The sequence below is a fragment of the Variovorax sp. W2I14 genome, assembly GCF_050435205.1.
In the GTDB taxonomy this organism is placed as follows: Bacteria; Pseudomonadota; Gammaproteobacteria; order Burkholderiales; family Burkholderiaceae_C; genus Variovorax; species Variovorax paradoxus_C.
This window is the reverse complement of the sequence record NZ_JBNDJX010000001.1, coordinates 7,311,194-7,358,892: the sequence shown is the minus strand read 5'-3', so window position 1 is coordinate 7,358,892 and position 47,699 is coordinate 7,311,194. Positions and strand designations below refer to the sequence as shown.

General features: G+C 64.9%; 46 protein-coding genes, 1 other RNA gene and 3 pseudogenes (1 of these 50 cut by a window edge). 22 read left to right on the top strand and 28 right to left on the bottom strand.

The window, feature by feature from the left end; genetic code table 11:
* On the bottom strand, window positions 1–856 hold an 856-nt coding region (locus tag QF040_RS34210; protein ID WP_429614583.1), incomplete at its 3' end, for an isocitrate lyase/PEP mutase family protein.
* Between the two features lie 132 nt (window positions 857–988).
* Here QF040_RS34210 and QF040_RS34205 point away from each other — a divergent pair.
* Complete coding sequence (locus tag QF040_RS34205; RefSeq protein WP_429614582.1) at window positions 989–1,807, top strand: GntR family transcriptional regulator; 819 nt, start codon at window positions 989–991, stop codon at window positions 1,805–1,807.
* On the opposite strand, the gene QF040_RS34200 is transcribed toward QF040_RS34205, so the two are convergent.
* The 3 genes from QF040_RS34200 to QF040_RS34190 form a co-directional block, all read right to left on the bottom strand.
* A complete protein-coding gene (locus tag QF040_RS34200) occupies window positions 1,804–2,895 on the bottom strand; it encodes an IS630 family transposase (RefSeq protein ID WP_429614581.1) in 1,092 nt (363 codons plus the stop codon). The two genes, QF040_RS34205 and QF040_RS34200, sit on opposite strands and share 4 nt — an antisense overlap.
* Before the next feature lie 439 nt (window positions 2,896–3,334).
* A complete protein-coding gene (locus tag QF040_RS34195; protein ID WP_429614580.1) occupies window positions 3,335–3,571 on the bottom strand; it encodes a GntR family transcriptional regulator in 237 nt (78 codons plus the stop codon).
* Window positions 3,572–3,619: 48 nt separating this feature from the next.
* A complete protein-coding gene (locus tag QF040_RS34190; RefSeq protein WP_429614579.1) occupies window positions 3,620–4,114 on the bottom strand; it encodes an HU family DNA-binding protein in 495 nt (164 codons plus the stop codon).
* Between the two features lie 327 nt (window positions 4,115–4,441).
* Here QF040_RS34190 and QF040_RS34185 point away from each other — a divergent pair, with 327 nt between their 5' ends.
* Window positions 4,442–4,621, top strand: coding sequence for a hypothetical protein (locus QF040_RS34185; protein ID WP_429614578.1), 180 nt, complete (start codon window positions 4,442–4,444; stop codon window positions 4,619–4,621).
* 497 nt (window positions 4,622–5,118) lie between these two features.
* Here the strand turns inward: QF040_RS34185 and QF040_RS34180 are convergent, their stop codons facing one another.
* The 7 genes and pseudogenes from QF040_RS34180 to QF040_RS34150 all read right to left on the bottom strand — a co-directional run.
* A complete protein-coding gene (locus QF040_RS34180; protein ID WP_429614577.1) occupies window positions 5,119–5,964 on the bottom strand; it encodes a tetratricopeptide repeat protein in 846 nt (281 codons plus the stop codon).
* Window positions 5,961–6,893 carry a Ku protein gene (locus tag QF040_RS34175; RefSeq protein ID WP_429610480.1) on the bottom strand — a complete coding sequence of 311 codons (933 nt, stop codon included), beginning with the start codon at window positions 6,891–6,893 and terminating at the stop codon, window positions 5,961–5,963. The genes QF040_RS34180 and QF040_RS34175 overlap by 4 nt, the downstream gene beginning before the upstream one ends.
* 156 nt (window positions 6,894–7,049) lie before the next feature.
* Entirely contained in the window at window positions 7,050–7,286 is a 237-nt protein-coding gene (locus QF040_RS34170; RefSeq protein ID WP_013541218.1) for a hypothetical protein, read from the bottom strand.
* A gap of 20 nt (window positions 7,287–7,306) precedes the next feature.
* Window positions 7,307–9,850, bottom strand: a complete 2,544-nt coding sequence (gene ligD / locus QF040_RS34165) for a DNA ligase D (RefSeq protein WP_429614735.1) — start codon at window positions 9,848–9,850, stop codon at window positions 7,307–7,309.
* A gap of 63 nt (window positions 9,851–9,913) precedes the next feature.
* Window positions 9,914–10,831 (bottom strand): Ku protein, encoded by a 918-nt coding sequence (locus QF040_RS34160; RefSeq protein WP_429614576.1) that lies wholly within the window; start codon window positions 10,829–10,831, stop codon window positions 9,914–9,916.
* Between the two features lie 140 nt (window positions 10,832–10,971).
* The gene (locus QF040_RS34155; protein WP_429614575.1) at window positions 10,972–11,352 is read right to left on the bottom strand and encodes a hypothetical protein; all 381 of its coding nucleotides are present in this window, start codon (window positions 11,350–11,352) and stop codon (window positions 10,972–10,974) included.
* A 44-nt stretch (window positions 11,353–11,396) separates the two neighbouring features.
* A pseudogene (locus QF040_RS34150) lies at window positions 11,397–11,615 on the bottom strand (IS3 family transposase); the annotation flags it as partial.
* A gap of 231 nt (window positions 11,616–11,846) precedes the next feature.
* On the opposite strand from QF040_RS34150, the gene xth reads away from it, so the two are divergent.
* Both xth and QF040_RS34140 read left to right on the top strand, forming a co-directional pair.
* On the top strand, window positions 11,847–12,632 hold the full coding sequence (gene xth, locus QF040_RS34145) for an exodeoxyribonuclease III (RefSeq protein WP_429614574.1): 786 nt from the start codon (window positions 11,847–11,849) through the stop codon (window positions 12,630–12,632).
* A gap of 14 nt (window positions 12,633–12,646) precedes the next feature.
* Window positions 12,647–13,177, top strand: coding sequence for a hypothetical protein (locus QF040_RS34140; RefSeq protein WP_429614573.1), 531 nt, complete (start codon window positions 12,647–12,649; stop codon window positions 13,175–13,177).
* Between the two features lie 32 nt (window positions 13,178–13,209).
* Here the strand turns inward: QF040_RS34140 and ntrC are convergent, their stop codons facing one another.
* The 13 genes and pseudogenes from ntrC to QF040_RS34075 all read right to left on the bottom strand — a co-directional run bounded on the left by ntrC (window position 13,210) and on the right by QF040_RS34075 (window position 27,290).
* The gene (ntrC, locus tag QF040_RS34135) at window positions 13,210–14,757 is read right to left on the bottom strand and encodes a nitrogen regulation protein NR(I) (protein ID WP_307684880.1); all 1,548 of its coding nucleotides are present in this window, start codon (window positions 14,755–14,757) and stop codon (window positions 13,210–13,212) included.
* 24 nt (window positions 14,758–14,781) lie between these two features.
* Window positions 14,782–15,861, bottom strand: a complete 1,080-nt coding sequence (glnL, locus tag QF040_RS34130; protein WP_306877766.1) for a nitrogen regulation protein NR(II) — start codon at window positions 15,859–15,861, stop codon at window positions 14,782–14,784.
* 4 nt (window positions 15,862–15,865) lie between these two features.
* A complete protein-coding gene (locus QF040_RS34125; protein WP_307509242.1) occupies window positions 15,866–16,378 on the bottom strand; it encodes a hypothetical protein in 513 nt (170 codons plus the stop codon).
* 133 nt (window positions 16,379–16,511) lie between these two features.
* A pseudogene (gene glnA, locus QF040_RS34120) lies at window positions 16,512–17,929 on the bottom strand (type I glutamate--ammonia ligase).
* Window positions 17,930–18,075: 146 nt separating this feature from the next.
* Window positions 18,076–18,876 carry a competence/damage-inducible protein A gene (locus tag QF040_RS34115; RefSeq protein ID WP_429614572.1) on the bottom strand — a complete coding sequence of 267 codons (801 nt, stop codon included), beginning with the start codon at window positions 18,874–18,876 and terminating at the stop codon, window positions 18,076–18,078.
* A complete protein-coding gene (locus QF040_RS34110) occupies window positions 18,873–19,760 on the bottom strand; it encodes an EI24 domain-containing protein (RefSeq protein ID WP_429614571.1) in 888 nt (295 codons plus the stop codon). Before QF040_RS34110 ends, QF040_RS34115 begins: the two co-directional genes overlap by 4 nt.
* Before the next feature lie 41 nt (window positions 19,761–19,801).
* A complete protein-coding gene (locus QF040_RS34105; RefSeq protein WP_429614570.1) occupies window positions 19,802–20,776 on the bottom strand; it encodes a sterol desaturase family protein in 975 nt (324 codons plus the stop codon).
* 10 nt (window positions 20,777–20,786) lie between these two features.
* Window positions 20,787–21,593: a polysaccharide deacetylase family protein gene (locus QF040_RS34100; protein ID WP_429614569.1), complete on the bottom strand. Its 807-nt coding sequence runs from the start codon at window positions 21,591–21,593 to the stop codon at window positions 20,787–20,789.
* Complete coding sequence (locus QF040_RS34095) at window positions 21,577–22,584, bottom strand: YncE family protein (RefSeq protein WP_429614568.1); 1,008 nt, start codon at window positions 22,582–22,584, stop codon at window positions 21,577–21,579. The genes QF040_RS34100 and QF040_RS34095 overlap by 17 nt, the downstream gene beginning before the upstream one ends.
* 91 nt (window positions 22,585–22,675) lie before the next feature.
* Window positions 22,676–23,425 carry a pseudouridine synthase gene (locus QF040_RS34090; protein WP_429614567.1) on the bottom strand — a complete coding sequence of 250 codons (750 nt, stop codon included), beginning with the start codon at window positions 23,423–23,425 and terminating at the stop codon, window positions 22,676–22,678.
* A gap of 56 nt (window positions 23,426–23,481) precedes the next feature.
* Window positions 23,482–25,218 carry a gamma-glutamyltransferase gene (gene ggt / locus QF040_RS34085; protein WP_429614566.1) on the bottom strand — a complete coding sequence of 579 codons (1,737 nt, stop codon included), beginning with the start codon at window positions 25,216–25,218 and terminating at the stop codon, window positions 23,482–23,484.
* 54 nt (window positions 25,219–25,272) lie between these two features.
* Window positions 25,273–26,868: a methyltransferase regulatory domain-containing protein gene (locus tag QF040_RS34080; protein ID WP_429614565.1), complete on the bottom strand. Its 1,596-nt coding sequence runs from the start codon at window positions 26,866–26,868 to the stop codon at window positions 25,273–25,275.
* A 173-nt stretch (window positions 26,869–27,041) separates the two neighbouring features.
* A complete protein-coding gene (locus QF040_RS34075) occupies window positions 27,042–27,290 on the bottom strand; it encodes a hypothetical protein (RefSeq protein ID WP_429614564.1) in 249 nt (82 codons plus the stop codon).
* A 50-nt stretch (window positions 27,291–27,340) separates the two neighbouring features.
* Here QF040_RS34075 and QF040_RS34070 point away from each other — a divergent pair, with 50 nt between their 5' ends.
* Both QF040_RS34070 and QF040_RS34065 read left to right on the top strand, forming a co-directional pair.
* The gene (locus QF040_RS34070) at window positions 27,341–27,619 is read left to right on the top strand and encodes a hypothetical protein (RefSeq protein WP_013540236.1); all 279 of its coding nucleotides are present in this window, start codon (window positions 27,341–27,343) and stop codon (window positions 27,617–27,619) included.
* 42 nt (window positions 27,620–27,661) lie between these two features.
* On the top strand, window positions 27,662–27,841 hold the full coding sequence (locus QF040_RS34065; RefSeq protein WP_429614563.1) for a hypothetical protein: 180 nt from the start codon (window positions 27,662–27,664) through the stop codon (window positions 27,839–27,841).
* Window positions 27,842–27,905: 64 nt separating this feature from the next.
* Here QF040_RS34065 and ssrA read toward each other — a convergent pair.
* The 4 genes from ssrA to ompA form a co-directional block, all read right to left on the bottom strand.
* Window positions 27,906–28,292, bottom strand: a transfer-messenger RNA (tmRNA) gene (gene ssrA, locus QF040_RS34060).
* Between the two features lie 12 nt (window positions 28,293–28,304).
* A complete protein-coding gene (locus tag QF040_RS34055) occupies window positions 28,305–28,973 on the bottom strand; it encodes an HAD family hydrolase (protein ID WP_429614562.1) in 669 nt (222 codons plus the stop codon).
* Entirely contained in the window at window positions 28,970–29,698 is a 729-nt protein-coding gene (gene ubiG / locus QF040_RS34050; protein WP_429614734.1) for a bifunctional 2-polyprenyl-6-hydroxyphenol methylase/3-demethylubiquinol 3-O-methyltransferase UbiG, read from the bottom strand. The genes QF040_RS34055 and ubiG overlap by 4 nt, the downstream gene beginning before the upstream one ends.
* 127 nt (window positions 29,699–29,825) lie before the next feature.
* The gene (ompA, locus tag QF040_RS34045; RefSeq protein WP_013540232.1) at window positions 29,826–30,476 is read right to left on the bottom strand and encodes an outer membrane protein OmpA; all 651 of its coding nucleotides are present in this window, start codon (window positions 30,474–30,476) and stop codon (window positions 29,826–29,828) included.
* 225 nt (window positions 30,477–30,701) lie between these two features.
* Here ompA and gyrA point away from each other — a divergent pair, with 225 nt between their 5' ends.
* The 16 genes and pseudogenes from gyrA to QF040_RS33965 form a co-directional block, all read left to right on the top strand.
* Window positions 30,702–33,347, top strand: a complete 2,646-nt coding sequence (gene gyrA, locus QF040_RS34040) for a DNA gyrase subunit A (RefSeq protein WP_429614561.1) — start codon at window positions 30,702–30,704, stop codon at window positions 33,345–33,347.
* The gene (locus QF040_RS34035) at window positions 33,344–33,934 is read left to right on the top strand and encodes a DUF2059 domain-containing protein (RefSeq protein ID WP_429614560.1); all 591 of its coding nucleotides are present in this window, start codon (window positions 33,344–33,346) and stop codon (window positions 33,932–33,934) included. The genes gyrA and QF040_RS34035 overlap by 4 nt, the downstream gene beginning before the upstream one ends.
* Before the next feature lie 70 nt (window positions 33,935–34,004).
* Window positions 34,005–35,072, top strand: a complete 1,068-nt coding sequence (gene serC, locus QF040_RS34030; protein WP_429614733.1) for a 3-phosphoserine/phosphohydroxythreonine transaminase — start codon at window positions 34,005–34,007, stop codon at window positions 35,070–35,072.
* A gap of 25 nt (window positions 35,073–35,097) precedes the next feature.
* Window positions 35,098–36,220 (top strand): annotated as a pseudogene (gene pheA, locus QF040_RS34025) (prephenate dehydratase).
* Between the two features lie 16 nt (window positions 36,221–36,236).
* Window positions 36,237–37,130, top strand: coding sequence for a prephenate dehydrogenase (locus QF040_RS34020; protein WP_013540227.1), 894 nt, complete (start codon window positions 36,237–36,239; stop codon window positions 37,128–37,130).
* A gap of 5 nt (window positions 37,131–37,135) precedes the next feature.
* Window positions 37,136–39,148, top strand: a complete 2,013-nt coding sequence (locus tag QF040_RS34015) for a bifunctional 3-phosphoshikimate 1-carboxyvinyltransferase/cytidylate kinase (RefSeq protein ID WP_429614559.1) — start codon at window positions 37,136–37,138, stop codon at window positions 39,146–39,148.
* A 197-nt stretch (window positions 39,149–39,345) separates the two neighbouring features.
* Window positions 39,346–41,034 (top strand): 30S ribosomal protein S1, encoded by a 1,689-nt coding sequence (gene rpsA / locus QF040_RS34010; RefSeq protein ID WP_012746757.1) that lies wholly within the window; start codon window positions 39,346–39,348, stop codon window positions 41,032–41,034.
* 1 nt (window position 41,035) lies between these two features.
* Entirely contained in the window at window positions 41,036–41,443 is a 408-nt protein-coding gene (locus QF040_RS34005) for an integration host factor subunit beta (protein ID WP_429614732.1), read from the top strand.
* Window positions 41,444–41,492: 49 nt separating this feature from the next.
* Window positions 41,493–41,834 carry a LapA family protein gene (locus QF040_RS34000; protein ID WP_429614558.1) on the top strand — a complete coding sequence of 114 codons (342 nt, stop codon included), beginning with the start codon at window positions 41,493–41,495 and terminating at the stop codon, window positions 41,832–41,834.
* The gene (lapB, locus tag QF040_RS33995; RefSeq protein ID WP_429614557.1) at window positions 41,824–43,002 is read left to right on the top strand and encodes a lipopolysaccharide assembly protein LapB; all 1,179 of its coding nucleotides are present in this window, start codon (window positions 41,824–41,826) and stop codon (window positions 43,000–43,002) included. The genes QF040_RS34000 and lapB overlap by 11 nt, the downstream gene beginning before the upstream one ends.
* A 139-nt stretch (window positions 43,003–43,141) precedes the next feature.
* Window positions 43,142–43,462: a ComEA family DNA-binding protein gene (locus tag QF040_RS33990; RefSeq protein ID WP_429614556.1), complete on the top strand. Its 321-nt coding sequence runs from the start codon at window positions 43,142–43,144 to the stop codon at window positions 43,460–43,462.
* Between the two features lie 144 nt (window positions 43,463–43,606).
* Entirely contained in the window at window positions 43,607–44,575 is a 969-nt protein-coding gene (locus QF040_RS33985; protein WP_013540220.1) for a TRAP transporter substrate-binding protein, read from the top strand.
* Between the two features lie 21 nt (window positions 44,576–44,596).
* Window positions 44,597–45,106, top strand: a complete 510-nt coding sequence (locus QF040_RS33980; protein ID WP_307599236.1) for a TRAP transporter small permease — start codon at window positions 44,597–44,599, stop codon at window positions 45,104–45,106.
* Window positions 45,099–46,400, top strand: coding sequence for a TRAP transporter large permease (locus tag QF040_RS33975; protein WP_429614555.1), 1,302 nt, complete (start codon window positions 45,099–45,101; stop codon window positions 46,398–46,400). Before QF040_RS33980 ends, QF040_RS33975 begins: the two co-directional genes overlap by 8 nt.
* Window positions 46,401–46,566: 166 nt before the next feature.
* Window positions 46,567–46,944 carry a fluoride efflux transporter CrcB gene (gene crcB / locus QF040_RS33970; RefSeq protein WP_306877801.1) on the top strand — a complete coding sequence of 126 codons (378 nt, stop codon included), beginning with the start codon at window positions 46,567–46,569 and terminating at the stop codon, window positions 46,942–46,944.
* Between the two features lie 78 nt (window positions 46,945–47,022).
* On the top strand, window positions 47,023–47,699 hold the beginning of the coding sequence (locus QF040_RS33965) for a monovalent cation/H+ antiporter subunit A (protein ID WP_429614554.1). The gene runs 2,266 nt beyond the window's last position; 677 of the gene's 2,943 nt are visible here — the first part of the coding sequence; its start codon is at window positions 47,023–47,025; its stop codon lies beyond the right edge, outside the window.

Here is a 47,699-nt window from a genome sequence, read left to right as displayed (position 1 = left end):
CCGCGCCGGCGTTGAAGCGCATGCGCAGGGCGTCCCACTCGTCGGCACCGAAGCGGCGGAAGGTCTGGGCCACCGTGGCGTTGACGGTCGGCGCCCGGAATGTGGCCTTGAGCTCGGCGAGGGCCGCGTCGCCGGCCTCGATGGTGGCCTTGAGCATCAGGCCGGGAAGGATCGCGAGCTTGTAGCCCATGGCTTCGGCTTCGCGCAGGTCGAACACCGGCGTTCGGCCGCCCGGCACCACGTTGAGCAGGCAAGGGCCTTTGACGCGCTTCGGCACCGCAGCGACTTCCTCTGGCGTCTGCGTGGCTTCGACGAAAGCCATGTCGGCACCGGCTTCCAGCGCGGCGTTCGCGCGGGCGATGGCTTCGTCGAGACCGAGCATGGCGCGCGCATCCGTGCGCGCGATGACCACGAAATCTTTCGAGCGCCGGGCTTCCACGGCGGCGCGGATCTTCGAGACGAACTCCGCCTGCGAAATCACCTCCTTGCCGTCGAGGTGGCCGCAGCGCTTGGGCGAGACCTGGTCCTCGATGTGGATGGCCGCGACGCCGCGCGCCTCGTACTCGCGCACGGTACGTGTCACGTTCAGTTCGTTGCCGTAGCCGGTGTCCGCGTCGGCGATCAGTGGAATGGCCACCGAGCGCGCCATGACCGCGGCGTTGTCGACCATCTCGCTCATCGTGAGCAGGCCGAAATCGGGAAAGCCGCGCGCCGCCGAGGTGCCTGCGCCCGTCATGTACACGGCGGCGAAGCCGGCCTGCTCGATCAGGCGCGCGCCGATGGCGTCGTAGGCGCCGGGGGCGATCACCATGCCGGGCGCGTCGAGCAGCCGGCGAAGCGTGGAAGAGGAAGTCATGGCGGCGTTGTCCCGTGCGAATCGGCGGAGTTTATGTGTTTATATTCTAAATACAACTCACCGAAAACCGCAAGCCGCGAGCCGACCGCCATCCGGGCGCCTTGCTATGCTCGGCGCCCAACCTCCTTCGCCATGGCACGTCCTCCCGCACCCGCTCCTTCGTTCGACCGCGTCCCTGGCACCTCGCTGCACCGGCAGCTGTTCGTGGTGCTGCGCGACGAGATCACGCGGGGCGTCTACGCCTCCGGCGCGCTGCCGAAGGAAGAGGCGCTGTGCGAGCGCTTCGGCGTCTCGCGCATCACGGTGCGGCGCGCGCTGTCCGACCTGGCTGCGCTCGGGTTGGTGGAGCGCCGCCACGGCCTGGGCACCTTCGTTCGCACCAACCTGCCGAAGGCGCGGGCGCAGCCCAGCCTGGGGCTGGTCGACGGGCTGCGCAAGACGGCGCTCGAAACCGATGTCGAGGTGCTCGAGGTGGCGCAGGCCGTGCCGCCGCACGAGGTGGCTGCCGCGCTGCACCTGGACGCCGGCGAAAAGGCGGTGCATGCGCTGCGCCTGCGCAGCATCGACGGCACGCCGGTGATGCTGACCGATGCCTGGGTGCCCGCGCGCCTGGGCAAACGGGTCTCGGCCGCCGCGCTGCGCAAGCAGGCGCTCTACGAGATCCTGCTCGCGCAAGGCGTGAAGTTCGGCCGGGTGGTGCAGGAGATCACGGCCGAGGTGGCCGAGCCGGCGCGCGCAAGGCTCTTGAACCTGGAGACCGGCGCGCCGCTGCTCAAGTTTGTTCGCCTGCTTCACGATCTCGATGCACAGCCGGTGCAGCACCTCACCGTGTCGCTGGCGGCCGAGCGCAGCCGCATCCTCATGGACATCCCGGGCGAGACGATCAATACGCTTTCCGCGGGTCAGGTGGTGCACGATGTGCACCCGGCCCCTGCGAGGCGACAGCCCTAGTGTCCTGTCCCGCTGATACGTGAGCAAAGTCGATGCAGCTTTTCGAGGATCGAGTCGGCGGTGGCGGTCCACTTGAAGGGGCGGCAGTCGGCGTTGTAGGCGGTGACGAAGCGGTCGATGCGTTGCACGAGTTGCTTGACGCTGGAGAATGAGCCGCGGCGGATGGTCTTGTCGGTGATGAGGGCGAAGAAGCGTTCGACCTGATTGAGCCAGGAACTGTAGGTCGGAATGAAGTGCATGTGCCAGCGCGGCCGAGTCGCCAGCCACGCCTTGATCTTCGGATGGCTATGAGTGGCGTAGTTGTCGACGATGCAGTGGATGTCCAACTCAGGCGGCACGGCCTTGTCGATCTCGCGCAGGAACGACAGGAACTCCTGATGCCGGTGGCGCGGCTTGCACGCCGCAAGCACCGCGCCGTTGAGCACGTTCAGCGCCGCAAACAGCGTGGTCGTGCCATGGCGCTTGTAGTCGTGGGTGAAGCCCTCGACATAGCCAAATCCCATAGGCATCATTGGCTGCGTGCGCTCCAGCGCTTGGCACTGACTCTTCTCGTCCACGCAGATGACCAGCGCGTTGTCCGGTGGGCTCAGGTATAGGCCGACCACATCGCGCAGCTTCTCGATGAAGAACGGGTCATTGGACAGCTTGAAGCTCTGGGTACGGTGCGGCTGCAGGCCAAAGAGTTGGAAGTAGCGCTGCACACTGGTTTTGGAGATGCCTGTCTCGGCGGCCACCGTTCGTACGCTCCAGTGCGTCGAGCCGTTGGCTGGCTTGGTGTGCAGAGTCGTCTTGATCAACTGCGCCACGCGCTCATCGTCGATCGTGCGCGGCTTGCCCGGACGCACATCGTCGTACAGCCCGGTGATGCGCCGCTCGATGAATCGCGCGCGCCACTTGCCCACCGTTTGCTTGGTCATCTTCAGCCGCGCGGCAATCGCGTTGTTTGGCTCGCCCGCTGCACTGGCCAGCACGAGGCCCGCACGATTGCACAGCGCGGCGGGCAGCGAGCGGCTGCGCGCGAACGACTGCAACTGCGCTCGCTCGTCGTCACTCAACACCAACTCTGCCTTCGGCCTGCCTGTTCTCATCGCGGTATCTCTGTTCCCAAGATACCGCATCGACATGCAGAATTAATGCCAGTTATTTGCGGGACAGCACACTAGCTCATAGCAAGCGTCCGCTCAAACTACGACGGTCGAGTCGTGGTGAACCACGTCTACTTCATTGCCTGGCCAAAGAAAACAGGGCTGGCCGCGGAAAGGGCGAAGGCGCCAGCTGTTGCCGCGTCTGCATCGTCGAACTGCAGGCACCTTCGAGGACGAACCCAAGGTCACCGACAACAATTTCCCCGGCCATCTACACGCTCGTACCGCAACCGGGAGCCCGCAGCGACGCGCAACTCATACGCGACACAGTCCTCCGCTGATCAATTTCGTGCCATCAAGATCTCGTCGCGGATCGCTTCGGCCGTCTTCAGTTAACGCGGCATGTGGGTCTCCTCACAATGGAGGGAGCCAGTATCCCGCGTCAGTCTTCGAGGTCGAACTGCATCTGCAACGCCCGGATGATCTGCGCGATGTCGGCCCGGTGCGTGCCGCGCGACACGCCGTATTGCGCACGCAGGTCTTCTTCGGTGGGCAGCTGGTCGCCGTCACGCAGCCTGCTGCTGGCCACCATGTCTTCGATCATGGTGGTGATCTGGTGATGCAGCGCGACGCCGGGTTGCCGAGCTTCAACGTACCCGCGAAAGAACCCGCAAAGCAAAGCGGCCCCGAAGGGCCACCCGCTCGTTTGCGCAGTGCTGCGCGATGCTTACTTCTTCTTTGCAGCGGCCTTCTTGGGGGCAGGCTTGGCCGCTGCGGCCTTGTCCGCCTTGCGCTTGGCCGCCTTCGGGTCCACCGCGGCCTTGAACGCAGCGCCGGGCACGAACTTCGGCACCTTCTGCGCCGCGATCTTGATCGCGGTGCCGGCCTGCGGATTGAAGCCGGTGCGGGCCGCACGCGCGACCTGCTTGAAGGTGCCGAAGCCGACGATCTGCACGGGATCGCCCTTTTTCACGGCGGCGACGATCGCGCTGGTGACGGTCTCGAGGATGCGCGCGGCTTCGGCCTTGCTGACGGTGTGGGTGGTGGCGATTTTTTCGACGAGTTCGATGCGGTTCACTGTTGATTTTTTCCTATGACGAGAGATCAGGCGAAGAGCCTCTGCACACCGCAGGCGGATGCCCACGGCGAGCGGCGGCAGTGTAGCCGCAGCGCCGAGACGGCCCGAGGCGTGCGGCGAACCAAACGACGCCCCGCGTCTCATTGCCCAAGAGAAGCGGTCACCCGACATGAAGGCACGAGCGGCACCACGCGCGTCGCATTACCGCCTTGCGATCTGTCGTTCGCGCAGCGTAGGACAGGTACGGGCAGTTGGCGTCGCCTTTGGCGGATAGCGACGGCCTTCACCGATGCGGAAAGTGCTTGTGCACTGCAACGGCATTCAAGGGAGCACGTATGACGGATCGTTTGATCGGCGGCAGACTGCAGGTGGGCGCGTAAGGGCTGGGGAAGCGATGATGACCTCCATCGGCGGCTGCGCCCACACGCGCTGCACCCACGTCTCAAACACTCGAGGCCGGAAGGCACGAACATGAAGTTGATCCGGACGATTCTGGAGATTGCGGCGATGCCGCTGTTCGCTGTCGCGCTGTTTGCGGTCGGGCTCATCGCGGCCGTGGCGCATCTTCTGGCCTTGCCCGGCCTTTATCTTTGGGAGAGACACCAGGAGAACAAACCCGTGTCGCCAAGACGCCCGAGCGCCGATCCGTGAGGAGAAGCAGATCGATCAGGATTGCGCGTCACCCGGTCATCGGGTGTTGCTCGGCCGAGCAAGCTGAATCCCAAAGCAGCGCGTCGAAGTCACCACGACGAGAAAAACAACATTGACTTCTGCAAACGAATTTGCCGTAGCGTGGACCGCGTAAGAGTTCACGACCATTTTCCGAAGCCCTCCCCCGTGAGGGCTTTTTTCATGGATCCACGACATGCACGCCGCTCAATCTCGTGCTGGCGTCGCACTTCGGTGACGTCTGTCGCTGCGGCGTGCGCATTCGCGCCAACTCTTGCCTGACGGCTGGCTCCCCGTCTGTCCTCACAAGCTTGTGATGCCGCACTCGGCGAGCGCGGCTCTACGTCGTGGCTGGCGTAAAGACGTTCCCTGTCGCTGTGGATGAAAGGCAAAGTCGTTCTCGGGAAATTGGCGCCCTCAGCGGACTGCACAAGCCGGGGTTGAGCCTTCGAGCAGCGGCGACGCGCAGGTTTGTCGCTTCAGGTCGGCTGCTTGCCGGCTTGCAATCGCCGGAATGCGCTGAAGTGCCGGATGGCCATCTGTTGCCGCCCGCTGTCGGCATACAGCAGGGCCGCATTCCGATGCGCGTCGAGCAGGTCCGGCTGCAGCCGCAGCGCCGCTTCGTAGCTCGCCAATGCGCCGTCCACGTCGGCGACACCCTCGAGCGCCACGGCGAGATTGAAATGCATCAGCGGATCGTCGGGACAGAACCGCAACCCTTTTTCGTAGAGCGACGCAGCCGCATCGAACTCGCCGGATTCGCAGAGCATGAAGCCGAGATTCAGGTACGCGTGGGCATACGTGGGGTCGTCCGCCAGGATGCTTCGGTAGAGCGCCTCGGCGATCCTGGGGTCCGTTTCTTCCAACGCTTCAGCCTCGGTAAAACGCGCATCGAGCACGGCGGCACCGACACTCGGCCCAGGTTTCGAGGGAAAGAAGCGCAGAGGGCTTTCGCCAGACCTGATCTGAAGATCCAGCACGAACTGCCCCGTCCGGGGTTCCCAGTGCGCATCTCCGAAGCGGACCGTCACACGATCCCCTTCGGACGTGATCCGCATGCCCTGCAGCGGCTGATCTTCGGGCAGCGACGCACGAAGCTGGCGCAGCGCCTTGAGAATCTGCCGCGTGGGAATACGTGCCGCTCGCAATTCATTTGCGGACCGAAGGAGCACGAGGTCCTGGAAGGAAAATTTCCAGACCTTGTCATCCGCCTTCACCGGCGCAACGAAGCCGAGCTCGATCAGCTTGAGCACCGTGTGGCGCGACAGGCCGAACGACTTCAGCACGTAGCGCAGCGACAGCGGGAATTCCTCGGGCGCCGTCACTTTTTCATTCTCGTGCGTGGCACAGGTGCGGCTGCCTTTGCAGCAGCCTTGGGCGCGCGCTTGGCCTTGGCGATCGGCTTGCGGATGGGCGTCACCACCTGGGTGCCTTTGGCCGGCATCGTCCGCGGCTTGTGCGCGCCCCCGCCCTTGCGGTCGAGACTCGCCATGAGCATCTGCGTCAGGTCGATCACCTGGCCGGAAGATTCGCCGTCCTCGGGATGTTCGGTCGCCACGATCTCCTGGCCCGCGATCTTCGCGTCGATGGCCGCCAGGATGCGTTTTTGCTCCTCGTCCTCGAACATCGTCGGGTCATAGCTGTCCTGCGAAATCTGATCGATCAGCTGCAGTGCCAGCTTCAGTTCCGCGGCCGAGGGTTCGAGCTTCTCGATGCCGAGGTCCTGGATGGAGCGCACCTCCTGCGCATACAGCAACTGCTGCAGGACGAGTCCGTCTTCCTGCGCGCGCACCTGAACCACGTACTGCTTGGACTTCCAGGCCCACTTCGCCAAGGCGCAGCGCCCGCTCGTCAGCATCGCCTTCTTCAGCAGGTTGTACGGTTTGCCGCCGCGTTTGTCCGGCGCGAGGAAATACGGCTTGTCGTAGTAGATCGGATCGACCGCGTCGGCGGGAATGAACGCGACGATGTCGATCAGGTGGCTCGCGCCATCCTCCAGCGCTTTCAGCTCGTCGGGCTGGAAGATGACGAAGCGGTCCGTATCGAACTCGTAGCCCTTGACCATTTCCGCGCGGGGAATGACCTTCTTCGGGTTGAGCGCAGAAACGTACTGCTGCTTCACGCGCGTCCCCTCCTTCGACAGGAGGTTGAAGTGAATGGCCGCCGAACTCTCGGTGGCGGTGTAGAGCCGCACGGGTATCGACACCAGGCCGAAGCCGAGCGACAGGGAGGCGATCGAGCGAGGGGTGGGCATGGCGGCTCCTTTGCGACGCAAATCAACATGCCATTTTTTTCGGCCGTGGGAAAGAGGCCAAAGGCGTCAATGCGGCGCATCTATCTGTATCAACCTGCCCAGGCTGACTTGCAGAACCCAGGTTCGCCCCGCCCTGCTTCATGCCGGGGCTTTCTGTCAGTCGATGCGGGCATCCCCGACGGGGTCGGCGTCTTCGTTCTCGCGCGACATTTCCTGTCGCCACCGCACGGCGCCCGCCTCGAAGGCTTCGTGCGCGGATGCAAAGGACTTGTCCGACGCGTCGAACTCCTTGACCTGGTCGGCATCGCCGCTGGCCGTCAGGAGCAGCCAGTGATAGCGACCATCGTGCAGCGGGTCTTCGATCACGGTCAGGGCGAGATGTGAAAGCTTCATGATTTCCTGTCCTCGTTCAGTCAGCGTTTTTCATAGCCGAGTCGCTTCATGGCCTGCGTCAGCGGCTGGCGCGTTTTCCAGTAGCCGGCCCATGGATCCTCTGTCTGGAAAGACAGGTGTTCGCGCGCCGTTCGAACGTTCCATTGCGAGCCGCTCTTGAGGCTGCCCAGGTCGTCCCATGAAACCGGGATCGAAACGCCCAGGCCGGGCCGCGCGCGCGCCGAGAACGCAGCCGCCGTCGTCGCACCGTGCCCGTTGCGCAGGTAGTCGACGAACAGCTTTCCCACGCGGTTGCTCGGGCCACTCTTGGCCACGAAGCGCGCCGGGATCGTCCTGGCCATGTGCTGCACGATCGCCTGGGAGAACCCCTTGACGGTGTCGTAGTCGTATCGCGGCGCCAGCGGGACGACCACATGCAGCCCCTTGCCCCCGCTCGTTTTCAGCCATGCCTTCAGGCCAAGGGCTTCGAGCATCGCGCGCACCAGCGTCGCCGCTTCCTGGATGTGGCCCCAGGCGGTCCCTTCGCCGGGGTCGAGGTCGAACACCATGCGGTCGGGCTTGTCGATCGCCTTGGCTGTCGAGTTCCACGTATGAAACTCGATCACGTTCATCTGGGCGGCGCCGGCGAGCGCCTTGGCGTTGCCGATCTCCAGCAGTGCGGCGTGGCCCGGCCACAGGCTCTCGGGCAGTTCGGTGATGCCCGGAATGCCGATCTTTTCGCCGTGCTTCTGGAAGAACAGCTGTCCGGTCACGCCTGTCGGGCCGCGCACCAAAGAGCAGGGACGACCCTTGAGATGCGGCAGGATGAATTCGGCCACAGAGTCGTAGTAGCGCACCAGATCCAGCTTGGTGATGCCCGTGGTGGCATCGATGACCCTGTCGCCGTGCGTCACCGTGATCGAAGCGCTCGACGAGCCGGCGGCCGTGCGGTTGGACGCCGCAGCGGCAGGCGCGCCGACGGCCTTGGGGCGCTCCCGCACGATGACCTTGGCGGGCTTGTCGTCGCGCAGGCCGATGAACGAGGCGTGGCGGATTTGCCCGTCGGGCGTCCATTCGGCAAAGCTGACCTCCGCCAGCAATTGCGGCTTCACCCAGCGCTCGCTGCCGGCCTTGCGCCTGGACCAGCGACCCGGCTTGGTGTCGCCTTTTTCGAAAGGCGAATTCGCGGCCGCCAGCGGCAGCAGCTTCTGCTTGATCTCACGGGCTTCCTCGCCGCTCCAGCCTGTGCCGACGCTGCCGACCGACGCCAGCTTGCCGCCGTCGTCGTGAACACCGAGCAGCAAGCTGCCGATCTGGCCGGCCTCGTCGGTGCGGTCGGTGTAGCCGCAGATCACGAACTCCTGGCGCAGCTTGCACTTGAGCTTCAGCCAGGTTTCGCTGCGACGGGAAACGTAAGGCGCGTCGGCGCGCTTGGCGATCACGCCTTCCATCTCCATCTGGCAGGCCGAGCGAAGCAGCGACGTCGGATCGGCTTCGAAATTGGCACTGAACCTGACGTGTTCGCTGGCCTTCTCCGCAAGGAAGTCGTGGAGCAGTTGCCGGCGATCGCGCAGCGGCACCTGTCTGAGATCCTGGCCTTCGAAGAAGGGGGCGTCGAACACGAAGAACACGATGTCCTGGGTGTCTCGCCCGCGATCGAAGGCGTTCTGCAAGGCGTTGAAGTCCGGCGCACCACGGGGTCCCAGCACCACGATTTCGCCGTCCAGGAACGACGAGCCGAGGCCCAGGGCGCCGAGTTCGGCCACCAGCGTCGGCATCCTGGCCGCCCAGTCGTGTCCGCCGCGCGTTATCAGCGCGACCTCGCCCTTGTCGAGCCGGGCCATGAGGCGGTAGCCATCGAACTTGATTTCGTAGAGCCACTCGCCGGCCGACGGAACGCCTGCGACCAGGGTCGCCAGCTGCGGCTTGATCTGCGCCGGCAGCGCCGTCGCGCGCGCGCGGGCGAGCGGCTTGGGCGCCTTGGAAGGCGGCGGGCGCGCCGACGCGGTGCCACGGGCGCGCACCTTCTTTATCGGCTTGGCGATCACGCTGTCGGGCAGCGCAGTCACGACGTCGTAGTCGGCATGCGCGCGCGCGTATTCGTCCTTCTTCTTGAACAGAATCCAGGGCTCCTGCCGTTCGCCGCCCTTGGCGATGTTGACCAACTCCCACAGGCCCTCGAGCTTCTGGCCGTGCAGCCGGAAGACCAGCTTGCCGGCGGCCAGGCCTTTGCGTGGATCGCCCACCGGCTCCCAGGTGCCGTTGTCCCAGACGATCACCGTCCCGGCGCCGTACTGCTTCGGCGGAATCGTCCCTTCGAAGGATGAGTAGGAGATCGGATGGTCCTCCACGTGGATGGCCATGCGCTTTTCCTTGGGGTCGAAACTGGGCCCCTTGGGCACCGCCCAGGAAACCATCACCCCATCGAGCTCGAGCCGGAAGTCGTAGTGCAGCCGCGACGCCGCATGCTTTTGCACGACGAACGACAGTGCGTGAGGACTCGGCCGGCCACCTTCGGCGGGCTCCGCCGTCACGGCGAAATTCCGCTTGGACTTGTACGTGGAAAGCGCGTCGCCCTTGGCCATCGTTTGTCGTTGCTCCAATTGCGGCGCCTTGCCGCCTGAACGGACGGCTTGGCCTGCTGTCCGCTACGCAGCCTTCCTGGCCGCCGTCTTCTTCGCAGCCGTCTTTCGCGCCTTGGTGGATTTCGCCGTGGTCTTGGCGCTGCGCTTCCTGGCCGCGGGGGCCTTGGTCTTGGTCGATCCGCCTCCCTTGAGGCTGCGCTGGAGCAACTCGGTCAGGTCGATCACGTTCGAGGCTTCTTCCGGCGCCTCCTCTTCCGGCTGGATCACGGTTTCGGTGTCGCCCGCCTTCACCTTCTTCTCGACGATTTTCATCACCGCATGCTTGAACTCGTCCTTGAAATCCTCGGGCTCCCACTTGCCGGACATGTCGTTCACGAGCTGTTCCGCCATCTTCATTTCCGCGGCCGATACGTTGGCACCCTTGACGCCGGCGGCGGGCAGGTCGAGACCTTCGAGCGTCTTGACTTCGTCACCCCAGCGCAGCAGGTTGAGCACCAGCGCCTTGCCCGACGGCACCAGCACCGCCAGATGCTGCTTGGTCGCGATGACCACCTTGGCCAGGCCGACCTTGCCGGACTTGATCAGCACCTCGCGCAGCAGCGCGTAGACCTTCTGCCCCTTGTTGATCGGCGCCACGTAGTACGGGCGCTCCAGATACACGAAGGGGATTTCGTTGGCATCGATGAAACGCTGGATCTCGATCGTCTGGGTGGTGCGCGGATACACGGCTTCGATCTCGTCGGGCGAGATCACGACGTACTTGCCGTCCTCGTATTCGACGCCCTTGACGATGTTGTCCTTGTCGATTTCCTTGCCCGTCTTCTTGTTGATGCGCTTGTAGCCCACCGGGTCCATGGTGCGCTTGTCCAGCCAGTCGAAGTCCACGCCCTGCTCGATGCTCGCCGTGTGCAAGCCGACGGGAATGTGGACCAGGCCGAAGGTGATCGCGCCTTTCCAGAGGGTTCTGCTGCCAGTGGCCATGGACTTTCCTTGGGGGAGTACTTGGGGTACGAAGATGTCCGGCAGCATTGCGCTGGCTGACCCACTGCGATGTGGGACGCGACCGGCGCTGCCCGGAGGACAGGCCCCACATGGGCTGGCGACTGGCGGCCGGCGAGGCGCTATGGCATCACGCCGAACCCGAATGCCGTGCGGGTGCGCCCGGCCGGCTTGGCAGGCGGGTCCTGCCTCGGCGCCGCGCGGGCAGCACGCTTGCCGGCGCGTTCCCTTTCCGGGGCGGTCTCAGGCTCGGGCTCGTGGTCATGGGCCGTGCTCGATCGGGGACCTTTGTCGAGGTTGTCGATCAGGGATTCGAGCGCGACCAGACCGTCGGCCATCGCCGCCTTGTAGGTGCTCGCGGCCCTGCGGGAGCGCTGGAAGGGTTTCCAGTTGCCGGTGTCCTCGGCATCCGCCTCGCTGAGCACCCATTCGAACGCACCGGCTTTGGGCTCTTCGATGTGTACGGAGATCTGTCGCAGATCACCTTGCGTCTTCGTCGCCATGTTCGGTTCTCCTCAGGGGGTGCGGATAAAAACTTGGACTGGTTTTATGCCGCAAGCCCAAGGCTCACCCGGTATTCGATAGTGCTGAGAGAGCCAAGAGAGATCTTGATCCGCTTCTCGTTGTACCAGCGGATGTACGAGTCGACCGCCTCGATGAATTGCTCAATGGTGGCGTTCTTCCAGTTTCGAGGATAGAACAGCTCGTTGTTCAGCCGACCGAAGAATCCTTCGCAAGCTGCGTTGTCAGGTGAGCATGCCCTCCTGGTAGTCCAAGTTTTCGTCCGCCCCCGCCTCGCTGTTTCCACCCAATACGCTGTTGCACCCTGTTGGGGCGTCCACAAGGCAAAGTCGAGGGCTTTTGCTAAGCTGGCTAACTTCGTTCCCGGCGGCCAAGTGCAGCGAAGCATAAAACGGGTACGCTGGCGGGCATGTAGCAAAACAGGTGCATCGAACAGGTAAAAAAGCCTTTTAAAATCAACAAGTTACCACATTTCATGAAAATTGCCACCTGGAACGTCAACTCCCTCACCGCCCGGCTGCAGCACGTGCTCGACTGGCTGATCGCCAACCCGGTCGACGTGCTCTGCCTGCAGGAACTCAAGATGACCGACGACAAGTTCCCGCTCGAGGTGCTCAAGTCGGCCGGCTACGAGGCCGCGGTGTTCGGCCAGAAGACCTACAACGGCGTTGCCATCCTGAGCCTCGCGCCGATGCGCGACGTGGTGAAGAACATCGGCGGCTTCACGGACGACCAGTCGCGCGTGATCGCCGCCACCGTCGAGACGCCCACGGGCCCACTGCGGGTGGTCAACGGCTACTTCGTGAACGGCCAGGCGCCGGGCAGCGACAAGTTCGAATACAAGCTGAAATGGCTGGACGCCTTGCGCGACTGGCTGCGCCAGGAGCTGGTGACCCACCCGAACCTCGTGCTGCTGGGCGACTTCAACATTACGCCCGAAGACCGTGACAGCTTCGATCCGGTGGGCCTGAAGGAAACCATCCATCACACGACCGAGGAGCGCGAGCATTTCAAGGCGCTGCTGGCACTCGGCTTGACGGACAGCTTCCGCATGTTCGAGCAGCCCGAGAAGAGCTATTCGTGGTGGGACTACCGCATGCTCGGCTACCAGAAGAACCGGGGCCTGCGCATCGATCACATCCTCGTGAGCGAGCCGCTGCTGCCGCGCGTGAAGGGCTGCATCATCGACCGCGTGCCGCGCAAATGGGAGAAGCCGAGCGATCACGCCCCCGTGGTGCTCGACCTGGCCCCAGGCGCCTGAGTCCCAAGCCCACCATGACCGAACACCTGCTTCTGCGAACCGGCCGCACCCTTGGGATCTTCGCCATCGCGCTGACGCTGTGCGCCTGCTCGATTCTCAAGCCCGCCGAGAAGACGGAAGACGGCAAGAGCGCCACGACGCCCACGGACGAAGCGGCACCGTCCGGCAAGAGCGACGTGCCGACGGTGCGCCTGATCACCGCGCAAACGCCCGCCGTGCGCACCTATCGCAAGACCGGCGCGCGCCACATCTACAAGGCGTACGCCAACCGGATCTACAAGGGAAAGATTCCGCCGCTGGTCTACGCCGTGGTGGTCGTCGAGACGGACATCGATGCGGATGGCAAGGTGACCAACGTGAGCTTCAGTCGCGTGCCGAGCCATGCGCCGGAGGTGCCGCCGATGATTGCCGAGCTCATCAAGGCGACGTCGCCGCTGCCTTCGCCGGGCAAGCTGGGCGGCCACACATATGTCGATACCTGGCTCTGGGACAAGAGCGGAAAGTTCCAGATCGACTCGCTGACGCTGGGCCAGCGAAGCCGATAAAACACCCAAGGCGCGGTGCCTCGGGCCCGCGCTTACTCGATGCCGAGTTCCTGGATCTTCCGGGTGATGGTGTTGCGCCCGATGCCCAGCTTCTGAGCGGCCTCGATGCGGCGGCCGCGGGTGCTGCCCAGGGCTGTGAGGATCAGGCGCGATTCGAAGCGGCGCGAAAGCACATCCCAGACGTCGGTGCGGCCGGCGGCCAGCAAGGCCTGGGCTTCGAGTTCCAAGCCGCTTTCCCAACTGCTCACACCAACAGGCGCTTCCACGGCCTCGGGGACGGCGGAGGCCGACACCGATTCGCGCTCGACGCCCGAGCCCGACAGGCCCGGCGGGCTCGGCAGGGGCACAGCCGACGGTTGTACAGCGGCGGCCACCGGTGCGGCGACCTCGGCCGCATGCGTGTCCAGGCCGACGGCCATCACCTCGGGCGGCAGGTCCTTGGTTTCGATCAGCTGCGCGGGCGCCATCACGGTCAGCCAATGGCAGATGTTTTCGAGCTGGCGCACGTTGCCCGGGAAACCGAAGGTGGCGAGCTTGGCGAGCGCCGCATCGGAGATGCGCTTGGGCTCGACGCCGAGCTGCCTTGCGCTTTGCTGCAGGAAGTGGCGCGTGAGCGCGGGCACGTCCTCGCCGCGTTCGCGCAGCGCCGGAAGGCGCAGGCGGATCACGTTGAGGCGGTGAAACAAGTCTTCGCGGAAGCCGCCGAGCTTGACGCGCTGCTCCAGGTCCTGATGGGTCGCCGCGATCACGCGCACGTTGGCCTTGACCGAGTTGTGGCCGCCCACGCGGTAGAAGTGACCGTCGCTCAGCACCCGCAGGAGGCGCGTCTGCAGGTCGAACGGCATGTCGCCGATTTCGTCGAGGAAGAGCGTGCCGCCCTCGGCCTGTTCGAAGCGGCCGCGCCGCATGGTTTGCGCGCCGGTGAAGGCGCCGCGCTCGTGGCCGAAGAGTTCGCTCTCGAGCAGGTCCTTCGGGATGGCCGCGGTGTTGATGGCCACGAAGGGCCCGTTGGCGCGCGGCGAGTGCTTGTGCAGCGCGCGCGCCACCAGTTCCTTGCCCGAACCCGATTCGCCGGTGATGAGCACCGTGACGTTGCTCTGCGAGAGGCGGCCGATGGCGCGGAACACGTCCTGCATCGCGGGCGCCTGGCCGAGCATTTCGGGCGCGGCGACCATGCGCTCTTCGGACACTTCCTCGCGCTGGCTTTCGTCGACAGCGCGGCGGATGAGTTCGACCGCGCGCGGCAGGTCGAAGGGCTTGGGCAGGTATTCGAAGGCGCCGCCCTGGAAGGCCGAGACGGCGCTGTCGAGGTCGGAGAACGCCGTCATGATGATGACCGGCAGGCCGGGGTGCTTGGCCTTGATCTTGTCGAGCAGATCGAGCCCGGAGCCGCCGGGCATGCGGATGTCGCTCACCAGGACCTGGGGGCCCTGCTGCTCGTCGTCGTCGGCCTGCTCCAGGGCTGCGAGCACCTCCCGGGTATTCGTGAAACTGCGGGTGGGCAAGTCTTCGCGCAGCAAGGCCTTCTCGAGCACGAAGCGGATCGATTGGTCGTCATCAACTATCCAGATCGGCTTCATGCATCTCCTTGTTGCCGTGCTGCGCTAGGGCAGCGGTATCAGTATCTTGAAATCGGTTCGGCCCGGGACGCTGTCGCACTCGATCACGCCGTGATGCTGTTGCACAAAGGTTTGTGCAAGGGTCAGCCCGAGGCCTGTTCCGCCCTCCCTGCCCGATACGAGCGGATAGAAGATGCGGTCCTTGATCGTGTCCGGCACACCCGGTCCATTGTCGATGACATGCAATTCCAATGCCAATCGATACCACTGCTTGTTGAATATCACTTGCCGGGCGATGCGGGTCTTGAAAGTGATCTGCGCATCGCCTGCCGCGCGGCGCTCGGCAAGCGCCTGTGCGGCGTTGTGCACGATGTTGAGGGTGGCCTGGATGAGCTGCTCGCGGTCGCCGCGGAACTCGGGGATCGACACGTCGAAATCGCGCTCGATGTGCAGGTCGCGCGGAAACTCCGCAAGGATCACCGAGCGCACGCGTTCGCAGACTTCGTGGATGTTGACGTCGCCCACCACGTGCGGCCGGCGGTGCGGCGCCAGCAGGCGGTCGACCAGCGTCTGGAGCCGGTCGGCCTCGTGGATGATGACCTGGGTGTATTCGATGAGGTCTCGCGACTCGACCTCCATCTGCAGCAGCTGCGCCGCGCCGCGAATGCCACCGAGCGGATTCTTGATCTCGTGCGCGAGGTTGCGGATGAGTTCCTTGTTCGCCTGCGCCTGGTCGATGAGCCGCTCTTCGCGGTCTTGCCGCACCTGGTGCTCGAGCGGCGACATCTCGATGATGAGTTCGCCCTTCTTGTCGCCGTGCGCGAGCGTGACCTGCACCGGCATCAGTTCGTGATTGACGCGCCGCAGAAAGGCTTCGTAGCGCAGCGTGGCGAAGTCGTTGCTGCTAGCGCCGTCGAGCGCGGTGCGCAGCACCTGCGGCTCATGAAAACAGGCGCCGAACTGCGAACCTTCGAGAGTTCGCCGCGAGGTGCCCAGTGCGTCTTCGAGGCCTGCATTGGCGAACAGCACGGAGCCGTCGCTGTTGACCACGGCGATCAGCGTGGACAGCAGGTCGAAGGTCTGAAAGCGCGTGTTGGCGCCAACCGCCTTCTTCCCGAATGCCATGCGATTACTGGGGTTTGTTGGTGGGCAACCGGCCGATTTCCCGGCGGATGCCTGCGATGTCGCTCTCGTTGCGCGCGAGTTCGGCCTTCATTTCGGCCACGCGATCGAGGTACTTCTGGTAGTTGCGGCCTTCGCTGCCCTGCTTTTCGGGCTCGCCGTTGTTGTATTCCTTCTGCAGCTCGGCTTGGCGGGCCTCGGCCTTCTTGAGCTCGGACTCGAGCACCGAACGGGCTTCGCCGTCCCGGGCGCGCTGGTCGACGCCCTCGACGCGCGGACTGCCGGCCGGCGCACGTGCAGCGGAAGCGCCCGACGAGCCGCTCGACGACGACTTCGTCGTGCCACCGCCACCCTGGACGACGGTGACGTTGCCGCCCTCCATGACCTTGCAGCCCTTCTGCTGGGCGATGGTGGCGTTGTTGGTGTATTCATTGCCGCAGCGCCACACGCGCTCTTGCGAGGACGCCGGCAGGGCGGCCAACAATGAACCGGCCAGGAAAATGAGAGAAGCAGTCTTCATGTGAATCGGTGGGTGGCGCGACAAAGGCGCATTTTCATGCAATTCCGCGCCACTGGTGACAAGATGTTCCGCGTCAAGGAAAAAGGACGGCCGAGGCCGTCCTTTTGTCTTACTTCCCCGCGAGGGGCTCGCTTTACAGCGAGTAGTACATGTCGAACTCGACCGGATGGGTCGCCATGCGGAAGCGGGTGACTTCCTGCATCTTCAGCTCGATGTACGCATCGATGTACGAATCGGTGAACACGCCACCCTTGGTCAGGAACGCACGGTCCTTGTCGAGGTATTCCAGGGCCTGGTCGAGGCTGTGGCACACGGTCGGGATCAGCGCGTCTTCTTCCGGCGGCAGGTGGTACAGGTCCTTGCTGGCGGCTTCGCCCGGATGGATCTTGTTTTCCACGCCGTCGAGACCGGCCATCAGCAGCGCGGCGAAACCGAGGTACGGGTTCATCAGCGGATCGGGGAAGCGCGCTTCGACGCGGCGGCCCTTCGGGTTGGCCACGAACGGGATGCGGATCGAGGCCGAGCGGTTCTTGGCCGAGTAGGCCAGCTTCACCGGGGCTTCGAAGCCGGGCACCAGGCGCTTGTAGCTGTTGGTGCCGGGATTCGTGATGGCGTTCAGGGCACGGGCGTGCTTGATGATGCCGCCGATGTAGTGCAGCGCGAAGTCGGACAGGCCTGCGTAGCCGTCGCCGGCGAACAGGTTCTTGCCGTCCTTCCAGACCGACTGGTGCACGTGCATGCCCGAACCGTTGTCGCCGACGATGGGCTTGGGCATGAAGGTGGCGGTCTTGCCGTAGGCGTGGGCCACGTTGTGGATCACGTACTTCTGCAGCTGGACCCAGTCGGCGCGCTGCACCAGCGTGCTGAACTTGGTACCGAGTTCCATCTGGCCGGCGTTGGCCACTTCATGGTGATGCACTTCGACCGGGATGCCGAGCGATTCGAGCACCAGGCACATTTCCGAGCGCATGTCCTGGAAGCTGTCGACCGGGGGGGAACCGGGAAGTAGCCACCCTTGACCGCGGGACGGTGGCCGGTGTTGCCGTGCTCGTATTCCTTGTCGGTGTTCCACGAAGCTTCTTCGGAATCGATCTTCACGAAGCAGCCCGACATGTCGTTCTTCCAGCGAACGCCGTCGAACACGAAGAATTCGGGTTCCGGACCGAAGAAGGCGGTGTCGCCCAGGCCCGAAGCCTTCATGTACGCCTCGGCGCGCTTGGCGAGCGAACGCGGATCGCGCTCGTAGGCCTTGCCGTCTGCCGGGTCGATCACGTCGCAGGTCAGGATCAGCGTCGTTTCTTCGAAGAAGGGATCGATGTTGGCGGTGTTGGGGTCGGGCATGAGCTGCATGTCCGAAGCTTCGATCCCCTTCCAGCCAGCGATGGACGAGCCGTCGAACGCGTGGCCCGAGGTGAATTTGTCTTCATCGAAAGCCGAGACCGGCACGGTGACGTGCTGCTCTTTGCCACGGGTGTCGGTGAAGCGGAAGTCGATGAACTTGACCTCGTTTTCCTTGACGAGCTTGAGTACATCGGCGACGGTCTTTGCCATCAGTTTCTCCTGAGTTGGATGGTGGTTAGGAATACGGGAACGAAGGATGCAGTTTCTGTGCCATTGTCGCCTCACGGAATGAGACTTTATGGACCGATGCACCGCTTAAATACGTGCGGGATATCACCGAACTGGTGCATTGACTTTTATCGCACCAATTCTGGGCCAAGCTTGGCATCGAAAGTGTGCAACCCTTCGATCAGCTGGGTATAGGCCGCATCGAGCCGGCCGGGGTCGCCTTTGACGCCCAACTCGATGTGGCGGCCGTATTGGGGGTGATCGACGCTCGGCAGGCTGAACACCTTGATGCCTGCGTGGGTCTCCTCGATGGCCTGCATCAGGGGCGTGAGGGTGGCTTCCATCGCACCGAAAACGATCACCGACTTCTCGGCGACGGCATTGTGGGTGAAGAGATCGGCATAGCGGGTGTCGAGCACCGATTCGATCATCGGCCAGGCCATGACCGGGAAGCCCGGCACAAAGTGGACGTGATCGACGCTGAAGCCCGGGATCTTGTTGTAGGGGTTCCGGATGATCGTCGCGCCCTGCGGAAACACGCCCATGTTCAGGCGGTGGATGTTGTCGGGCCGGTCGGGCTCGTAGACCGTGCCCTGCTCCTTGGCCGTGTCCTGCATGCGTTCGCGGATCAGCACCTCGGCTTCGGGGTGCAGCGCGAGCGGCACGCGCAAGGCCTTGGCAGCGCACTGGCGGGTGTGGTCGTCGGGCGTGGCGCCGATGCCGCCGGTCGAGAACACGATGTCGCCCGAAGCGAAGGCACGCATGAGCGCGGCGGTGATGCGCGTCGGCTCGTCGCCCACGTACTCAGCCCAACCGAGTTGCAGGCCGCGCGCGGCGAGCAGCTCGATGACCTTGGGCATGTGCTTGTCGGCGCGCTTGCCGGAGAGGATCTCGTCGCCGACGACGATGAGACCGAATGCGCGTGTCATGGTGAACCCCATTGAGAAAGTGCTGCCTGGTTGGCTTCGGCCGCATCGAGGGCGGGCGTGCCGCCTTCGGCCGAAGCCAGCGCCGCGGCGCGCTGCGTGCGCAACTGGGCCAGGGCATCGAGGCAATAGTGCGCGAACCAGAGTGCCGAGAAGGCGAAGACCAGTGTGTAGATCCAGATCGCGATCGGCACCAGCACGAAGAAGGCGGCGGCGAACAGCAGGCCCGAGGCCCACACGATGCTCGGCGCGGCGCCGAGGTAACCGCACAGCACGCCGATGCACAGGAGCGGCAGCCGGTGCGTGCGCAGCAGCGTGGCGCGCTCCTCGGGGCTCGCGTGCTCGGCCAGAGCGTCGAAGCTCATGACCCGGTAGGTGAGCCAGCCCCAGATGAGCGGCGGAAGAATCAACACCAGCGGCGGAATGAGCCAGAGCGGCATCGAGACCACCAGCGCCAGCAGCGCGAGGAGGGTCACGCCCAGCGAACGCGCCACGCTGCCGAGGAAGGAAGCGCCCTTCTTCTGCTCCAGCGACGGAAAACGGCGTTCGCCCACGAGTTTGGTGAGCGCGGGGGACATCAGTCCCGCGACGATCAGCAGCGACACCACCACGATCAACGGCGTGGCGGCGAACACCACGACCAGCGAAGCCAGCACGAACGTGACGTCGCCCGAGAAAAGCCGTCCGATCCAGGCCCAGAAGCTCGCGAGCAGCGGCCAGGCGTCGAGCGCGCTGCGCGTCCAGGTGACGGCCGAATCCCAATAGAAATAGCCGAGCCCCGCGGCCAGCAGCACCATCAGGCCCAGCGGCAGCAGCGACAGCACGATCACGCGCGGCAGCATGCAATAGGCGACCGCGCGCCAGAAGGAGTCGAGGAGCAGGCGCATGAGGCAGCGAGGATAACGCCTGGGATCGGGCCCGGGGCGATTCAGCCGCGGCCGACCATGCGCTTGAGGCCCAGCCACTGCTGCGCCCAGAAGCCACGGCCGTAGTCGCGCGTGCGGCCGCGCGCGTCGGGCTCGACCTGGTCGCGGATGCCGGTCGGGTCGTAGCGATCCTCGAAGTTCGCGGTGCGAAACAGCATGTCCCACCAGGGCAGCAGCACACCGAAGTTGTGGCCGCCAAGCGTGCTCTTGCCGCGCGACTCATGGCCGAGGCCGATGCTGTGATGCAGCCGGTGGAAGCGCGGGCTGACCCAAAGCCGCTCGCCGATCGCGCCGAAGCTCAGCCTCAGGTTCGCGTGCTGCAGGCTTTCGCTGAGCTGCGTGAAGGCGACGAAGGCGATGAACTGCCCCGGCGCCACGCCGATGAGCTGCGCCACGACGACGATGATCGCGTCGTGGACGATGTCGTCGACCAGGTGGTTGCGGTCGTCGCTCCACATGGTCATCTGGCGCTGCGAGTGGTGCAGCGAATGCAGGCCCCACCACCAGTTGAACTGGTGCTGGCCGCGGTGAATCCAGTAGCCGACGAAGTCGAGCACCACGAGGTAGATGGCGAAGGCCACCACCGGCACATCGGTCACGCCGGGCCAGACTTCGTCCAGGTGAAAGGTGCCCCAGCCCGCCGTGCGCAGGCTCCCCAGCGCATCGTCGAAGAAAGGCTGCAGCGTGAAGAAGAGCGCCAGGCGAAAGAGCCCCAGCTTGTGGATCAGCGTGTAGAGCACGTCGATGCGGATCGCGTGGCGATCGACCACCGGCTCCACCGAACGCCAGCGCTGCAGCGGCCCGATCACCGCGAGCAGCACGACGATCTGGATGAAGCCGACCAGCAGCCAGCCGGTGGCGTCGAAGGCGTCCTCGGTCCAGCCGCCCAGGCCGACGGCGTACACCAGCGGCTGCACCACCGCCTCGAAGAACCAGCCCTGCAGGGCGGAGAAAAGGTCCGTCAACCAGTCGATCACGAGTGCAGCCTCAGGGGTGGGATGCGATCCAGGCGCGGTAGTCCGGGTGCTGGCGCAGGGTCTGGAAGCAGAAGCCCTTGGCCTTCAGGCCGACGATCAGCGGCTCCAGGTTGGCCGGCGCCCACGGGTCCTTGCGCGACCAGATGCCCAGGTGCGCGAGCAGGATGTCGCCGGGGCGGATGGTGTCCAGCGCCTGCGTCAGCAGCTTCTCGTTGCTGAACTTCTCGCTCGGGAGTTCGTCGCCGAGAAAGCCGGCGGGCGCCCAGCCCACGTGCTCGAAACCGCAGGCCTTGGCGGCCGCCAGCAGCTTCGGCGAGGTCTTGCCGCCGGGCGCGCGGTACAGCGGCAGCGGCTTCTTGCCGGTGATGAGCGCCAGCCGCTCGGAGGCCTTGCTGATGTTGGCGCAGTACTCGGCCGCGGTCCAGGTGAACTCGCGGCCGGCAAACGCGCCCGCCGAGGGCTTCACGCGGAAGGTCGGCGTGGTGCCTTTCAGGTCGGCGCGCCAGTAGGTGTGGTCGTAGGTGTGCGAGGCGAACTCGTTGCCCTCGGCCGCCCTCGCCTTCCACCATGGCGCCCAGTGGTTGTCGAGGCTGTCGCCGTCGGTGGTGGTGCGCTCGGCGGCGGCGAAGAAGGTGACGCGCACGTCCTGGCGCTTGAGCACCTCGGCCACCAGCGGGGCGATGCCCATGTGGCCGGTGTCGAAGGTCAGGTAGACCGGCTTTTCGCAAGTGCCGCCCTGCGCCCAGGCGGCGGGGACGACAGCGACGGCCATCGCCAGCGCGATGGCCCGGCGGCCGCGGCTAGATGCGCTTGGCATGGTCGAGGGTCCAGACGCCGTGTGGCGAACGGCCGACGTTGACTTGCCGCACCACCTTCTGCGTGGCCAGGTCGACCACGGTGAGCTTCTTGGCCCAGCGCGAGGTGACGTAGAGCGTCTTGCCGTCGGCCGACACGTCCATGCAGTCCGGGCCGCCGGGCACCGCATAGGTGGCGCTGACCTTCAGCGTCGCGATGTCGATGCGGCTGATGGTGTTGGCCACGCGGTTGCTCACGAACACGCTCTTGCCGTCTCCGGCCGAGCGGAAGGCGTGCGCGCCCTTGCCGGTGGGAATCTTGCCGACCAGCTTGGGCTCGGTGCCCGCCACGTCGAACACCTGCACGCCGTCGCTGCCGGTGAGGCCCACGAGCAGGGTCTTGTCGTTGTGGATGCCGTAGATGTCGGCCGGCATCGCGCCGGTGGCCACGCGCCAGCGGATGGTCTGCGTGGGCAGGTCGATGGCGATCATCTCGTCGCTGTCCTGCATCGTCACGTAGGCGATGGTGCTGGTGTTGTCGATCCAGATGTGGCTGGGCGTCTTGCCCGAGGCGATGCGCTTGGCGAGCTTCAGGTCCTTGCCGTCCCAGCGGTACACGTCCACGTGGTTCAGCCGGTTGCCCGCGGTGACGAACCACTTCATGTCGCGCGAGAACTGCAGCTGGTACGGATCGATGATCCCGTAGACCACCCGCTGCACCTCCGCCGTCTTCGGGTTGAGGAAGGTGAGCGAATCGCCCGCCGAATTGGCCACGATGACCGACTTTTCGTCGGGCGTCATGTAGATGTGGTGCGGCTCCTTGCCCGTGGGAATGCGCAGCTTCTCGGTCCAGTCGACGGGATTGATCACGCTGACGTTGGCGTCCAGCGAGTTGAGAACGAAGATGGGAGGAGGTTCGGCCGGCGCGGCGGTGGCGGCGTGGGCCACCAGGACGGTCAGGCAGGAAAACAGGAAGGCCGCAACGCGGCCGTTCGGGCGGGCAGGAAGTCGCAAGGGGAAGGTTCCGGGAAAGAGCTGAGGATCTTAACGGCCGGCCCTGAAGGCTGGCTGACCGTTCCGGCTCTCTTTCTCTCCCCTTCTGCCTCTACTTTGGTGGCTTGGCGGGCTTGGCCGGCGCACGCAGCGCCGCCACTTCTTCGGCTGTCAGCCAGCGCCACTGCCCCGGCGCGAGGTCCGCGGGCAGCGACAGCTCGCCGATGCGCGAACGGTGCAGCCCCTCGACCCGGTTGCCCACCGCGGCCAGCATGCGCTTGACCTGGTGGTACTTGCCCTCGGTGAGCGTGAGCCGCAGGTGCAGCGGGCTGTCGGATTCGCAGGCCGCTGCGCGCACCGGCTTCGGGTCGTCGTCGAGAACCACGCCGGCCAGCAGCTTGGCGATCTGCGCCTCGTCCACCGGGTGCTTGGCCGTCACCTCGTAGACCTTGGGCACATGGTGCTTGGGCGAGCCCATCTTGTGAATGAACTGGCCGTCGTCGGTCATCAGCAGCAGGCCGGTGGTGTCCTGGTCGAGTCGGCCGATGGCCTGCACGCCCTGCACCGCGCCCTTGTTGGGCCGAAGGCGCAGCGGCGAGGGCAGCAGCGTGTAGATGCTCGGATAGGTCGAGGGCTTCTGCGAGCACTCGGTGCCGGCCGGCTTGTGCAGCATCAGGTAGGCCTTCTCGTGGTAGGCCCACGGCGTGCCCTGCACGGTGTAGAGAAGACCTTCGGGGTCGAGGTCGGCGAAGGGGTCGGTCACGGCCTCGCCGTCGATGGTCACGTGGCCTTGCTGGACCAGCCCCGCGCACACGCGTCGCGTGCCGAAGCCCTGGGTGTAGAGGATGTCTTGCAGGTGCATGGGAAATGAAAAAGGCGGCCGCGCCAGCGTGGCACGACCGCCCTGAGTTTGCAGGATCAGTAACCGGCTGCCAGGCCGGTGTTGCGGCGGGGGTCGTTGGCGCCGTAGAAGCGGTTGGCACCGACCGGCTTGCCGCCCAGCGACGGCGCTCCGACGATGATCGCCGCAAGGTGGTTCGCCGGCTGCGGCACGCCCAGGTTGTGGCCCATGTCGGTCAGGATCTTGCGGGTGTCGGGGCTGATGGCGAAGGTCTCGACGTTGGTGACGTCGGGCAGCCACTGCTGGTGAAAGCGCGGCGCATCGACGGCTTCCTGCACGTTCATGCCGTAGTCGACCACGTTCAGGATCGTGTGCAGCACCGCCGTGATGATGCGGCTGCCGCCGGGCGTGCCGACCACGAACACCGGCTTGCCGTCCTTCGACACGATGGTCGGGCTCATCGAGCTCAGCGGACGCTTGCCCGGGGCGATGGCGTTGGCCTCGCCCTGCACCAGGCCGTACATGTTGGGCACGCCGATCTTGGAGGTGAAGTCGTCCATCTCGTTGTTCAGCAGCACGCCGGTCTTGTCGGCCGTGACCTTGGCGCCGAACCAGTCGTTCAGCGTGTACGTCACCGAGACCGCGTTGCCCCACTGGTCGGTGATCGAGTAGTGGGTGGTGTTGCTGCCTTCATGCGGCGCAACGCCGGGCTTGATGTCCTTGGAAATGCCGGCCTTCTTCGGGTCGATGGCCGCGCGGATCTTCTCGGCGTAGCCCTTGTCGAGCAGGCGATCGAGCGGGTTCTTCACGAAGTCCGGGTCGCCCAGGTAGCTGTTGCGATCCACGTAGGCGTGGCGCATGGCTTCGATCTGGTAGTGCACCGATTGCGCCGAGCGGAAGCCTAGGTCCTTGAGCGGATAGCCCTCAAGGATGTTGAGCATTTCGCAGATGATCACGCCGCCCGAGCTCGGGGGCGGTGCCGACACCACGCGGTAGCCGCGGTAGTCGCACTCGACCGGCGCGAGTTCGCGCGTCTTGTACTGGTCGAGGTCGGCCTGCGTGATGATGCCCTTGCCGGCCTGGCTCGAGGCCACGATCGCCTTGCCGACCCAGCCCTTGTAGAAGCCGTCGGGGCCCTTGGCACTGATTTCCTTCAGCGTCTTGGCCAGGTCTTTCTGCACCAGCTTCTGGCCGACCTGGAACGGCTGGCCCTTGTTCAGGAAGATCGCGCCGGAGACCGGGTCTTTCTGGAAGTCGGCGGTGGAGGTCCAGAGCATGTCGATGTCGCCCTGCTCCAGCGCGAAGCCCTTGTCGGCCAGCTGGATCGAGGGGGCGATGAGGTCGGCGCGCTTCATCGTGCCGTACTTCTCGCGCGCGTATTCCATGCCCGACACCGAGCCCGGCACGCCCACGGCGAGGTGGCCGTTGGTGCTCAGGCCCTTGATGACGTTGCCGTCCTTGTCCAGGTACATGTTGGCCGTAGCGGCCAGTGGCGCCTTCTCGCGGAAGTCGAGGAAGGTCTTGCGGCCATCGGCCAGCTGCACCGTCATGAAACCGCCGCCGCCGAGGTTGCCCGCCGCCGGGTACACCACCGCCAGCGCATAGCCCACGGCGACCGCCGCATCGACCGCGTTGCCGCCGCGCTTGAGCACGTCGACGCCGACCTTGCTGGCCAGGTGCTGCGCGCTCACGACCATGCCGTGCTCGGCCGCGACCGGCGCCTGCGAGGCCGCCTGCGACGCGCCCGCGGCAGTCAGCGCGAGCGCGGCTGCGACGGCGGCGCGCAATGTCGGCGTCCAGTGGAATTGCTGCATCGGAAGTCTCCTCTTTGAGTTGGATGAAGAACGAGGGAATGGGTACGGGAACGGTCAGGCCGTGAGCAGCGCCTTGCGCCGCAGGTCCTTCAGGGCCAGCGCGACCTGCTGCTGCGCGAATTCCTTCAGCGCCTCGGGCTCGGTCAGCGGCTTCTCGTCCTTGATGAAGCGCAGGCGATCAGCCCGCACTTCACCGGCCAGGTGTTCGGCGAGCGCTTCGTGCGAATGCGCGCCGTCGAGCAGCGGCAGCAGGCTGCGCTCCAGCAACGTGAGACCCACGGGCTCGTGCCACTGGTTGCAGGCCTGGGCATTGGCGCCGGCCGTGAGCGCGAGGCCGGGCGCGCCCCGCACGGTGGCCAGGGCCTGCGGAAGGCCGGACACCTCGGTCGCCGCCGATACCGGTGTGCGCCGGAACCGCAAGGCGCCGAGGATCACCAGTTCCTCGAGCATCGCCAGCACGACGCGTTCGACCGCATCGCGTGACTCGCCGGTGAGCTTTGCCGCGGCATCGATCAGAGCTTCTGCCGGCACCGACGCCGGATAGCGCGCCTCGAGCACCTGGGCCACGGCCTTGTGCGCGGGCAGGCGCAGCGTGACCTTGAGATTGCGCATCGCATGGCAGGGCTGCTCGCGCGCATCGAGCGTCAACGCGCCGCCGTCCTCGGTGGTGAACACGCCGGCAAATTCCAGGGCACGGATACGCGCCGGATCGAGGCGGTAGCGAATGTCCCGGGCGCGCTCCTGCTTGACCAGGAGGGTCTGCCGGAAGGTGCGGTTGACCAGGAAATCGAGGTACTGCTCCATCATGATCTGGCTGCCGCCGCATTCGCGCAGCAGCGGATCGCGCACCTTCTCGCCGTAGTTCTGCACGAACATCGTCGAGGGCTCCGCATCGCACAGGTAAGCCAGCCCGCCGGCATCGGCACGTGCGGCGAATTCCTTGAAGTAGCACGGCTCGTTGCAGGGCTCGAGAAATTCGTGCAGCAGGTAATAGCCGCTGGAGCCGCGCACGATGGGCATCGTCTCTTCGAGCGTTTTCTTGAGCACGCTGTCGGGGCGCGCCGACTGCTCGAGGAACTCGAGCATGCCGCGCGCATAGGCCAGCTTCTCGTCGGGCGTGTCGCGCGGGCCGCCGCGAAGAATCATCGCGTCGCGCACGATCTCGCGCGCCTTCCAGCCCGGGTACACGTTGTAGCTCACGTAGGCCACACCGTTCGGCGCGAGGTTCTCGGAGCAGATGCGCAGGATCGCGTCCTGCACCGGCCCCGGCACCCAGCTGTAGACGCCGTGGCAAACGATGTAGTCGAACTGGCCGAACGAGGCGTCGATGTCGGCGATGTTGAATGCCCTCAACTCCACGTTCGACAGGCCCGCATGGGCGATGGCCGCCGCACCTTGCGACACCTGGACGGTCGACAGGTCGACCCCGAGGGCGCTCGCCTCGGGATGGCGTGCCGCGAAGGGAATCAGGTTACCGCCGGCCGCGCAACCCAGTTCGAGCACGCGGGCCGTGGCGGGAGCAGGCGCATCAAGGCCGAACAAGAAGGCCAGCGCCTCCAGGTGCTCCATCGCGGACTGTGGGAACGGGTGCGAGTCGTAGGGCACCGTGTCGTAGTAGCTGGTCAGCGTGGAAGTCAGTGAATCCGGCACGAACGTCCTTTGAGGATCTGCGAAGGTTCTGGGGGTTGCGCTGTGAGAGCGCTGGCCGACTATAGCCCCGCGATCGGGCAAAAAAAACCCAGCGGTGACGCTGGGCTCAAGCCTTTCTGCTGGCATGGCATCAAGGACCCCGCACAGGTGGCTGGCGGGGGACGGCTGACCCGTCAAGGAGAAATCGGGAGGTACGCTGGAGGCAGTAGGTTGGGTGGAGCGGTCAGCGCGTGCGCCGAGGCTTCCGTGAGAGGACGAAGCCAATCGTCGGCGGCCTCCTCGGGCGGCATGGCCCTCAGCCGCGCATCGCGTCGAAGCGTGCGCGCCATGTCTTCCAGTTCGAAGACGTCGACTGAGTGCCAACGCTGCCGCAATCGGTGCGCGCAGGCGGCGATCCAGAGGGTGGCCGGGATGTTTTCCATGAGAGGATTTTACTGTATATTTGTACAGTCATTTCATCAAGGATGTCGCAATGTCTACGACCGAAGATATGGCTCCCGCCCCCAATCACGCATTGACCGAGGCCCTCGCCTGGATCTCGAAGTTCGCGCACGCCTGGAAGGCCATCGAACCTGCTCCCAGGACCCTCAGCATCGATGGCTTCATCATCTGGGGACCGGTGCTCTACGAGAAGCACAAGGGCGAGGACCCGGTGATGCTCGCACAGCAATTGTTCGGCAAGTCCGGTGCGTATTGCACGTACCTCTATCCCGGACGCACGTCCGGTACGGGCTCGAATCTCGCGTCTTAGAATGCCCCGATGAATTGGCGCACTCCTCTCCTTCCGCTTGCCTTGATCACCACCGCCATCACCGGTTGCACGGCCCCGAACGAGATCGTGCCGTTTCGCGAAGGCGTGCTGCGTGCGCCGAGCTACACGCTGGCGGCGGACTACTGCAGTGCGAAGAGCCTGACGCCGAAATGGGTCGGCAAAGCACCGGCGGAGTCCGGCGTGCTGTTTCAGTGCTACTGAACTTCAGAGGCTGAAGCAAGAAAAAACGGCAGCCGTTGGTGACAACGACTGCCGTTCTGTTGAGTGGTGGAGCTGGGGGGATTTGAACCCCCGTCCGCAAGCCTTCATCGCGCAGTTCTACATGTTTAGTGATCTGATTTGAGTCTCGCTTCCGGAGTCGCGCAGTCACACGCTAAACCGGACGCCAGCACCCTATTTTCTCGCCCCGACCCAAGGTACCCGGATCGGAGCCAGCCGATGTAATTATCTTTGCAGCCGGGAGGATTCAGATTGCTCTGTCACCCCCTTGCCCAGCCCATCGGCCTGCTGTTGCAAAGCTCACTGGCAATTAAGCAGCGAGTGCGAAACGTTCGTCGTTTGCAGTTAGTTTGTTTGAATCTGTTTTACGAGCGCATTCAGCTCGACATGCCCCGCTGCGACTCCGAACCCACGTCGAAACCAGTGCAGCCCCAAGCGCTCTATTTTAGGCGCTATCGAGCAAATGCAAGAGCTCCATGGGCAAAGAGATTGAGGCGTCGGCCTCCCAGAGCGTGGCATCGGCCCGCGAACCCATGTAGCCATAGGTGGCCGCCACGGTCCGCATGCCGGCCGCACGGCCCGCGATGATGTCGCGTTCGTCATCGCCCACGTAGACGCACGCTTCGGAGGGAACACCCAATCGGCGCGCCGCTTCGTGCAGCGGTTCGGGATGCGGCTTGGCATACGGCGTGGTGTCGCCGCTCACGATGGCGCCGGCGCTGGCGAAGAGCGGCATCGCGCGGGTCAATGGGTCTGTGAATCGCATCGACTTGTTGGTGACCACACCCCACAGCAGGCCGCGCGCCTGGATGGCGTCGATCAGCGCCTGGATGCCCTCGAACACCTGCGTGTTGAGCAACATGCGACGCTCATAGGCGACAAAGAATTCTTCTCGCAACTCGGGGAATTCGGGAGCATCGGGTGTGATGCCGAATGCCACGCCAAGCATGCCGCGCGCACCCGAACCCGCATGCGGGCGATAGCGCTCGAGAGGATAGGACTCGAGGCCACGATCCGTTCGCATCTTGTCGGCGGCAGCACCCAGGTCAGGCGCGCTATCGATCAGCGTGCCGTCGAGGTCAAACAGCACGGCTTGCGTGAGTGCCCCCTTCATCGCTGCGAGCCCGGCAGCGGAGGCCTCTGCGTCGCAAACATGTAGTTGACGCTGGTATCGGCACTGAGCCAGTACCGGCGGGTCAGCGGGTTGTGCTCCATGCCGCGGGTGTGCCGCAGATCGAGGCCCGCCGCGCGACAGTAGGCCGCAAGCTCGCTGGGGCGAATCAGCTTCGCATATTCATGGGTGCCGCGCGGCAGCATGCCAAGGATGTATTCCGCGCCCACGATCGCCAGCGCGAAGGACTTCAGGTTGCGGTTGATGGTCGAGAAGAAGACCCACCCACCAGGCTTGACCAGCGTGGCACAGGCCTGAATCACCGAGGCCGGCTTTGGCACGTGCTCCAGCATTTCCATGCAGGTGACGACATCGAAGCTGCCGGGCTGCTCGGCGGCGAGTGCTTCGGCGCTGATCTCGCGGTACTTGACACCGCGCGTACCGGCTTCCAACGCGTGCAGTTGGGCGACCTTGAGCGCCTTGCCCGCCAGATCGATGCCCAGCACGTCGGCGCCCTTTCGGGCCATCGAATCGGCCAGGATCCCGCCACCGCAACCGATATCGACAACGCGGCGCTGCGAAATTGGCGCAATACCGTCAATCCATTCAAGGCGCAATGGATTGATTTCATGCAGCGGGCGGAATTCGCTCTCCAAATCCCACCATCGATGCGCAAGTTCTGAAAACTTGGCGAGTTCTGCCGGATCGGCATTCACGTTTTCTGTCATAGAGCAATTATGAAGCGGGCAATGGCCGACATGCACCGGGCGATCTTGTCGAATGCTCGCCAACGAATTCGACAGGCATAAAAAAACCCCGCCGAAGCGGGGTTTCATCATCGATGGAATCGATTGATTAGTTGGCGCGGGTGCCGACCACTTCGATTTCCACGCGACGGTTCTTGGCGCGGCCTTCCTTGGTGCGGTTGTCAGCCACTGGCTGCTTCTCGCCCTTGCCTTCGGTGTAGACGCGGTTGCGTTCGATGCCCTTCGAGACCAGGAAGGCCTTGACGGCTTCGGCGCGACGCACCGACAGACGCTGGTTGTAGGCGTCCGTACCGATCGAGTCGGTATGGCCCACAGCGATGATCACTTCGAGGTTGACGCCACGGATCTTCTCGACCAGGTCGGTCAGCTTGGCGCGACCTTCAGGCTTCAGAACCGACTTGTCGAAGTCGAAGAAAGCGTCGGCAGCGAAGGTCACCTTCGAAGCAGCGACGGCCGGCGGTGCGCCAGGAGCAACGGGAGCTGCGCCAGGTGCTGCAGGTGCAGCAACTGCGGGAACCAGAGCGCCGTCGCAACCGGCGGCGGCGGTAGCCGGCGTCCAGTTGGCATCACGCCAGCACAGTTCGTTCGTGCCGTTTTTCCAGACCAGCTCGCCGGTGCCGTTTTGCCAGTTGTCGATCGTAGGACCGCCGTTCGCAGCGGTGACACGGGTCTGCGCGCCGGCGGCAGTGGCGAGCGCAGCGACTGCAAACATCATCGCCACTTTATTCAGTTTCTTCATGGTTCTCCTCTTGGGGAAAAAGCCGCAGCCGCGCTGCGAATCAAGGACGCTTTAAGTGACCACCACCCAAAACGTTGAGACGATTGTGCCATAGGGTCTTTGGCAAACAGGCCGCCGGACGCCCCCGAAGCGTAGGACGGAGGCGGAATAGCCGGCTTGTGTTGCGGCGGAGCGACACCCCTCACAGCGTAAAATTTCGCCTTCCTGCCGCCAGCCTCTCGCTCAATGACATCCTTCGCCAAAGAAACCCTGCCCATCAGTCTCGAAGAGGAAATGCGCAGCAGCTATCTCGATTACGCGATGAGCGTGATCGTGGGCCGGGCGCTCCCCGATGCACGCGACGGCCTCAAGCCCGTGCACCGGCGCGTGCTCTTCGCCATGCATGAGCTCAACAACGACTGGAACAGGCCGTACAAGAAGTCGGCCCGTATCGTCGGTGACGTGATCGGTAAATACCATCCGCACGGCGATCAATCGGTCTACGACACCATCGTGCGATTGGCGCAGGACTTCTCCATGCGCCACATGCTGGTCGATGGCCAAGGCAACTTCGGGTCGGTCGATGGAGACAACGCAGCCGCAATGCGTTATACGGAAATCCGGCTGGCCAAAATTGCGCATGAAATGCTGGCCGATATCGACAAGGAAACCGTCGACTTTCAGGACAATTACGACGGTTCCGAAAAAGAACCAAAAGTTTTGCCGAGCCAGTTGCCCAATTTGCTGGTCAATGGCTCCGGCGGTATTGCGGTCGGCATGGCCACCAATATCCCGCCGCATAACCTGAATGAAGTGGTGGACGCCTGCCTCCACCTGCTGCGCAATCCGCAAGCGACCATCGACGAGCTGATGGAGATCGTGCCAGCCCCCGACTTCCCCACCGCCGGCATCATCTACGGCATCAACGGCGTGAAGGACGGCTACCGCACTGGCCGCGGCAAGGTCGTGATGCGCGCCAAGTGCCACTTCGAGGACATCGACCGCGGCCAGCGCCAGGCGATCATCGTCGACGAGCTCCCCTACCAGGTCAACAAGAAGACGCTGCAGGAGCGTATGGCCGAGCTGGTGCACGAGAAGAAGATCGAAGGCATCAGCCACATCCAGGACGAGTCCGACAAGTCGGGCATGCGCCTGGTGATCGAACTCAAGCGCGGCGAAGTGCCCGAGGTGGTGCTCAATAACCTGTACAAGCAGACGCAGCTGCAGGACACCTTCGGCATCAACATGGTGGCGCTGGTCAACGGCCAGCCCAAGCTGTGCAACCTGAAGGACCTGATCGAGGTCTTCCTGCAGCACCGCCGCGAAGTGGTCACGCGCCGCACCGTCTTCACACTGCGCAAGGCGCGCGAACGCGGCCACGTGCTCGAAGGCCTGGCGGTGGCGCTGGCCAACATCGACGAGTTCATCCGCATCATCCGCGAATCGCCGACGCCGCCCGTCGCCAAGGCAGAGCTGATGACCCGCAGCTGGGACAGCAAGCTCGTGCGCGAGATGCTCACGCGTTCGCGCGCCGATGGCGGCGTGATCAACGCCGACGACTACCGCCCCGAAGGCCTCGAGCGCGAGTTCGGCATGGGGTCGGATGGCCTCTATCGCCTCTCGGAAACGCAAGCGCAAGAAATTCTGCAGATGCGTCTGCAACGCCTGACCGGCCTTGAGCAAGACAAGATCGTCGCCGAGTACAAGGACGTGATGGCCGAGATCGACGACCTGCTCGACATCCTTGCCAAGCCCGAGCGCGTGTCGGTCATCATCGGAGACGAGCTGGGCACCATCAAGCAGGAGTTCGGCCAGAGCAAGCTCGGTGCACGCCGCAGCCTGGTCGAGCACAGCGCGTTCGACCTCTCGACCGAAGACCTGATCACGCCCACCGACATGGTGGTCACGCTCTCGCACAGCGGCTACATCAAGAGCCAGCCGCTGGGCGAATACCGTGCGCAGAAGCGCGGCGGCCGCGGCAAGCAGGCCACCGCCACGAAGGAAGACGACTGGATCGACCAGCTCTTCATTGCCAACACGCACGACTACATCCTGTGCTTCTCCAACCGCGGCCGGCTCTACTGGCTCAAGGTGTGGGAAGTCCCCGCGGGTTCGCGCGGCTCGCGCGGACGGCCGATCGTCAACATGTTCCCGCTGCAGGAGGGCGAGAAGATCAACGTCGCGCTCGCCCTGACCGGCGAGAAGCGCAACTTCCCGGCCGATCAGTACGTGTTCATGGCGACCTCGATGGGCACCGTCAAGAAGACCGCGCTCGACGAGTTCAACAACCCGCGCAAGGGCGGCATCATTGCCGTGAACCTGGACGACGGCGACTATCTGATCGGCGCCGCCCTCACCGACGGCAAGCACGACGTGATGCTCTTCAGCGACGGCGGCAAGGCCGTGCGCTTCGCCGAAGACGACGTCCGCCCGCTGGGCCGCAATGCGCGCGGCGTCCGCGGCATGTCGCTCGACCCAGGCCAGGGTGTGATCGCCATGCTGGTGGCCGAAGACGAGCAGCAGAGCGTGCTCACCGCCACGGAAAATGGTTACGGAAAGCGAACAAGCATTACGGAATACACGCGACACGGCCGCGGAACCAAAGGCATGATCGCGATTCAACAGAGTGAGCGCAACGGCAAGGTCGTTGCCGCCACTCTCGTGCATGCGGACGATGAGATCATGCTCATCACCGACAAGGGCGTGCTTGTGCGCACCCGGGTTGCCGAAATTCGTGAACTGGGTCGCGCGACGCAAGGCGTCACGCTGATCGGGCTTGACGAAGGCGCCAAACTCAGCGGGCTACAACGTATCGTCGAGAACGACGCGAACGGCGAAAGCGAGCCGGACGCGGACGATACTTCCTCATCTTCAACGGAGAATCCTCAGTGAAAAAAATCAAACTCGCACTTCTGACGGTAGCTTTGGCCAGCAGCTCGATGGCCGCCATGGCCCAGGACAAGGCCACGCTGATCAAGCAGTTCATCGACATCCAGCGCCCCGGCATCGAGTCGCTGGCGCGCGGCCTGGTCGAACAGTCGAGCGCCCCGATCGCGCAAGCCGGTTCGCAATACCTGCAGACGCAAGTGCCTGAGGCCAAGCGCGAATCGGCCGCCAAGGCTGCCGACGCCGAGTTGAAGAAGTACTTCGACGACGCTTACCCCCTCGTGCGCGACAAGGCCGTGCAACTGGCACCGGGCGCCCTGACCCCGCTGCTCGAGCAGAACTTCAGCGAAGACGAACTCAAGCAACTGCTGGCCTGGATCAACTCCCCGCTCAGCAAGAAGTACCAGGACCTGAATCCCAAGATGCAGACCGCATTGACGGAAAAGCTGGTGGCCGAAACCCGCGGCAGCATCGAACCGAAGATGCGCGCGCTCGACACCAATGTCGCCAAGGCTCTCGGCGCTCCGACCGATGCCCCGGCCCAAGGTTCCGCACCCGCCAAGGCGCCAGCCAAGGCACCTGCAAAGAAGTAAAGACAACGTGACTCAGCAGCAGACGCCGGCCGGCAAGCGCCCCTACAACTTCTCGGCCGGTCCGGCTGCCATGCCGGAGGCGGTGCTGCAGCGTGCCGCCTCCGAAATGCTCGACTGGAACGGCAGCGGCATGAGCGTGATGGAGATGAGCCATCGCGGCAAGGAATTCGGCGCAATCTGCACGCAAGCCGAAGCCGACATCCGCACGCTGCTGGCCGTGCCCTCCCACTTCCACATCCTGTTCATGCAGGGTGGTGGCCTTGGCGAAAATGCCATCGTGCCGATGAACCTGTCGCGCGGAAAAACTGCCGACTTCGTCATCACCGGCAGTTGGAGCATCAAGTCGCACAAGGAAGCGCAGCGCTATTGCACGGCACGCGTGGCCGCAAGCAACGTCGGCGACCAGCACACGAAGCTGCCCGATCCCTCGACCTGGCAGCTCGCCAAGAACGCCTCTTACGTGCACCTGTGCACCAACGAGACGATCAACGGCATCGAGTTCCAGCAGTTGCCCGACCTCGCCGCGCTCGGCAGCGATGCGCCGCTCGTCATCGATTTTTCGTCGCACGTGGCTTCGCGCAGCGTCGACTGGAGCCGTGTGGGCCTCGCCTTCGGCGGCGCGCAGAAGAACCTGGGCCCGGCCGGCCTCACGATCGTCGTCGTGCGCGACGACCTCCTGGGCCATGCGCTCGAGATCTGCCCGAGCGCCTTCAACTACAAGACCGTGGCCGACAACAACTCCATGTACAACACCCCGCCGACCTGGGGCATCTACATGGCGGGACTCACGTTCCAGTGGCTGCTGCAGCAGACCGAAGGCTCGCTCACCGGCGTGGCCGCGATGGAGCAGCGCAACACCGAGAAGGCGAAGTTGCTGTACGACTTCATCGACGGCTCCGACTTCTACGCCAATCGCATCGATGCAAGCTGCCGCTCGCGCATGAACGTACCGTTCTTCCTGGCCGACGAAAGCCGGAACGAAGCCTTTTTGGCCGGCGCACGCGAAGCCGGGCTGCTGCAGCTCAAGGGCCACAAGTCGGTCGGCGGCATGCGCGCCAGCATCTACAACGCCATGCCGCTGGCAGGGGTGCAGGCCCTCGTGGGCTACATGCGAGAATTCGAGCGATCGCATGCCTAGGCGCATGCCCTAGCTGCTCGCACCGATGACCGCCTCCGCACCCACTCCGCCCTCCTCCAACTACAACTCCGAAAGCCTTGCCGATCTGCGCGTGCAGATCGACTCGCTCGATCAACGCCTGCTGAGCCTGCTCAACGAGCGGGCTCATGTGGCCGAACTGGTCGGCGAGGTCAAGAAGCGCGAAGGCACCCCGTTCTTTCGTCCTGACCGCGTTGCCGCCGTCATCGACAAGATGCAGAAAAGCAATGGCGGTCCGCTCAAGGACCTCCATGTGGCCGCCATCTGGCGCGAGATCATGTCGGCCTGCTTGGCGCTCGAATCGCCGCAGCGCGTGGCCGTGCTGGGGCCTGAAGGCACCTTCTGCGAACAGGCCGCCATCGAATACTTCGGCGGCGCGGCCGACCTGATTTACTGCGCCAGCTTCGACGAGGTATTCCACGCCACCGCCGCGGGCAGCGCCCAGTACGGCGTGGTCGGCGTCGAAAACTCGACCGAAGGCGTGGTCACCCGTTCGCTCGACCTGTTCCTGCATTCGCCCACCCATGTGGTCGGCGAAGTCAGCCTGCTGGTACGCCACCATCTGCTGCGCAGTGAGAACTCGCTCGAAGGCATCGAGGCCGTGCTGGCCCATCCCCAGGCACTTGCGCAATGCCAGACCTGGCTGTCCAAGCATCTGCCCAATGCCGAGCGCCGCGCCGTCTCGAGCAATGCCGAAGGCGCACGCCTCGCGGCTTCCAATCCGGCCTGGGCCGGGCTCGCCGGCGAACGCGCCGCCACCCGTTTCGGCCTGCACATCGTGGGCGCATGCCATCCAGGACGATTCGTACAACCGCACCCGCTTCTCGGTGATTTGCCTGCCGCAGACGCTGGCCATGCCGCCTGCATCGGGCAAGGACTGCACGAGCCTCATCGTCTCGGTGCCGAACCAGCCCGGTGCGGTGCACGACCTGCTGGTGCCGCTGAAGGCCAACAACGTGTCGATGACGCGCTTCGAGTCGCGCCCCGCGCGCACCGGCCAGTGGGAGTACTACTTCTACATCGACCTGGACGGCCATCCCTCGCAGCCCAACGTGGCCGCGGCGCTGGCCGAACTGCGCGGGCTCTGCGCGTTCTACAAGGTGCTTGGCGCCTACCCCGTCAAAGCCTGAGCCGGACAGACACACGATGTTCGAGCAACTGGGATTGATCGGCTGCGGCCTCATGGGCGGCTCCTTTGCGCTCGCGCTCAAGCGCGCGAAGCTGGTGAAACGCGTGGTCGGCTACAGCAAGTCGCCCTCCACCACCGAACGGGCACGCCAACTCGGCGTGATCGATGTGGCGGCGCCCTCCGCGCTCTTGGCGGTGTCGGGCGCCGACCTCGTGCTGCTGGCCGTGCCGGTCGCGGCATCAGAAGCCATGTTCAAGGCAATCCGCCACGGCATCTCGAACGAGACGCTGGTGATGGACGTCGGCTCGACCAAGGGCGACGTGATCGAAGCCGCCCGCAACGGCCTGCAAAAGCAGTTCGCCAACTTCGTGCCGGCGCATCCGATCGCCGGCAAGGAGGTCTCGGGCATCGAGCATGCCGAAGCCTCGCTCTTCACTGGCCGCCAGGTCGTGCTGACGCCAGTGAAGACCACGCTGCGCTCGAACGTGCAGCGCGCCTCGCAGGTCTGGAGCGGAATTGGTGCCAACGTCGTCACGATGACGCATGAAGCGCACGACGCCGCCTTCGCCGCCGTGAGCCACCTGCCGCACCTTCTGGCCTTCGCGTACATCAACGCGCTGACCGCGCAGCCCGATGGCGACCGCTTCCTGGACCTCGCCGGGCCGGGCTTTCGCGACTTCTCGCGCATCGCCGCCAGCGACCCGGTCATGTGGCGCGATGTGCTGCTGGCCAATCGCGAACAGGTGCTCCAACAGTCGCGGGCCGTCCGCCAGGCGCTCGATGATCTCGAAGCGCTGATGACCGCCGGCGACCTTCAGGGACTGGAGCAATCCATCGCCTCCGCCAGCAAGGCGCGCGCGCGATGGAAGCCGAATTCGAGCTCCGACGCTTCAGCCCAGCAGGACAGCTGACACTCATGTTCTCGACCGCCTTCCTCGACCTTCCGCCCCTCGTGGGCGCCGCCGGCACGGTCCGGTTGCCCGGCTCCAAGAGCATTTCCAACCGCGTGCTGCTGCTGGCCGCGCTCGCGAGCGGCACCACCACGATCCACGACCTGCTCGACTCCGACGACACGCGCGTGATGCTCGACGCCCTGCGCGCGCTCGGCTGCGGCATCCAGCCTTCGGGGAGCACGCTGCAGATCACCGGCCTTGGCGGCCAGTTGAAGTCCAGCGGGGCGCTGCTGCCGCTGTTCCTCGGCAACGCCGGGACCGCGATGCGCCCGCTGACGGCCGCGCTCTCGCTGCTGGGCGGCGATTTCGAACTGAGCGGCGTGCCGCGCATGCACGAGCGGCCGATCGGCGACCTGGTCGATGCGCTCACCCAGCTCGGCTGCAACATCGACTACCTCGGCAACCCCGGTTACCCGCCGCTGCGCATCCACCCTGTCGACCACGAGGACCTGGCGCTCCATGCGCCGATCCGCGTGCGCGGGGACGTCTCCAGCCAATTCCTGACGGCCCTGCTGCTGGCCTTGCCGCTCGCAGCCCGCAACGACATCGTGATCGAGGTGGTCGGCGAGCTGATCTCCAAGCCTTACATCGAGATCACGCTGAACCTCCTGGCGCGCTTCGGCATCACGGTGCGGCGCGACGGCTGGGAGCGGTTCACCATTCCCGCCGGCAGCAGCTACCGCTCGCCGGGCGACATCCACGTCGAGGCCGACGCCTCTTCTGCTAGTTATTTCATAGCACTGGGCGCTATCGCCACCGGTGTTTCCGGCAAGACCGGCATCCGGATCGAAGGCGTGGGCGCCGATTCGATCCAGGGCGACATCCGCTTCATCGACGCAGCCCGCCAGATGGGCGCCGAGGTCGACAGCGGTCCGAACTGGCTCGAAGTGCGCCGCGGTGCCTGGCCGCTCAAGGCCATCGACCTCGACGCGAACCACATCCCCGATGCGGCGATGACACTCGCCGTCATGGCGCTCTACGCCGATGGCCCGAGCACGCTGCGCAACATCGCCAGCTGGCGCGTCAAGGAAACCGACCGCATCGACGCCATGGCCAACGAGCTCCGGAAACTCGGCGCCACGGTCGAAGCCGGCCCGGACTTCATCCGCTTGCATCCGCTTGCGCAGGCCGGCTGGCAGGCGGCGAGCATCCGCACGTACGACGACCACCGCGTGGCGATGTGCTTCTCGCTCGCAGCGTTCAACCCGGCGGGCGTGCCGGTGCGCATCCTCGAGCCGCATTGCGTCGCGAAGACCTTCCCCGACTACTTCGAAACCATGTTCTCGGTCGCCAAGGCCGCCGAGGTGCCGGTGATCTGCATCGACGGCCCGACCGCCTCGGGCAAGGGCACGCTCGCGGCCGAAGTGGCGCGCCTCCTGGGCTACCACTACCTGGATTCGGGCTCGCTCTACCGCGTGACCGGCTTGGCCATGCGCCGCGCCGGCCTCAGCGCCGATCCGCAGCACGAGGCGCAGATCGCCGCGCTGGCAGCCGCCCTCCCCCTGCAGTTCACCGAGGGCAAGGTGCTCCTGGACGGCGAGGATGTGAGCGACGAAATCCGTACCGAAGCGGCCGGCATGGACGCCTCGCGCGTCTCGACGCTGCCTGCAGTTCGCGAAGCCCTTCTGGCGCTGCAGCAGCGCTTTCGCCAGCTCCCCGGCCTGGTCGCCGACGGCCGCGACATGGGCACCGTGATCTTCCCGGACGCCACCCTCAAGGTCTTCCTCACGGCCAGTGCCGCGCAGAGGGCGGAACGGCGTCATAAGCAGTTGATTTCAAAGGGTATTTCGACTACACTCGACAGTCTTCGCTCCGACTTGGAAGCACGCGACGCCCGGGACTCCTCCCGCAGCGTTGCCCCTCTGAAGCCGGCGCAGGATGCCCGCCACCTCGACAACTCCCAGCTGTCCATCGAGCAATCGATCGATACGGTGTTGAACTGGTGGCAGCAAGTGCAGCCTTTCAAGTCCGCTTGAAAGGCCCGCGCCAACCGGAATGTTCCGGGTGGCGCCTACCGCTCCAGCAGGCTCTTTTCGCGCGACAGCGCACCGGCCTTCTGGTTGTTCAACCAACCCGGGCACCAGCCCACAAAACCGCCGTCTCCAGATCCACAGCAGCCGCACGCAATTTCGCAAGAGCGCCTGCCAACCCTGCCTGACGGAAGGAACCATAAATGTCTGAATCTTTTGCCGACCTATTCGAAGAGTCCCTGAAGCGTTCCGAAATGCGCACCGGCGAGGTCATCACGGCCGAAGTCGTGCGCGTCGAACACAACCACGTCGTCGTCAACGCCGGTCTGAAGTCCGAAGCGTATGTGCCGATCGAGGAGTTCAAGAACGACAAGGGCGAGCTCGAAGTGCAGGCCGGCGATTTCGTTTCCGTTGCCATCGGCAGCGTTGAAAACGGCTACGGCGACACCATCCTCTCGCGCGACACCGCCAAGCGCCTCGCTTCGTGGCTCGCCCTCGAGAAGGCCCTGGAATCGGGCGACTTCGTCACCGGCACCACCAGCGGCAAGGTCAAGGGCGGTCTTACCGTTCTGGTCAACGGCATCCGCGCATTCCTGCCGGGCTCGCTGATCGACACGCGTCCGATCAAGGACCTGACCCCGTACGAGAACAAGACCCTCGAATTCAAGGTCATCAAGCTCGACCGCAAGCGCAACAACGTCGTGCTGTCGCGCCGTGCCGTGGTCGAAGCCAGCATGGGCGAAGAACGCGCCAAGCTGATGGAAACCCTGAAGGAAGGCGCTGTTGTCCGCGGCGTGGTCAAGAACATCACCGAATACGGTGCGTTCGTGGACCTCGGCGGCATCGACGGCCTGCTGCACATCACCGACATGGCATGGCGCCGTGTCCGCCACCCGAGCGAAGTCGTTCAGGCCGGCCAGGAAATCACCGCCAAGATCCTCAAGTTCGACACCGAAAAGAACCGTGTCTCGCTGGGTCTGAAGCAAATGGGTGACGACCCGTGGATGGGCGTTTCGCGCCGCTACCCGCAATCGACCCGCCTGTTCGGCAAGGTCACGAACATTGCCGACTACGGCGCGTTCGTCGAACTCGAACCCGGCATCGAAGGCCTGGTGCACGTCTCCGAAATGGACTGGACCAACAAGAACATCGCTCCGAACAAGATCGTCTCGCTGGGCGACGAAGTCGAAGTCATGGTCCTGGAAATCGACGAAGACAAGCGCCGCATCAGCCTGGGCATGAAGCAGTGCAAGGCCAACCCGTGGCAAGAGTTCGCGCAAAACACCAAGCGTGGCGACCGCGTCAAGGGCCCGATCAAGTCGATCACCGACTTCGGCGTGTTCGTGGGTCTGGCTGCCGGCATCGACGGCCTGGTTCACCTCTCGGACCTCTCGTGGAACGAAGCCGGCGAAACCGCCGTTCGCAACTACAAGAAGGGCCAGGAAGTCGAAGCGATCGTGCTGGCAGTCGACGTCGACCGCGAGCGCATCTCGCTGGGCATCAAGCAGCTCGACAGCGACCCGTTCACCACGTTCACCACCGTGAACGACAAGGGCCAGATCGTGACCGGCAAGGTCAAGACCGTTGACGCCCGCGGCGCTGAAATCGACCTCGGCGAAGACATCATCGGCTACCTGCGTGCTTCGGAAATCTCGCGCGACCGCGTCGAAGATGCCCGCAACGTGCTGAAGGAAGGCGACGAAGTCACCGCCATCGTCGTGAACGTGGATCGCAAGACCCGCAACATCCAGCTGTCCATCAAGCAGAAGGACATGGTCGACGAACAAGGCGCCATGGCCAACCTGAGCCAGCAGTCGGCACGCGAAAACGCGGGCACGACGAGCCTGGGCGCCCTGCTGCGCGCCAAGCTCGACAACAACGACAGCAAGTAAGCTGAGTCCGAAGACAGAGCAGGCCAGGCTCTCAGCTTGGCCACTCTGTCTTTTTTTTCGTCCACGTTTTCTCTGCACTGGCCTTATGACCCGCTCTGACCTCGTCGAAGAACTCGCAGCGCGCTTTGCGCAGCTCACGCACCGCGATGCCGAATACGCCGTCAAGACCATCCTGGACGCAATGAGCGACGCGCTGGTGCGCGGACATCGCATCGAGATCCGCGGGTTCGGCAGCTTCTCGGTCAACCGGCGTCCGCCGCGCATCGGGCGCAATCCGCGTTCGGGCGAGAGCGTGCAGATCCCCGAAAAGCGGGTGCCGCATTTCAAGCCGGGCAAGGCCTTGCGCGAGGCTGTCGATGCGAAGACCGCCGAACTCGACGCCAAGGAAGCCAAGGGCCGCAAGGCCTGATCCGCGTGGATGCTGCAAACGTAGAATGCCCCCGGCAACGGGAATGGCTATGAAATACCTCCTGTGGCTGCTCAAGGCAGCCATTTTTTTTACGCTCTTCGCCTTCGCGCTGAACAACCAGCACGACGCGACCGTCTATTTCTTCTTCGGCACCCACTGGCGCGCACCGCTGGTGCTCGTCGTGCTCGCGGCCTTTGCCGGCGGGCTCGTGGTGGGCGCCCTGGGCATGCTGCCGGGCTGGTGGAAACACCGTGCCGCCGCGGCAGCACAAGCCCCCTCGGCGACCGAAGCCCTCTCCACAACAACGGCACCGACGGCCGTGTCCGCTCCGGCGGCGGCACCGTCCATCTCCGCCACCGACCTTCCCGCCGTACGTCAACATGGACTTTGATCCCAGCTGGCTGCTGATCGGCCTGCCCGTCGCCTTCGTGCTCGGGTGGCTCGCATCGCGCTTCGACATCCGCCAGCTCAAGCTCGAGAACCGGCAGGCGCCCAAGGCCTACTTTCGCGGCCTGAACTTCCTGCTCAACGAGCAACAGGACCAGGCCATCGATGCCTTCATCGAAGCTGTGCAGAACGACCCCGACACGCAAGAGCTGCACTTCGCGCTCGGCAACCTGTTCCGCCGCCGCGGCGAATACCAGCGCGCCGTGCGCGTGCACGAGCACCTGCTCGGCCGCGGCGACCTGAGCCGCACCGACCGCGAGCGCGCACAGCACGCGCTGGCACAAGACTTCCTGCGCGCCGGCCTGCTCGACCGCGCCGAAGCCGCACTGCAGAAGCTCGAAGGCACGCGCTACGAGAACGAGGCACGCCTCTCGCTGCTCGCCATCTACGAGCGCTCGCGCGAATGGGCCCAGGCCGCCGACGTGGCGCAGAAACTGGACGAGTCCGACCAGGCCAGCTACGCCACGCGCCGCGCGCATCACCTCTGCGAGCAAGCGACCGAACGTGTGGCAGCCGGCGACTTACCCGCAGCAGCAAAGCTGCTCGCGCAGGCCGTCGAGCTCGCCCCGCAAGCGCCGCGCCCGGCCATCGACACCGCCAACCTGCAACTGCGCAACGGCGATGCAGCCGCAGCCTTCGACACGCTCGTGGCACTGAGCGACACCGCGCCGCTCGCGCTGCCCCTGTACGCCGCGGCACTGCAACAGGCGGCGGTGGCGGCGCACCGCGAAGCCGAGGCGCTCGCGCTGCTGCAGCGGCGCTATGCCGACTCGCCATCGATCGACGTGCTCGAAGCGCTGATCGCACTCGGCGGCACCCCGTCGGCGACGGCTGCCGCCGACGAGCAACAGCCGCCCGCTCCACGCGACGGCTACATCGCCCACCTCGCGCACCAGCCCTCGCTGGTCGCCGCATCGCGCTGGCTCGCGGGCGAAAAGTTCGAGCACGAGCAGTTCCATCCGCAAGTGCAGCGCGCGCTCGACCAGGCCACCCGCCCGCTGATGCGCTACCGCTGCGCCGCCTGCGGCTTCGAGGCGCACCAGTACTTCTGGCACTGCCCCGGCTGCCAGGCCTGGGACAGCTATCCGCCGCGCCGCGTCGAAGAACTCTGAGCAAGATTCCGACCACGATTCGGAACAATGGTCACCAGGGCGCAGACCTCGTCAACGCCCCTTTCCCTGGCCTCGTTGAACGCCAGCCGACGTGTTTGTCGGCTGTCAGTCATACCAACAAATCAGGGAGTTTTCAATCATGTTCAAGAAGATCCTGGCCGCCTCGGCCATGCTGTTCGCGGCCGCTTCGTTCGCTGCCGTCGACGTCAACAAAGGCACCGAAGCCGAGCTCGACGGCCTCAATGGCGTCGGACCCGCCATGTCCAAGCGCATCCTCGAGGCGCGCAAGCAAGGCGAATTCAAGGATTGGCCCGACCTCATGCAACGTGTGAAGGGCGTGAAGGAGAAGAAGGCCCAGAAGCTCTCGGCCGAAGGCCTCACGGTGAATGGCCAGGCCTTCGGCGGCGCAGCGCCCGCGGCAGCGAAGGAAGCGAAGGCCCCCAAGGCCGCCAAGCCCTGATCCCGCAGATGTAGCAACCGCAAAAGCCGCCCTCGAGGCGGCTTTTTCATGCGCGCACCAAGGCAGGGAAATGCCTCAGAGATGGCCCGGAATTTGCACGTATGCTCATTTTCGTTTTCACTTTCATACGTTCCGGAGCGCTCAATGAATCACAAGTTCGGCATTGCCCTCGCTGGCCTGACCCTCGGCGCAGCAGCCTTTGCGCAGACCAAGTGGGACCTGCCCACCGCCTACCCGGCGAGCAACTTCCACACGGAGAACATCACCCAGTTCGCAAGCGATGTCGACAAGGGCAGCGGCGGCAAGCTCAAGATCACCGTGCATGCCAACGCGTCGCTCTTCAAGGCGCCCGAGATCAAGCGCGCCGTGCAAGGCGGCCAGGCGCAGCTCGGCGAAATCTTGCTGGTGAACTACCAGAACGAATGGCAGATGTTCGGTGCCGACGGCATTCCGTTCCTGGCCGACAGCTACGACGCCGCCTGGAAGCTGTACCAGGCGCAAAAGCCCGCGCTCGAGAAGAAGCTCGCCGAGCAAGGCATCCAGCTGCTCTACACGGTGGCGTGGCCGCCGCAGGGCATCTTCGTGAAGAAGGAAATCGCATCGGCCGCCGACCTGAAGGGCGTGAAGTGGCGCGCGTACAGCCCCGCCACCGCGCGCATCGGCGAACTCGTCGGCGCGCAGCCCGTCACGGTGCAGCAGGCCGAGCTGTCGCAGGCCATGGCCACCGGCGTGATCGAGTCGTACATGTCCTCGGGCTCCACCGGCTACGACACCAAGACCTACGAGTACATCAAGAACTTCTACGACACGCAGGCGTGGCTTCCGAAGAATGCGGTGCTCATGAACAAGAAGGCCTTCGACGCGCTCGACAAGCCCACGCAGGATGCAGTGCTCAAGGCCGCGGCCGATGCCGAGAAGCGCGGCTGGGACCTCTCGAAGAAGAAGAACGTCGAATACCTCGACCTTCTCAAGAAGAACGGCATGACGGTGCATGTGCCCTCGGCGCAGCTCAAGACCGACATGAAGAAAGTCGGCGACACCATGATCAAGGAGTGGACCGAAAAGGCCGGCCCCGAAGGCCAGGCCGTGATCGACGCCTACAAGAAGATGTGATCGGGTCTAGAACTGCACCCGATGCGCAAGACGCTTGATCTTCTCTACATGAGCGCCGCCGCACTGGCGGCGCTTTTCATGATCGGCCTGCTGGTGATGGTGCTCCTGTCCATCATCGGCCGGCAACTTCACTTCAACATCCCTGGCATCGACGCCTACGCCGGCTACCTGATGGCCGGCGCGGGTTTTCTCGCGCTCGCGCACACGCTCAAGCGCGGCGAGCACATCCGCGTGACGCTGGTGCTGCAGCACCTGCCACCCGCGGCGCAGCGCTGGCTCGAACGCTGGGCCATGGGCGCCGCGGCGCTGCTCGCGCTGCTCTTTGCCTGGTACAGCGTGCGGCTGGTCTGGCAATCGCTCGACTACCACGACATCTCCACCGGCAACGACGCCACCCCGCTGTGGATACCGCAGCTGTCGATGGCGCTCGGTGCCATCGTGTTCGCTGTGGCCTCGTTCGACGAATTCGTGATCGAGTGGCGCGGCCGCCCGGCCAAGCCCATCGAGACGGAGGCGCTGCGCCATGAGTGACATCGCCATCGCGGGCCTCCTGATCGCCGCGCTCTTCCTCATCCTGGGCAGCGGCGTGTGGATCGGCCTCACGCTCTCGGGCGTGGCGTGGATCGCCATGCAGATCTTCTCGTCGCGCCCTGCCGGCGACGCCATGGCCGTGACCATCTGGGGCTCGGCCTCGAGCTGGACGCTCACCGCGCTGCCGCTCTTCGTGTGGATGGGCGAGATCCTGTTCCGCACGCGGCTTTCGCAGGACATGTTCAAAGGCCTCGCGCCCTGGATGCAAAGCCTGCCGGGCCGGCTGCTGCACACCAACGTGGTGGGCTGCGCGGTGTTCGCCGCGGTGTCGGGCTCCAGCGCCGCCACCTGCGCCACCATCGGCAAGATGAGCCTGCCGGAGCTCAAGCGCCGCGGCTACCCCGACGACATGGTCATCGGCACGCTGGCCGGGGCCGGCACGCTCGGCCTCCTGATCCCGCCCTCGATCATCATGATCGTCTACGGGGTGAGCGCGGACGTGTCGATCGCGCGGCTGTTCATCGCGGGCGTCATCCCGGGCATCCTGCTCGCGCTGCTGTTCTCGGGCTACATCGTGTTCTGGGCGCTGCGCAACCCCGACAAGGTGCCGCCGGCCGACGCGAAGCTGCCTTTCAAGGAAAAGCTCAAGGCCTCGATGTCGCTGATCCCCGTGGCGTTGCTGATCCTGTCGGTGCTGGGCTCCATCTACGCGGGCATCGCCACGGCCACCGAGGCGGCGGCCGTGGGCGTGGTCGGCGCGATGGTCATCTCGGGCGCACAGGGGTCGCTCACCTGGCACAGCTTCAAGGAAGCGCTGCTGGGCGCCACGCGCCTGTATTGCATGATGGCCCTCATCCTCGCGGGCGCGGCCTTCCTCACGCTGGCCATGGGCTACATCGGCCTGCCGCGGCACCTGGCCGAGTGGATCGGCTCGCTCGGGTTGTCGAAGTTCCAGCTCATCCTGATGCTGGCGGCCTTCTACATCGTGCTCGGCTGCTTCCTGGACGGCATCTCGATGGTGGTGCTGACCATGGGCGTGATCATGCCGACCGTCATCGCGGCGGGCATCGATCCGGTGTGGTTCGGGATCTTCGTCGTGCTGGTGGTCGAGATGGCGCAGATCACGCCGCCGGTGGGCTTCAACCTCTTCGTGCTGCAGGGCATGACGGGCAAGGACCTGCTCTACATCGCACGCGTGACGCTGCCGATGTTCTTCCTGATGGTGGCGGCGGTGCTGCTCATCTACTTCGTGCCGCAGCTGGTCACGTGGCTGCCCCAGCAGATGGCGCCCTGACAATGAGCTCGCCCCCAGGCTCCGCGCACTTCGTGTCGCTTCTCCACCCCCTACCGGGGGCAACACCTGAGGCCTGGCAAAGCCAGTTCCTCGGTGTTCCACGAAAAGAAACACGGGCTCCCGAGAGGCCGTGGATCAGGGCAACGAGTGCCCGGACAATAGGCCCATGCTGCTTCCGATTCTTGCGATCTGCGTCGGCGCCTCGGTCGGCGCCCTGGCCCGCTGGGGCCTGGCCCTCTGGTTCGGCGTTGGCGGGCTCATGCCGTGGGGCACGCTGGCGGCCAACCTGATCGGTGGCTATCTCATCGGCATCGCCATCGCCGCGTTCCAGCTGCTGCCCGACCTCGATCCGGTCTGGCGGCTCGCACTGGTGACCGGCTTCCTTGGCGGGCTCACGACGTTCTCGAGCTTCTCGGCCGAGGTCACGACCATGCTGCTCGAAGGCCGGCTCGGCGTGGCCATGCTGACGGCCTCGGCCCACCTGGGCGGCTCGCTCTTTTGCACCTGGGTGGGCATTCGCACGGTGCAGGCGTTCTCGGCCTGATCGTCCCCCCAAAACCGCCTTATGTCCTGCGGTTATAGATAAGAGCTTCCATAGGGGCCGCCGATAGAATCGACCGCAATGCCCCTGGTCTTTCTCGTCGCACTCCCTTTCATCGCCAGCGTGCTGGCCGCGTTGATGCCGTCCAACGCGCGCAACAGGGAGTCGACCCTCGCGGGCCTCGTCGCACTGGGCTGCGCCCTCCAGGTTGCATGGTTCTTTCCGCAGATCGCGCACGGCAATGTGTTGCGGCAAGAAATCGAATGGCTCCCCGCCCTGGGCCTGAACCTCGTGTTCCGCATGGACGGCTTCGCGTGGCTCTTCTGCATGCTGGTGCTGGGCATCGGCGCGCTGGTGGTGCTCTATGCGCGCTACTACATGTCGGCCTCCGACCCGGTGCCGCGCTTCTTCTCGTTCTTCCTCGCGTTCATGGGCGCGATGATGGGTGTGGTGCTCTCGGGCAACCTCATCCAGATGGTGCTGTTCTGGGAGCTCACCAGCCTGTTCTCGTTCCTGCTGATCGGCTACTGGCACCACCGGCGCGATGCGCGGCGCGGCGCGCGCATGGCGCTCACCGTCACCGGCGCGGGCGGCCTCTGCCTGCTGGCCGGCGTGCTGGTGCTGGGTCGCATCGTCGGCAGCTACGACCTCGACGTGGTGCTGGCCTCGGGCGACCTGATCCGCGCGCATGCGCTGTACCCGGTCGCGCTGGTTCTGGTGCTGCTCGGCGCCTTCACCAAGAGCGCGCAGTTTCCGTT

Bases quoted from the DNA above. Each gene is read 5' to 3' on its own strand.
- QF040_RS34110 (WP_429614571.1), bottom strand. From the start codon at position 19,760: ATGCGCCTGCTCCTCGACTCCTTCTGGCGCGCGGTCGCCTATTGCATG.
- lapB (WP_429614557.1), top strand. From the start codon at position 41,824: ATGGACTTTGATCCCAGCTGGCTGCTGATCGGCCTGCCCGTCGCCTTC.
- QF040_RS34090 (WP_429614567.1), bottom strand. From the start codon at position 23,425: ATGCACCTGCAAGACATCCTCTACACCCAGGGCTTCGGCACGCGACGC.
- QF040_RS34070 (WP_013540236.1), top strand. From the start codon at position 27,341: ATGTCTACGACCGAAGATATGGCTCCCGCCCCCAATCACGCATTGACC.
- QF040_RS34155 (WP_429614575.1), bottom strand. From the start codon at position 11,352: ATGGCGACGAAGACGCAAGGTGATCTGCGACAGATCTCCGTACACATC.
- QF040_RS34170 (WP_013541218.1), bottom strand. From the start codon at position 7,286: ATGAAGCTTTCACATCTCGCCCTGACCGTGATCGAAGACCCGCTGCAC.
- rpsA (WP_012746757.1), top strand. From the start codon at position 39,346: ATGTCTGAATCTTTTGCCGACCTATTCGAAGAGTCCCTGAAGCGTTCC.
- ompA (WP_013540232.1), bottom strand. From the start codon at position 30,476: ATGAAGAAACTGAATAAAGTGGCGATGATGTTTGCAGTCGCTGCGCTC.
- QF040_RS34190 (WP_429614579.1), bottom strand. From the start codon at position 4,114: ATGAGACGCGGGGCGTCGTTTGGTTCGCCGCACGCCTCGGGCCGTCTC.
- QF040_RS34100 (WP_429614569.1), bottom strand. From the start codon at position 21,593: ATGCCAAGCGCATCTAGCCGCGGCCGCCGGGCCATCGCGCTGGCGATG.
- QF040_RS34125 (WP_307509242.1), bottom strand. From the start codon at position 16,378: ATGAAGACTGCTTCTCTCATTTTCCTGGCCGGTTCATTGTTGGCCGCC.
- ubiG (WP_429614734.1), bottom strand. From the start codon at position 29,698: ATGACAGAAAACGTGAATGCCGATCCGGCAGAACTCGCCAAGTTTTCA.
- glnL (WP_306877766.1), bottom strand. From the start codon at position 15,861: ATGGCATTCGGGAAGAAGGCGGTTGGCGCCAACACGCGCTTTCAGACC.
- QF040_RS34075 (WP_429614564.1), bottom strand. From the start codon at position 27,290: ATGGAAAACATCCCGGCCACCCTCTGGATCGCCGCCTGCGCGCACCGA.
- QF040_RS33985 (WP_013540220.1), top strand. From the start codon at position 43,607: ATGAATCACAAGTTCGGCATTGCCCTCGCTGGCCTGACCCTCGGCGCA.
- QF040_RS34140 (WP_429614573.1), top strand. From the start codon at position 12,647: ATGACCGAACACCTGCTTCTGCGAACCGGCCGCACCCTTGGGATCTTC.
- QF040_RS34015 (WP_429614559.1), top strand. From the start codon at position 37,136: ATGTTCTCGACCGCCTTCCTCGACCTTCCGCCCCTCGTGGGCGCCGCC.
- crcB (WP_306877801.1), top strand. From the start codon at position 46,567: ATGCTGCTTCCGATTCTTGCGATCTGCGTCGGCGCCTCGGTCGGCGCC.
- QF040_RS33990 (WP_429614556.1), top strand. From the start codon at position 43,142: ATGTTCAAGAAGATCCTGGCCGCCTCGGCCATGCTGTTCGCGGCCGCT.
- xth (WP_429614574.1), top strand. From the start codon at position 11,847: ATGAAAATTGCCACCTGGAACGTCAACTCCCTCACCGCCCGGCTGCAG.
- QF040_RS34160 (WP_429614576.1), bottom strand. From the start codon at position 10,831: ATGGCCACTGGCAGCAGAACCCTCTGGAAAGGCGCGATCACCTTCGGC.
- QF040_RS34205 (WP_429614582.1), top strand. From the start codon at position 989: ATGGCACGTCCTCCCGCACCCGCTCCTTCGTTCGACCGCGTCCCTGGC.
- ggt (WP_429614566.1), bottom strand. From the start codon at position 25,218: ATGCAGCAATTCCACTGGACGCCGACATTGCGCGCCGCCGTCGCAGCC.
- ntrC (WP_307684880.1), bottom strand. From the start codon at position 14,757: ATGAAGCCGATCTGGATAGTTGATGACGACCAATCGATCCGCTTCGTG.
- QF040_RS34000 (WP_429614558.1), top strand. From the start codon at position 41,493: ATGAAATACCTCCTGTGGCTGCTCAAGGCAGCCATTTTTTTTACGCTC.
- serC (WP_429614733.1), top strand. From the start codon at position 34,005: ATGCCGGAGGCGGTGCTGCAGCGTGCCGCCTCCGAAATGCTCGACTGG.
- QF040_RS34175 (WP_429610480.1), bottom strand. From the start codon at position 6,893: ATGCCCACCCCTCGCTCGATCGCCTCCCTGTCGCTCGGCTTCGGCCTG.
- QF040_RS34055 (WP_429614562.1), bottom strand. From the start codon at position 28,973: ATGAAGGGGGCACTCACGCAAGCCGTGCTGTTTGACCTCGACGGCACG.
- gyrA (WP_429614561.1), top strand. From the start codon at position 30,702: ATGACATCCTTCGCCAAAGAAACCCTGCCCATCAGTCTCGAAGAGGAA.
- QF040_RS34115 (WP_429614572.1), bottom strand. From the start codon at position 18,876: ATGACACGCGCATTCGGTCTCATCGTCGTCGGCGACGAGATCCTCTCC.
- ligD (WP_429614735.1), bottom strand. From the start codon at position 9,850: ATGGCCAAGGGCGACGCGCTTTCCACGTACAAGTCCAAGCGGAATTTC.
- QF040_RS34185 (WP_429614578.1), top strand. From the start codon at position 4,442: ATGAAGTTGATCCGGACGATTCTGGAGATTGCGGCGATGCCGCTGTTC.
- QF040_RS34200 (WP_429614581.1), bottom strand. From the start codon at position 2,895: ATGAGAACAGGCAGGCCGAAGGCAGAGTTGGTGTTGAGTGACGACGAG.
- QF040_RS34020 (WP_013540227.1), top strand. From the start codon at position 36,237: ATGTTCGAGCAACTGGGATTGATCGGCTGCGGCCTCATGGGCGGCTCC.
- QF040_RS33980 (WP_307599236.1), top strand. From the start codon at position 44,597: ATGCGCAAGACGCTTGATCTTCTCTACATGAGCGCCGCCGCACTGGCG.
- QF040_RS33975 (WP_429614555.1), top strand. From the start codon at position 45,099: ATGAGTGACATCGCCATCGCGGGCCTCCTGATCGCCGCGCTCTTCCTC.